This is a genomic window from Streptomyces sp. NPDC020490, assembly GCF_044335305.1.
GTDB lineage: Bacteria > Actinomycetota > Actinomycetes > Streptomycetales > Streptomycetaceae > Streptomyces.
Genome location: NZ_JBIRUY010000045.1, coordinates 1 through 55,233, shown reverse-complemented (window position 1 = coordinate 55,233; position 55,233 = coordinate 1). Strand labels below are relative to the sequence as shown.

Annotated in this window: 54 protein-coding genes, 2 tRNA genes and 1 riboswitch (1 of these 57 only partly in view); of the genes, 29 read left to right on the top strand and 27 right to left on the bottom strand. The window is 71.4% G+C overall.

All coding sequences use genetic code 11. The annotated features are described in order from the left end of the window. Nucleotides 1-277 carry the 5' portion of an NUDIX hydrolase gene (locus ACH4ZX_RS34770; RefSeq protein WP_398281824.1) on the bottom strand. The gene continues 245 nt to the left of window position 1, outside the view, so only the first 277 of its 522 coding nucleotides appear in the window; the start codon lies at nt 275-277; the stop codon falls past the left edge of the window. Continuing rightward, nucleotides 274-1,716 carry a zinc-dependent metalloprotease gene (locus ACH4ZX_RS34765; RefSeq protein WP_398281821.1) on the bottom strand — a complete coding sequence of 481 codons (1,443 nt, stop codon included), beginning with the start codon at nt 1,714-1,716 and terminating at the stop codon, nt 274-276. The genes ACH4ZX_RS34770 and ACH4ZX_RS34765 overlap by 4 nt, the downstream gene beginning before the upstream one ends. A 191-nt stretch (nt 1,717-1,907) precedes the next feature. Here ACH4ZX_RS34765 and ACH4ZX_RS34760 point away from each other — a divergent pair, with 191 nt between their 5' ends. The 4 genes from ACH4ZX_RS34760 to ACH4ZX_RS34745 all read left to right on the top strand — a co-directional run bounded on the left by ACH4ZX_RS34760 (nt 1,908) and on the right by ACH4ZX_RS34745 (nt 5,042). Next, nucleotides 1,908-3,020, top strand: a complete 1,113-nt coding sequence (locus ACH4ZX_RS34760) for an SDR family oxidoreductase (protein WP_360752733.1) — start codon at nt 1,908-1,910, stop codon at nt 3,018-3,020. 90 nt (nt 3,021-3,110) lie between these two features. Further along, nucleotides 3,111-3,569 (top strand): molybdenum cofactor biosynthesis protein MoaE, encoded by a 459-nt coding sequence (locus ACH4ZX_RS34755; RefSeq protein ID WP_398281818.1) that lies wholly within the window; start codon nt 3,111-3,113, stop codon nt 3,567-3,569. A 144-nt stretch (nt 3,570-3,713) separates the two neighbouring features. Then, a complete protein-coding gene (locus tag ACH4ZX_RS34750; RefSeq protein WP_360752726.1) occupies nt 3,714-3,878 on the top strand; it encodes a hypothetical protein in 165 nt (54 codons plus the stop codon). Nucleotides 3,879-3,944: 66 nt separating this feature from the next. Continuing rightward, nucleotides 3,945-5,042 (top strand): PDZ domain-containing protein, encoded by a 1,098-nt coding sequence (locus ACH4ZX_RS34745; protein ID WP_398281815.1) that lies wholly within the window; start codon nt 3,945-3,947, stop codon nt 5,040-5,042. Nucleotides 5,043-5,157: 115 nt separating this feature from the next. Here ACH4ZX_RS34745 and ACH4ZX_RS34740 read toward each other — a convergent pair whose 3' ends face one another. Further along, a complete protein-coding gene (locus ACH4ZX_RS34740) occupies nt 5,158-5,700 on the bottom strand; it encodes a PPA1309 family protein (protein ID WP_360752720.1) in 543 nt (180 codons plus the stop codon). A gap of 163 nt (nt 5,701-5,863) precedes the next feature. Here ACH4ZX_RS34740 and ACH4ZX_RS34735 point away from each other — a divergent pair, with 163 nt between their 5' ends. The 4 genes from ACH4ZX_RS34735 to ACH4ZX_RS34720 all read left to right on the top strand — a co-directional run bounded on the left by ACH4ZX_RS34735 (nt 5,864) and on the right by ACH4ZX_RS34720 (nt 11,154). Then, nucleotides 5,864-8,830, top strand: a complete 2,967-nt coding sequence (locus tag ACH4ZX_RS34735; RefSeq protein ID WP_398281855.1) for a UPF0182 family protein — start codon at nt 5,864-5,866, stop codon at nt 8,828-8,830. Between the two features lie 43 nt (nt 8,831-8,873). Continuing rightward, nucleotides 8,874-8,947: transfer RNA gene (locus ACH4ZX_RS34730), tRNA-Met, on the top strand. Nucleotides 8,948-9,154: 207 nt separating this feature from the next. Further along, nucleotides 9,155-10,966, top strand: coding sequence for a sel1 repeat family protein (locus tag ACH4ZX_RS34725; protein WP_398281811.1), 1,812 nt, complete (start codon nt 9,155-9,157; stop codon nt 10,964-10,966). Between the two features lie 114 nt (nt 10,967-11,080). After that, a tRNA-Met gene (locus ACH4ZX_RS34720) sits at nt 11,081-11,154 on the top strand. A 144-nt stretch (nt 11,155-11,298) separates the two neighbouring features. Here the strand turns inward: ACH4ZX_RS34720 and ACH4ZX_RS34715 are convergent. Continuing rightward, nucleotides 11,299-11,715 carry a Fur family transcriptional regulator gene (locus tag ACH4ZX_RS34715; RefSeq protein WP_324787600.1) on the bottom strand — a complete coding sequence of 139 codons (417 nt, stop codon included), beginning with the start codon at nt 11,713-11,715 and terminating at the stop codon, nt 11,299-11,301. 144 nt (nt 11,716-11,859) lie between these two features. Here ACH4ZX_RS34715 and ACH4ZX_RS34710 point away from each other — a divergent pair, with 144 nt between their 5' ends. After that, a complete protein-coding gene (locus tag ACH4ZX_RS34710; RefSeq protein WP_398281808.1) occupies nt 11,860-13,311 on the top strand; it encodes a catalase in 1,452 nt (483 codons plus the stop codon). Nucleotides 13,312-13,482: 171 nt separating this feature from the next. Here ACH4ZX_RS34710 and ACH4ZX_RS34705 read toward each other — a convergent pair whose 3' ends face one another. From ACH4ZX_RS34705 to hisN, 3 genes are all read right to left on the bottom strand, one after another. Then, nucleotides 13,483-13,875 carry a CBS domain-containing protein gene (locus ACH4ZX_RS34705; RefSeq protein WP_324787598.1) on the bottom strand — a complete coding sequence of 131 codons (393 nt, stop codon included), beginning with the start codon at nt 13,873-13,875 and terminating at the stop codon, nt 13,483-13,485. Between the two features lie 153 nt (nt 13,876-14,028). Further along, on the bottom strand, nt 14,029-14,808 hold the full coding sequence (locus ACH4ZX_RS34700) for an SDR family NAD(P)-dependent oxidoreductase (RefSeq protein ID WP_398281805.1): 780 nt from the start codon (nt 14,806-14,808) through the stop codon (nt 14,029-14,031). Between the two features lie 117 nt (nt 14,809-14,925). Beyond that, complete coding sequence (gene hisN / locus ACH4ZX_RS34695; RefSeq protein WP_398281802.1) at nt 14,926-15,726, bottom strand: histidinol-phosphatase; 801 nt, start codon at nt 15,724-15,726, stop codon at nt 14,926-14,928. 167 nt (nt 15,727-15,893) lie between these two features. Between hisN and ACH4ZX_RS34690 the strand changes: the two genes are divergently transcribed. Then, nucleotides 15,894-16,502, top strand: coding sequence for a TetR/AcrR family transcriptional regulator (locus tag ACH4ZX_RS34690; RefSeq protein ID WP_398281799.1), 609 nt, complete (start codon nt 15,894-15,896; stop codon nt 16,500-16,502). Between the two features lie 20 nt (nt 16,503-16,522). Here ACH4ZX_RS34690 and ACH4ZX_RS34685 read toward each other — a convergent pair whose 3' ends face one another. The 4 genes from ACH4ZX_RS34685 to ACH4ZX_RS34670 form a co-directional block, all read right to left on the bottom strand. Further along, complete coding sequence (locus ACH4ZX_RS34685; protein WP_398281796.1) at nt 16,523-16,846, bottom strand: DMT family transporter; 324 nt, start codon at nt 16,844-16,846, stop codon at nt 16,523-16,525. A gap of 74 nt (nt 16,847-16,920) precedes the next feature. Then, nucleotides 16,921-17,931, bottom strand: coding sequence for a ribosome small subunit-dependent GTPase A (rsgA, locus tag ACH4ZX_RS34680; RefSeq protein ID WP_398281793.1), 1,011 nt, complete (start codon nt 17,929-17,931; stop codon nt 16,921-16,923). Between the two features lie 4 nt (nt 17,932-17,935). Continuing rightward, nucleotides 17,936-19,267: a 3-phosphoshikimate 1-carboxyvinyltransferase gene (gene aroA / locus ACH4ZX_RS34675; RefSeq protein WP_398281790.1), complete on the bottom strand. Its 1,332-nt coding sequence runs from the start codon at nt 19,265-19,267 to the stop codon at nt 17,936-17,938. A gap of 285 nt (nt 19,268-19,552) precedes the next feature. Further along, nucleotides 19,553-20,284, bottom strand: coding sequence for a M50 family metallopeptidase (locus ACH4ZX_RS34670; protein WP_398281787.1), 732 nt, complete (start codon nt 20,282-20,284; stop codon nt 19,553-19,555). Between the two features lie 51 nt (nt 20,285-20,335). Here ACH4ZX_RS34670 and ACH4ZX_RS34665 point away from each other — a divergent pair, with 51 nt between their 5' ends. From ACH4ZX_RS34665 to def, 8 genes are all read left to right on the top strand, one after another. Continuing rightward, on the top strand, nt 20,336-21,190 hold the full coding sequence (locus ACH4ZX_RS34665; RefSeq protein ID WP_398281784.1) for an SOS response-associated peptidase: 855 nt from the start codon (nt 20,336-20,338) through the stop codon (nt 21,188-21,190). A 1-nt stretch (nt 21,191) separates the two neighbouring features. Then, nucleotides 21,192-21,821 (top strand): alpha/beta family hydrolase, encoded by a 630-nt coding sequence (locus tag ACH4ZX_RS34660; protein ID WP_398281781.1) that lies wholly within the window; start codon nt 21,192-21,194, stop codon nt 21,819-21,821. A gap of 266 nt (nt 21,822-22,087) precedes the next feature. Further along, complete coding sequence (gene sigR / locus ACH4ZX_RS34655; protein WP_351892202.1) at nt 22,088-22,771, top strand: RNA polymerase sigma factor SigR; 684 nt, start codon at nt 22,088-22,090, stop codon at nt 22,769-22,771. Further along, nucleotides 22,768-23,079: a mycothiol system anti-sigma-R factor gene (gene rsrA, locus ACH4ZX_RS34650; RefSeq protein WP_398281777.1), complete on the top strand. Its 312-nt coding sequence runs from the start codon at nt 22,768-22,770 to the stop codon at nt 23,077-23,079. Before sigR ends, rsrA begins: the two co-directional genes overlap by 4 nt. A 125-nt stretch (nt 23,080-23,204) precedes the next feature. Next, nucleotides 23,205-24,512 (top strand): HD-GYP domain-containing protein, encoded by a 1,308-nt coding sequence (locus ACH4ZX_RS34645; protein WP_398281774.1) that lies wholly within the window; start codon nt 23,205-23,207, stop codon nt 24,510-24,512. Next, the gene (locus ACH4ZX_RS34640) at nt 24,509-25,750 is read left to right on the top strand and encodes an HD-GYP domain-containing protein (protein ID WP_398281771.1); all 1,242 of its coding nucleotides are present in this window, start codon (nt 24,509-24,511) and stop codon (nt 25,748-25,750) included. Before ACH4ZX_RS34645 ends, ACH4ZX_RS34640 begins: the two co-directional genes overlap by 4 nt. 106 nt (nt 25,751-25,856) lie before the next feature. After that, a complete protein-coding gene (locus ACH4ZX_RS34635; RefSeq protein ID WP_351892211.1) occupies nt 25,857-26,837 on the top strand; it encodes a hypothetical protein in 981 nt (326 codons plus the stop codon). A gap of 140 nt (nt 26,838-26,977) precedes the next feature. Next, nucleotides 26,978-27,628 (top strand): peptide deformylase, encoded by a 651-nt coding sequence (def, locus tag ACH4ZX_RS34630; protein WP_398281766.1) that lies wholly within the window; start codon nt 26,978-26,980, stop codon nt 27,626-27,628. A 46-nt stretch (nt 27,629-27,674) separates the two neighbouring features. Here the strand turns inward: def and ACH4ZX_RS34625 are convergent, their stop codons facing one another. Continuing rightward, complete coding sequence (locus ACH4ZX_RS34625) at nt 27,675-28,637, bottom strand: GlxA family transcriptional regulator (RefSeq protein WP_398281763.1); 963 nt, start codon at nt 28,635-28,637, stop codon at nt 27,675-27,677. Between the two features lie 93 nt (nt 28,638-28,730). Here ACH4ZX_RS34625 and ACH4ZX_RS34620 point away from each other — a divergent pair, with 93 nt between their 5' ends. Beyond that, nucleotides 28,731-28,943 (top strand): hypothetical protein, encoded by a 213-nt coding sequence (locus tag ACH4ZX_RS34620; RefSeq protein ID WP_360752677.1) that lies wholly within the window; start codon nt 28,731-28,733, stop codon nt 28,941-28,943. On the opposite strand, the gene ACH4ZX_RS34615 is transcribed toward ACH4ZX_RS34620, so the two are convergent. From ACH4ZX_RS34615 to ACH4ZX_RS34585, 7 genes are all read right to left on the bottom strand, one after another. After that, nucleotides 28,910-29,398, bottom strand: a complete 489-nt coding sequence (locus tag ACH4ZX_RS34615) for a hypothetical protein (protein ID WP_398281760.1) — start codon at nt 29,396-29,398, stop codon at nt 28,910-28,912. The two genes, ACH4ZX_RS34620 and ACH4ZX_RS34615, sit on opposite strands and share 34 nt — an antisense overlap. Before the next feature lie 109 nt (nt 29,399-29,507). After that, the gene (locus tag ACH4ZX_RS34610) at nt 29,508-30,515 is read right to left on the bottom strand and encodes a ribonucleotide-diphosphate reductase subunit beta (RefSeq protein WP_398281757.1); all 1,008 of its coding nucleotides are present in this window, start codon (nt 30,513-30,515) and stop codon (nt 29,508-29,510) included. Further along, entirely contained in the window at nt 30,515-32,896 is a 2,382-nt protein-coding gene (locus ACH4ZX_RS34605) for a ribonucleoside-diphosphate reductase subunit alpha (protein WP_398281754.1), read from the bottom strand. The genes ACH4ZX_RS34610 and ACH4ZX_RS34605 overlap by 1 nt, the downstream gene beginning before the upstream one ends. A 143-nt stretch (nt 32,897-33,039) precedes the next feature. Next, nucleotides 33,040-33,118, bottom strand: a riboswitch (cobalamin riboswitch). 77 nt (nt 33,119-33,195) lie between these two features. Further along, nucleotides 33,196-33,702: a GNAT family N-acetyltransferase gene (locus tag ACH4ZX_RS34600; RefSeq protein ID WP_398281751.1), complete on the bottom strand. Its 507-nt coding sequence runs from the start codon at nt 33,700-33,702 to the stop codon at nt 33,196-33,198. A gap of 76 nt (nt 33,703-33,778) precedes the next feature. After that, complete coding sequence (mctP, locus tag ACH4ZX_RS34595; RefSeq protein WP_398281748.1) at nt 33,779-35,389, bottom strand: monocarboxylate uptake permease MctP; 1,611 nt, start codon at nt 35,387-35,389, stop codon at nt 33,779-33,781. After that, nucleotides 35,386-35,649 carry a DUF3311 domain-containing protein gene (locus ACH4ZX_RS34590; RefSeq protein ID WP_398281745.1) on the bottom strand — a complete coding sequence of 88 codons (264 nt, stop codon included), beginning with the start codon at nt 35,647-35,649 and terminating at the stop codon, nt 35,386-35,388. Before ACH4ZX_RS34590 ends, mctP begins: the two co-directional genes overlap by 4 nt. A 260-nt stretch (nt 35,650-35,909) precedes the next feature. After that, nucleotides 35,910-36,674, bottom strand: a complete 765-nt coding sequence (locus ACH4ZX_RS34585) for a GntR family transcriptional regulator (protein WP_324787576.1) — start codon at nt 36,672-36,674, stop codon at nt 35,910-35,912. A gap of 358 nt (nt 36,675-37,032) precedes the next feature. Here ACH4ZX_RS34585 and ACH4ZX_RS34580 point away from each other — a divergent pair, with 358 nt between their 5' ends. The 4 genes from ACH4ZX_RS34580 (at nt 37,033) to ACH4ZX_RS34565 (ending at nt 41,712) form a co-directional block, all read left to right on the top strand. Then, nucleotides 37,033-38,316 (top strand): extracellular solute-binding protein, encoded by a 1,284-nt coding sequence (locus tag ACH4ZX_RS34580; protein ID WP_398281740.1) that lies wholly within the window; start codon nt 37,033-37,035, stop codon nt 38,314-38,316. Between the two features lie 71 nt (nt 38,317-38,387). Continuing rightward, nucleotides 38,388-39,377 carry a carbohydrate ABC transporter permease gene (locus ACH4ZX_RS34575; RefSeq protein ID WP_398281737.1) on the top strand — a complete coding sequence of 330 codons (990 nt, stop codon included), beginning with the start codon at nt 38,388-38,390 and terminating at the stop codon, nt 39,375-39,377. Further along, nucleotides 39,374-40,216 (top strand): carbohydrate ABC transporter permease, encoded by an 843-nt coding sequence (locus ACH4ZX_RS34570; RefSeq protein ID WP_398281734.1) that lies wholly within the window; start codon nt 39,374-39,376, stop codon nt 40,214-40,216. Before ACH4ZX_RS34575 ends, ACH4ZX_RS34570 begins: the two co-directional genes overlap by 4 nt. Before the next feature lie 8 nt (nt 40,217-40,224). Next, nucleotides 40,225-41,712 (top strand): glycoside hydrolase family 3 protein, encoded by a 1,488-nt coding sequence (locus tag ACH4ZX_RS34565; protein WP_398281731.1) that lies wholly within the window; start codon nt 40,225-40,227, stop codon nt 41,710-41,712. Nucleotides 41,713-41,776: 64 nt separating this feature from the next. Here the strand turns inward: ACH4ZX_RS34565 and nagB are convergent, their stop codons facing one another. Next, nucleotides 41,777-42,562 (bottom strand): glucosamine-6-phosphate deaminase, encoded by a 786-nt coding sequence (gene nagB / locus ACH4ZX_RS34560; protein ID WP_398281728.1) that lies wholly within the window; start codon nt 42,560-42,562, stop codon nt 41,777-41,779. Between the two features lie 202 nt (nt 42,563-42,764). On the opposite strand from nagB, the gene ACH4ZX_RS34555 reads away from it, so the two are divergent. Further along, entirely contained in the window at nt 42,765-43,448 is a 684-nt protein-coding gene (locus ACH4ZX_RS34555; protein ID WP_398281725.1) for a TetR/AcrR family transcriptional regulator, read from the top strand. Between the two features lie 371 nt (nt 43,449-43,819). Then, nucleotides 43,820-45,295 carry a sensor histidine kinase gene (locus tag ACH4ZX_RS34550; RefSeq protein WP_398281722.1) on the top strand — a complete coding sequence of 492 codons (1,476 nt, stop codon included), beginning with the start codon at nt 43,820-43,822 and terminating at the stop codon, nt 45,293-45,295. 180 nt (nt 45,296-45,475) lie between these two features. Here the strand turns inward: ACH4ZX_RS34550 and ACH4ZX_RS34545 are convergent, their stop codons facing one another. Continuing rightward, nucleotides 45,476-45,733, bottom strand: a complete 258-nt coding sequence (locus ACH4ZX_RS34545; protein WP_003992873.1) for a WhiB family transcriptional regulator — start codon at nt 45,731-45,733, stop codon at nt 45,476-45,478. A 321-nt stretch (nt 45,734-46,054) separates the two neighbouring features. Continuing rightward, a complete protein-coding gene (locus ACH4ZX_RS34540) occupies nt 46,055-47,023 on the bottom strand; it encodes a diacylglycerol kinase family protein (protein ID WP_324786098.1) in 969 nt (322 codons plus the stop codon). 115 nt (nt 47,024-47,138) lie between these two features. On the opposite strand from ACH4ZX_RS34540, the gene ACH4ZX_RS34535 reads away from it, so the two are divergent. Then, nucleotides 47,139-47,588 carry a hypothetical protein gene (locus tag ACH4ZX_RS34535; RefSeq protein ID WP_398281718.1) on the top strand — a complete coding sequence of 150 codons (450 nt, stop codon included), beginning with the start codon at nt 47,139-47,141 and terminating at the stop codon, nt 47,586-47,588. 225 nt (nt 47,589-47,813) lie between these two features. Here the strand turns inward: ACH4ZX_RS34535 and ACH4ZX_RS34530 are convergent, their stop codons facing one another. From ACH4ZX_RS34530 to ACH4ZX_RS34520, 3 genes are all read right to left on the bottom strand, one after another. Further along, nucleotides 47,814-48,932 (bottom strand): RNA polymerase sigma factor SigF, encoded by a 1,119-nt coding sequence (locus ACH4ZX_RS34530; protein ID WP_398281715.1) that lies wholly within the window; start codon nt 48,930-48,932, stop codon nt 47,814-47,816. Nucleotides 48,933-48,949: 17 nt separating this feature from the next. Then, the gene (locus tag ACH4ZX_RS34525) at nt 48,950-49,363 is read right to left on the bottom strand and encodes an anti-sigma regulatory factor (RefSeq protein ID WP_161069408.1); all 414 of its coding nucleotides are present in this window, start codon (nt 49,361-49,363) and stop codon (nt 48,950-48,952) included. A gap of 260 nt (nt 49,364-49,623) precedes the next feature. Beyond that, complete coding sequence (locus tag ACH4ZX_RS34520; RefSeq protein WP_398281712.1) at nt 49,624-49,884, bottom strand: UBP-type zinc finger domain-containing protein; 261 nt, start codon at nt 49,882-49,884, stop codon at nt 49,624-49,626. Between the two features lie 64 nt (nt 49,885-49,948). Here ACH4ZX_RS34520 and ACH4ZX_RS34515 point away from each other — a divergent pair, with 64 nt between their 5' ends. Next, a complete protein-coding gene (locus ACH4ZX_RS34515) occupies nt 49,949-51,544 on the top strand; it encodes a Na+/H+ antiporter (RefSeq protein ID WP_398281709.1) in 1,596 nt (531 codons plus the stop codon). A 32-nt stretch (nt 51,545-51,576) separates the two neighbouring features. Here the strand turns inward: ACH4ZX_RS34515 and ACH4ZX_RS34510 are convergent, their stop codons facing one another. Together ACH4ZX_RS34510 and ACH4ZX_RS34505 are read right to left on the bottom strand one after the other, a co-directional pair. Next, nucleotides 51,577-52,470 (bottom strand): 1-aminocyclopropane-1-carboxylate deaminase/D-cysteine desulfhydrase, encoded by an 894-nt coding sequence (locus tag ACH4ZX_RS34510; RefSeq protein ID WP_398281706.1) that lies wholly within the window; start codon nt 52,468-52,470, stop codon nt 51,577-51,579. A gap of 22 nt (nt 52,471-52,492) precedes the next feature. Next, nucleotides 52,493-53,083 carry an N-acetylmuramoyl-L-alanine amidase gene (locus ACH4ZX_RS34505; RefSeq protein ID WP_398281703.1) on the bottom strand — a complete coding sequence of 197 codons (591 nt, stop codon included), beginning with the start codon at nt 53,081-53,083 and terminating at the stop codon, nt 52,493-52,495. 289 nt (nt 53,084-53,372) lie between these two features. Here ACH4ZX_RS34505 and ACH4ZX_RS34500 point away from each other — a divergent pair, with 289 nt between their 5' ends. Beyond that, on the top strand, nt 53,373-54,779 hold the full coding sequence (locus ACH4ZX_RS34500; protein WP_398281700.1) for a family 2B encapsulin nanocompartment shell protein: 1,407 nt from the start codon (nt 53,373-53,375) through the stop codon (nt 54,777-54,779). Between the two features lie 46 nt (nt 54,780-54,825). Then, complete coding sequence (locus ACH4ZX_RS34495) at nt 54,826-55,026, top strand: hypothetical protein (protein ID WP_398281697.1); 201 nt, start codon at nt 54,826-54,828, stop codon at nt 55,024-55,026. The last annotated feature ends 207 nt before the right edge of the window (nt 55,027-55,233 follow it).

The window sequence follows — 55,233 nt, the reverse complement described above, 5'->3', positions numbered from 1 at the left end:
CCGTCGCCTCGCGCAGCGCCGCCGCCTCCAGCGAGGCGTCCGCCGGCTCGCAGTGACCGCCCGTCTGCAGCCACATCCGCAGCTTCCTGTGCAGCGTCAGCAGCACCCGGCCGCGCGACGGGTCGACCACCAGGGCGCTCGCCGTGACGTGCCCGGCCGTGCAGGCCTTCCACACGCCGTCGGCATGCGCCGCGAGGTGGTCGAGGTAGGCCTGGCGCAGCTCTTCCTGGCCCTCGTACCCCTTCAGGACGAGGACCGCGTCGTCGTACAGGCTCACTCGGCGCCGTCGTCCTCCGTGTCGCCCGCGTCGCCCTTCTTGTGCAGGTCGGGCTTCTCCGCCGCCTCGCCGAGCATCTTGTCGAGCTCGGAGAAGTCGATCTGCTCCCGGTGCACGAAGCCGTCCGGGTCGTCCAGGTCGGAGGCCGTCGGCAGCATGTCGGGATGGGCCCACAGCCCGTCGCGGCCGTCGACGCCGCGCGCGTCCGTGAGCGAGGCCCACAGGCGGGAGGCGTCACGCAGACGGCGGGGGCGCAGTTCCAGACCGATCAGCGTGGCGAACGTCTGCTCGGCGGGACCACCCGAGGCACGGCGGCGGCGCAGGGTCTCGCGCAGCGCGTCCGCGGACGCCAGACGCGGCTTCGCGGCCGCGTGCACCACCGCGTCGACCCAGCCCTCGACGAGGGCCAGCGCCGTCTCCAGACGGGCCAGGGCGGCCTTCTGCTCGGGCGTGTCCTCCGGCTGGAACATGCCCTGCTGCAGCGCGTCCTGCAACTGCTCCGGGTTCTGCGGGTCGAACTGACCGACCACGTCCTCCAGCTTCGCGGTGTCGACCTTGATCCCGCGCGCGTACCCGTCGACGGCGCCGAAGAGGTGCGAGCGCAGCCACGGCACATGGGCGAAGAGACGCTGGTGGGCGGCCTCGCGCAGGGCGAGGTACAGCCGCACCTCCTCCTTCGGCACGCCCAGGTCCTTGCCGAACGCCTCGATGTTCACCGGCAGCAGCGCGGCCTTGCCGACCGGGCCGAGCGGGAGGCCGATGTCGGTGGAGCCGACGACCTCGCCCGCGAGCACGCCGACGGCCTGCCCGATCTGGGTGCCGAACATGGCGCCGCCCATGGAGCGCATCATGCCGATCAGCGGGCCGGCCATGGCCTGCATCTCCTCCGGCAGGACGTCACCCATCGCCGCGCCGACGCGCTCGGCGACCGGGTCGACGAGCTCCTGCCAGGCGGGCAGCGTCGCCTCCACCCACTCCGCGCGGGACCAGGCCACCGCGGAGCCGGCGCCCGAGGGCAGCGAGGTGACGTCGTCGAGCCACAGGTCGGCCAGCCGGACGGCCTCCTGCACCGCGGTGCGCTCGGCGGGACCGATGCTGGAGTCCTTCGAACCGTCCGCCGCGCCCTGCGAGACGGTCTGGCGGGCGATCTGCTTGGCCATGTCCCAGTTCACCGGGCCGCCCTCGTAGGAGAGCATCTGGCCCAGCTGCTGGAAGGCGGCGCCCAGGTCGGTGGGGTTCAGCGAACCGAACATGGCGGCGAGCGGATTGTCCGCACCGGGGCCGCCGGGGCCGCCGAAGCCCCCGGCACCGGGCAGCCCGAAACCGAACGGGTTGGCCGGGCCCTGACCACCGCCGCTCTCCTGGTCCTTCTTCTTGCCCTCGTCGCCGTCTTCCGGCTCCTCCGGCGGAAGGCCGAATCCGAATGGGGTGTCACTCACGGGATTCCTCGGCTGGTAAGGCCGCCGGTTGTCCCGACGGCGCGACTGCCCGATAACACCACCCAGCGTAGACACCCCGAGCCGTTCGGGCCTCGGTGCTTCGCCGACTGTCAGCCTGCGGCAGGATGGATGCCACCTGGTACGGACGCGTCACTCGCACCCGTACTGAAGACAACCGCTGGAGACGCCCGGTGAGTTCCCCAGATCCGCAGGTTCGCGCAGCGCGAAACCGGTCAACCAGTCCCGCGACACGCGGGCCCGTCGTCGCGGTCACCGGCGCCGCGTCGGGGGTGGGCGCGCTGCTCACCGAGCGGCTCGCCGCGTCCGGTGAGATCAGGCAGGTCGTCGCCATCGACGAACGGCGCGGCGAGTGCGCGGCGGCCCAGTGGCACATCCTCGACGTGCGGGATCCGGCCATCGCCGACAAGCTGCGCGGGGCCGACGTGGTGGTGCACCTGGCCCTGGACCTGAACCTGGAGACCGACTCGGCGGCCCGTTCGGCCTACAACGTCCGCGGGACGCAGACCGTCCTGACGGCCGCCGCCGCGGCCGGGGTCCACCGGGTCGTGCTGTGCACCTCGGCGATGGTCTACGGGGCGCTGCCGGACAACGAGCTGCCGCTGTCGGAGGACGCGGAGCTGCGGGCGACGGCGGAGGCCACCGGGGTGGGGGACCTGCTGGAGATCGAGCGGCTGGCGCGCCGCGCTCCCCGGGCTCACCCGGGGCTCAACGTCACCGTCGTACGCCCCGCCGTGCTGGTGGGCGGCACGGACACCGCGCTGACCCGGTACTTCGAGTCGCCCCGGCTGCTCGTCGTCGCCGGGTCGCGGCCCGCGTGGCAGTTCTGCCACGTCGAGGACCTGTGCGGGGCGCTGGAGTACGCCGTTCTGGAGAAGGTCGAGGGGGAGCTCGCCGTCGGCTGCGAGGGCTGGCTGGAGCAGGAGGAGGTCGAGGAGCTCAGCGGCATCCGGCGCATGGAACTGCCGTCCGCGGTCGCGCTGGGGGCGGCGGCCCGGCTGCACCGCATCGGGCTGACGCCGTCGCCGGCCGGAGACCTCGCGTACACGATGTACCCCTGGGTGGTGAGCGGCAGCAGGCTCCACGACGCGGGGTGGCGGCCGCAGTGGACCAACGAGGAGGTGCTCGCGCAGCTCCTGGAGGAGGTCTCCGGGAGGCACACGGTCGCCGGACGGCGGCTGGGGCGCAAGGACGCGACGGCGGCCGGGGCCGCGGGCGCGACGGTGGCGCTGCTCGGTGCGGCGGCGGTGGTGCGACGGGCGCGCAAGGCGCGACGGCGGATCTGAGCGGCGGCTTCCGCCGGGCGCCGCGGCGGGTGTCCGCCGGAGTCGCGGGGCCGTTCCGCGCCGTCCGAGCGGTGAGGCACGATGGGGCCCATGGAACCCACGCACCAGCACCCCGGTGAGCAGGCCGCGGACGACCCCGTCAAGCTCATCGGCGTCCGCGAGACGCCCCTGTCCGTGGACGAGATCTTCCGCGCCGTGGCGGACGACGCGGCCGGCGGGACCGCGCTGTTCGTCGGGACCGTGCGCAACCACGACGGGGGAGCCGACGTCGACCGGTTGGGCTATTCGTGTCACCCCAGCGCCGAGGCCGAGATGCGACGGGTCGCCGAGAAGGTGGCGGCGGAGTACCCGGTGCGCGCCCTCGCCGCGGTGCACCGGGTCGGGGACCTCGCGGTCGGGGACCTGGCGGTCGTCGTGGCCGTGTCGTGTCCGCACCGGGGCGAGGCCTTCGACGCCTGCCGGAAGCTGATCGACGACCTCAAGCACGAGGTGCCCATCTGGAAACACCAGACGTTCTCCGACGGGACCGAGGAGTGGGTGGGCGCGTAGTGCCGTCATGGGCGGCGTGTCGTGAATCCTTTTGTACGACTCGGGTTGCGTGACCCCACCCCCGCCGTGAGCGTTGTCAGTGCGCATGGTTAATCTGCTGATCAGTCAGTTCTTGCGGTCGCTCAGCGGGGTCGGGAGGTCGGCATGGGCGTGCTCGTCTGGTTGTTGATTCCTCTGGTGGCTGCGATCGCCGCCGGTCTGTGGGGCAGTTGGGCCAACCGGACCAGAAAGGTGCGCAGCGACGGTCCCGAGCTGGACGGGTACGCCCGGTTCCGCGAGGCCATGGAGAAGTCCCACTCGGGTACATGACACTCCGGTACATGACAGGGGTGGGGCTGACGGTGCGCTGACACAGGCGTCCCGTACTGTCGTGGCATGCCACGCCGCACCGCGACGATGCTCGCCTCCACCCTGATGCTGATCGCGCTCCTGTGCGCGGGAGTGTTCATCCCCGTGCCGTACTCGGAGATGTCGCCGGGACCGACGGTGAACACGCTCGGGGAGCACGGCGGCGAGCCGGTGCTGCAGATTTCCGGTCGCAAGACGTACGCGACCAGCGGCCACCTGAACATGACCACCGTGCGCGTCACCAGCGCCGACTACAAGATGAACCTCGTCGAGGCCGTGTACGGCTGGCTCGCGCACGACAACAAGGTCGTGCCGCACGACACGCTCTACCCGGACGGCAAGACCGAGGAGCAGTCCAACCAGGAGAACGCCGAGGAGTTCAGCCAGTCGCAGGAGAGCGCCAAGGTCGCCGCCCTGAAGGAACTCGGCGTCCCGGTGGCGTCCTGGGTGATCGTCTCGACCGTGGTCAAGGACTCCCCGGCCGAGGGCAGGCTGCACGCCGGTGACGTCATCAAGGCCGTCGACGGCACCGCCGTCAAGGCGCCCGCCGACGTGGCGAAGCTGGTGACCAAGCACAAGCCCGGCCAGAACGTCGCCTTCACGATCGTGCCCGCCAAGGAGCAGGCCGCCGCCGAGAAGCAGCACAGGACGGCGACCCGGACGAAGAACGTGACCATCACGACCGCGGCCTCCGACGACGGCGGGGAGAAGCGCGCCATCGTCGGGATCTCCGCGGGCACCGACCACACGTTCCCGTTCACCATCGACATCAAGCTCGCGGACGTCGGCGGGCCGAGCGCCGGCCTGATGTTCGCGCTCGGCATCTACGACAAGCTCACTCCGGGCAGCCTCACCGGCGGCGCGTTCGTGGCCGGCACCGGCACCATCGACGACACCGGCAAGGTGGGCCCCATCGGCGGGATCGAGATGAAGACGGTGGGCGCGCGCGACAAGGGCGCCCGGTACTTCCTCACCCCGGCCGACAACTGCTCGGCCGCCGCGAAGGACACCCCTGGCGGGCTCACGCTGGTCAAGGTGAACACCATCGGCGACGCCCTCGCCGCGCTGAAGGACATCCGCACCGGCAGGACCTCCGACCTGCCGAAGTGCACGGCCAAGGGCTGACGGCCGGCAGACGCCGACAGCTGACACGCCGGAGCCGGCGCACACGCGCGGTACGGGGCCGGGGCCGGGAGCGACCCGCCCCCGGCCCCGTACCCCGAGACCGTGCCGGACGCGGTCAGTCCTCGAACGTGGCGGCCAGTGCCTGCGCGAGCCCCGGCACCAGGTCGGAGCCCGTGAGGACCTCCGTGGGGGAGTCCTTCTCGCGCAGCCGCAGGGCCGACTCGCGGGCGCCGTCGCGCAGCACCGCGACCGTCATGCGGACCTCCTGGCGCTCCGGGTGCTCGGCCACCCACCGGGCGAGCCTCTTCTCGTCCAGGTCCTGGGGGACGGACGCCTCCGCCGACGGCGGCAGCATCAGGCGCTCCACGGTGAGCGCGCAGCCGGCCACCGCGTCCGGCCAGGCGATCGTGCCGAGGAACTCGTCCAGCGGCCGGCCCGCGGGGATCTCGTCCTGCTCGATCGGGGTGAGACCGGTGGTCTCGGGTTCGTCCTCCAGGCCGAGCTGGGCCGCGAGGGCAGGTTCCTCAGCCCGCAGCCGAGCGGTGTCTACGAGGGCGAAGAGGCGGGCGGGCTGGTCCCAGCCGAGGCCGGAGGCGTACTCGTCGATCTCGAGCACGGCCCGGGTCAGCGGGCTCGCCGCCATGGGTGTGTTGGACATGGTCACAATCCTGCCTCGTTCCCGGGCGGAATCGGGAACCGAGTAAACGGTGAGTAAGTTGCATAGGTGTGGGCCCCCGGAGCACGGGGGCCCCGCACGGTCCACGAACACGCGGGCCTGAATTGACGACAGCGACTTCGAGGTGCGCACCTTGGCTTTCCAGATGCCGGACCGCGGCGGAGGCCCGACGGGGCCGCGGATGAGAGTGGGCCGCCCGTCCCGGCGCGTCCGGACCCTGCTCATGACATTGGGCGTGCTTGCCGTTCTCGGCATGGCGTTCACCATGTTCGCGGGCTTCTGGACGGACTGGCTGTGGTACCGGTCGGTGAAATACTCGTCGGTCTTCACGACCACCCTGTCGACCAAGATCGGCCTGTTCTTCGTCTTCGGCCTGCTGATGGCGGTGGCGGTCGGCGTGAACATCTGGCTCGCCCACCGCCTGCGCCCGCCGCTGAGCGCCATGTCGATGGAGCAGCAGAACCTCGACCGCTACCGGATGGGCATCGCGCCGTACAAGAAGTGGCTGCTGCTCGGGATCACCGCCCTGGTCGGCCTGATCGCGGGCGCCTCCGCCTCCAGCCAGTGGCGGACCTGGCTGATGTGGGTCAACGGCGTGCCCTTCCACCAGAAGGACCCGCAGTTCCACCTCGACGTGTCCTTCTACGCCTTCGACCTGCCCTGGTACCGCTTCCTGCTCGGTTTCGGCTTCGCCGCCGCGATCCTGTCCGTGATCGCCGCCGCGCTCACCCACTACCTGTACGGCGGCCTGCGGATCACCTCCCCGGGCGCGCGTGCCACCTCCGCGGCGACCGGCCACCTGTCGGTGCTGCTCGGCATCTTCGTCGCGCTGAAGGCGGTCGCCTACTGGCTCGACCGCTACGGCCTGGCGGTGAAGTCCAGCGACTTCAAGGCCACCGACAACTGGACGGGCCTGCGGTACGTCGACGCCAACGCCTACCTGCCGGCCAAAACGATCCTGTTCTGCATCGCCGTCATCTGCGCCGTGCTGTTCTTCGCGACGCTGTGGCGGCGCACCTGGCAGCTGCCGGTGATCGGCTTCGGCCTGATGGTCCTGTCGGCGATCCTCATCGGCGGCCTGTACCCGGCGATCGTGCAGAAGTTCCAGGTCCAGCCAAACGAGCAGGCCAAGGAAGCGCCGTACGTCCAGAAGAACCTCAAGGCGACCCGCGACGCGTACGACATCGACGACGCGAAGGTCACCGAGTACTCGGGGACGAGCACCACCACGAACAAGACCAAGCTGCGCGACGACGTGGACTCCACGGCGAGCATCCGGATCATGGACCCGAACATCGTCTCGCCGACCTTCCAGCAGCTCCAGCAGATCAGGAACTACTACGCGTTCCCGACCAACCTGGACGTCGACCGCTACAGCAAGGACGGCAAGGACCAGGACACCGTCCTCGGTCTGCGCGAGCTGAACCTGAACGGCATCCCGAAGAACAACTGGATCAACGACCACTTCCGTTACACCCACGGCTACGGCGTGGTCGCCGCCAAGGGCACCGAGGCGGACGACGAGGGCCGGCCCGTCTTCACCGAGTCGGACCTGCCGTCCAAGGGCGACCTCGGCACGTACCAGCAGCGCGTCTACTACGGCGAGAAGACCACCACGTACTCGATCGTCGGCGGTCCCCAGAAGGAGATCGACTACTCCGACGACAGCGGTGAGAAGACGATCAGCTACACCGGCAAGAGCGGCGTCAACCTCGCCAACCCGGTCAACCGGGCCGCGTACGCGGTGGCGTTCAGCGAGCCGCAGATCCTGTACTCCGGGGCGATCGGCGAGGGCTCGCGGATCCTGTACAACCGCACGCCCAAGGAGCGCGTCGAGGCGGTCGCCCCGTGGCTGACCATCGACGGCGACGCCTACCCGGCGGTGGTGGACGGCCGCATCCAGTGGATCGTCGACGCCTACACGACGACGAACGGCTACCCCTACGCCTCGCGCACGACGCTGGGCGACACGACGGCCGACTCGCTGACCGCGACGAACAACTCCCGCGCGGTGGTGGCCCAGCAGAACCAGGTCAACTACATCCGCAACTCGGTGAAGGCGACCGTCGACGCCTACAGCGGCGAGGTCAAGCTCTACCAGTGGGACACCCAGGACCCCGTCCTGAAGACGTGGATGAAGGCCTTCCCGGGCACGGTGAAGTCCAAGCAGGACATCTCCGCCGACCTGCTGGCCCATCTGCGGTACCCGCAGGACCTGTTCAAGGTCCAGCGCGAGCTGCTGACCCGCTACCACGTCAAGGACGCGCAGACCTTCCTGAGCGGCTCCGAGGTGTGGCAGGTGCCGGACGACCCGACCAACAAGTCGGGCGACGCGGTGCCGCCGTACTACCTCAGCATGAAGATGCCCGACCAGTCCTCCCAGGCGTTCTCGCTGACGACGACGTTCACGCCCAACGGGCGGGACAATCTCAGCGGGTTCATGGCGGTCGACGCCGAGGCGGGCACGCCCGACTACGGCAAGATCAGAATCCTGAAACTGCCGACCAACACGACGGTCAACGGGCCCAAACAGGTACAGAGCCAGTTCAACTCCGAGCAGAACATCGCCGAGACCATCAGCCTGCTCAGCCGAGGCGACTCCGAGGTCGAGTACGGCAACCTGCTGACGGTGCCGCTCGACGGAGGACTGCTGTACGTGGAGCCGGTCTACGTGCGCGGCGGTGGGCTCAAGTACCCGCTGCTGCGGAAGGTGTTGGTCACCTACGGAGGTAACACCGCCTTCGAGGACACCCTCGACCAGGCCCTCGACAAGGTCTTCGGGGCGGACGGTTCGACCACCACGCCGCCGGACGAGTCCACGACCAAGCCGCCGAAGTCCGGCAACCCGACGGTCCAGGAGGCGCTGAGCGACGCCCAGAAGGCCTTCGACGCCGGCCAGGCGGCCCTGAAGAAGGGCGACTGGAAGGCGTACGGCCAGGCGCAGAAGGACCTCGAGGACGCTCTGCGGCGGGCCGAGGCGGCACAGGCCAAGGCCGACAAGACCAGCGGCGGCTCCAAGAGCAGCGCCACACCCAGCCCCAGCGGCAGCCCCGGTGGCAGTCCGAGCAGCAGTCCGAGCAGCAGTCCGAGCAGCAGTCCGAGCGGCGGCTGATCGAACGCCCCTCCCGCGCCGTGGTACGGTTGCAACACAACGGCGCGGGGTGGAGCAGCTCGGTAGCTCGCTGGGCTCATAACCCAGAGGTCGCAGGTTCAAATCCTGTCCCCGCTACTGAAGACGAAGGCCCGGATCCTGAAAAGGATCCGGGCCTTCGTCGTGTGCGAACAGGTGTGCCGGGGGCAGATGAAGGCCGTGCCGCCGTGGGGAGTTGGGCGATCTGTGTTTGACTTGTCTCTCTGTGGGCATGTCGACAAAACGCTGAAGTGACCTCACTGGCTGCGGTATACCAGGTGTACCCAGGTAGCAGGTGGTGCGACGATGGACGTTATGGGGGAGAAGGCAACTCTGTTCGAGTCAGGGCGATTTGTGCAGCCTTCCGACGGTGGGGAGGCCGGTGAGGCAGCCGAGGAGGCCGCCGAGGAAGTGCGGCAGAGGCTCGCGGCCGAGGCCGGCGACGTCGAGGCGATGAGCGTCCTCGGGGCCATGCTGCTGCGCCGCGGCGATCTCGACGGCGCCGAGCCCCACCTGCGTGCCGCCACCGCCGCCGGCGACCGCGCCGCCGCCAACAACCTGGGAGTCCTTCTCCACCAGCGCGGATACCCCGAGGAGGCGGCCGGCTGGTGGCGCATCGCCGCCGTCGCCGGGTCGGCCGCGGCCGCCCACGCGCTGGGGCGCCACCACCGCGAGCGCGGCGAGGAGCCGGCCGCCGAGTACTGGCTGCGGCAGTCCGCCGAGCAGGGGCACGTGCTCGGCGCCTACGCGCTCGCCGACCTGCTGGAACACCGTCAGGACTCCGCCGCCGAACGGTGGATGCGGGCCGCGGCCGAGCGCGGGCACCGCGAGGCGGCGTACCGGCTGGCCCGCGCGCTCGACCGGAAGGCCGCGCTCGCGGAGGAGACCGGGAGCGGCGACGGTGCCGCGCTGATGGCGCAGGCCGAGCAGTTCTACCGGCAGTCCGCCGCGCGCGGGCACCGGCGGGCCGCGCTGCACCTCGGGGCGATCCTGGAGAAGCGGGGCGAGCTGAAGGAGGCCGGGCGCTGGTACCTGACCTCGGCCAAGGACGGCGAGGTGCGGGCCGCCTGCGCCCTGGGGTTCCTGCTGCGCGACGCCGGGGACACCGAGAGCGCGGCCGTGTGGTGGCTGCGCGCCGCCCAGGAGGGGGACGGCAACGCGGCCAACGCGCTGGGTGCGCTGCACGCGGAGCGCGGCGAGACCCAGACCGCCGAGCGGTGGTACCGGGCGGCGATGGACGCCGGGGACGACAACGGCGCCTACAACCTCGGGCTGCTGTGCGCCGAGCAGGGTCGGACCGCGCAGGCCGAGCAGTGGTACCGGCGTGCGGCCTACGCGGGGCACCGGGAGGCGGCGAACGCGCTGGCGATCCTGCTGCTGCAGGGCGGTGACGCGACCGGCGCCGAGCCGTGGTTCTCCAAGGCCGCGGAGGCCGGGAGCGTCGACGCCGCGTTCAACCTGGGAATCCTGTACGCGGGCCGGGGTGAGGGCGAGGCCGCGCTGCGCTGGTACGAGCGCGCCGCGGCCGCCGGGCACACGGAGGCGGCGCTGCAGGTCGGGATCGCGCGGCTGCGGGAGAGGGACGACCTCGCCGCGGAGCGGTACCTCAGATGCGCGGCCGGGGGCGGCAGCGCGGAGGGCGCCTACCGGCTGGCGACCGTGCTGGACGCGCGCCGGCCGCCGGCGCACGCGCACGAGCTCGGGGAGCCGGTGCACGTCAAGACCGAGTGCGAGGAGTGGTACGAGCGCGCCGCCACCCAGGGGCACCGGCGGGCGCAGGTGCGGGTGGGGATGCTGGCCGCGGCCCGCGGGGACGTCGTGCAGGCGGCCCGGTGGTACCGGGAGGCGGCCGAGGCCGGGTCCCGCAACGGCGCCTTCAATCTGGGTCTGCTGCTGGCCCGGGAGGGCAGTGAGCCGGAGGCGGCGGTCTGGTGGACGCGGGCCGCCGACGCCGGGCACGGCCGGGCCGCGCTGCGGCTGGCCCTCGTCTACGCGCGTCGGGGTGAGCTGGCGGAGGGGCAGCGGTGGGCCGATCGCGCGGTGTCCCTGGGACCCGGTGAGGTCGCCGAGCGGGCGGCCCGGCTGCGGGACGCGCTGCGTGAGGAGCTGTCGGCGTAGCGGCCGCGCGGGCCGTCACGGAGCGCGCCCGGCCCGCCGGAAGGGCCGCCCCTGGCCTGCCCCGAAAGCGATTTGCCTCTGTGCACGTCCTTGACGTAGTGTTTCATTCATCGCCGCGGGGTGGAGCAGCTCGGTAGCTCGCTGGGCTCATAACCCAGAGGTCGCAGGTTCAAATCCTGTCCCCGCTACTGAAGGCCGAGGGCCGGAATCCAGATCTTGGATTCCGGCCCTCGGTGCGTTCGCAGGATGTAGAGGGATGCGGCCGCCGCTCCTGGGCAGCGAAAAGCCCCGGCGTCCGTGGGCGGATCCAGGGGCCGGGGCTTCGGAAGGGCTTATGCCGCCGCGCAGCTCGGGCACAGGCCGCGGTAGGTCACCTCGACGTCCGAGACCGTGAAGCCGAAGCGCTCCGAGTCGGGCAGGTCGGCGAGCGGGTTGCCGCTCGGGTGGACGTCCCGGATCGCGCCGCAGCCGGCGCAGACCAGGTGCTGGTGCGGCCGGTGCGCGTTGGGGTCGTAGCGCTTGGCGCGTTTGTCGGTGGCGACCTCGAGCACCTCGCCGAGGGAGACCAGCTCGCCCAGCGTGTTGTAGACGGTCGCCCGGGAGATCTCGGGCAGCTTGGCGACGGCCCGGGCGTGGACCTCGTCCGCTGTCAGGTGGACGTGCTCGCCGTCGAGAACCTCGGCCACGACCCGCCGCTGTGCGGTCATGCGCCATCCGCGTCCGCGCAGCCGTTCCAAAAGGTCACTCATGCGGGCCAGTTTAACAGCAAGATGCCCAGATCCTGAATAGATGTGACTTTGGAGCTGCGCTTGACTTGGATTTAGTCCAATGTAGGATCGAGCCTGGCTTTGGCCGAGGGACAGAAACAGCAGGAAGTCATGCAGGAGGCGCAAGTGACGCAGGGACCGCTCACTACGGAGGCCGGTGCACCGGTGGCCGACAACCAGAACAGCGAGACTGCGGGCGCCGGCGGCCCCGTGCTCGTCCAGGACCAGCTGCTGCTGGAGAAGCTGGCCCACTTCAACCGCGAGCGCATCCCGGAGCGCGTGGTGCACGCCCGCGGCGCGGGGGCCTACGGCACTTTCACGGTGACCGCCGACGTCACGCCGTACACCCGCGCCGCCTTCCTCTCCGAGGTCGGCAAGCGGACCGAGGTCTTCCTGCGCTTCTCGACCGTGGCCGGCAACCTCGGCGCGGCCGACGCCGTCCGCGACCCGCGCGGGTTCGCGGTGAAGTTCTACACCGAGGAGGGCAACTACGACCTCGTCGGCAACAACACCCCGGTGTTCTTCATCAAGGACGCCGTCAAGTTCCCGGACTTCATCCACACCCAGAAGCGTGACCCGTACACCGGCAGCCAGGAGGCCGACAACGTCTGGGACTTCTGGGGACTGTCCCCGGAGTCGACCCACCAGGTGACCTGGCTGTTCGGCGACCGGGGCATCCCGGCGTCCTACCGTCACATGGACGGCTTCGGCTCGCACACCTTCCAGTGGAACAACGAGGCCGGCGAGGTCTTCTGGGTCAAGTACCACTTCAAGACCGACCAGGGCATCAAGAACCTCACCGCCGAGGAGGCCGAGGTCCTCGCGGGCAAGGACCCCGACTCCCACCAGCGCGACCTGCGCGAGACCATCGAGCGGGGCGAGTACCCGACGTGGACCGTGGGCGTGCAGATCATGCCGGCGGCCGACGCGGCGGCCTACCGCTTCAACCCGTTCGACCTGACCAAGGTCTGGCCGCACGCCGACTATCCGGTCGTCCAGATCGGCAAGCTGGAGCTCGACCGCAACCCGGAGAACATCTTCGCCGAGGTCGAGCAGAGCATCTTCAGCCCCGCGCACTTCGTGCCGGGCATCGGCCCGTCGCCGGACAAGATGCTCCAGGGCCGCCTCTTCGCGTACGGCGACGCCCACCGCTACCGCGTCGGCGTCAACGCCGACCACCTGCCGGTGAACCGCCCGCACGCCACCGAGGCGCGCACCCACTCCCGTGACGGCTACCTGTACGACGGCCGCCACAAGGGCGCGAAGAACTACGAGCCGAACAGCTTCGGCGGCCCGTTCCAGACGGACCGGCCGCTGTGGCAGCCGATCCCGGTCGGCGGCGTGACCGGCGACCACGAGGCCCCGGTGCACGCCGAGGACGACGACTTCGTGCAGGCGGGCAACCTCTACCGCCTGATGTCCGAGGACGAGAAGGAACGGCTGATCGGCAACCTGGCGGGCTCCCTCGCCAAGGTCTCGCGCGACGACATCGCCGAGCGTGCGATCGGCAACTTCCGCCGGGCGGACGAGGACTTCGGCAAGCGGCTGGAGGCCGCGGTCCAGGCCCTGCGCGGCTGACGACGCCGGACCGCCTGCCGTGGCGGACGGGCCGGACCTCCCTGCGAAGGAGACCGGCCCGTCCGTCATGGAGCGTCATGAAGTACTGGAGTGTCATGAAGTGCTGGAGCGCCGCGGAACCTCACGGAGCGCCGTGCAGCCTCGATGAGCGCCGGGGCGCTGGTCGTCGTGTCAGGCCGGCACCTCCTGCCGCACCGGAGCCCAGCAGCGGATGATGTCGCGGACCGAGACGATGCCGACGGGCTCGCCCCGGTCGCAGACGATGAGGTGCCGGAAGCCGCCGTGGGACATGGCGCGGGCCGCCTCCTCCAGGGTCCAGGACGGGGCGGCGAACACCACGTCGGTGGTGGTGTGGTCGTGGGCGCGCTCCGTGTCGGGGTCCTCGCCGAGGCCGACGGAGTTGAGGATGTCGCGTTCGGTGAGGATGCCGATACCGCCGGCGTCGGGGTCGAGTACCACGGCCGCGCCGACGCGGCGGGCGGACATGAGGGCCGCGGCCTGGCGCAGGGTGTGCGCGGGGCCGATGGTGAGGACGACTGTGCTCATGGCGTCACGGACGAGCATGGAATGAGCCACCTCCTGAGGGTGCCCCGCAGTTTGTTCATGGATTCACAAATGCACAAGCGGGGGGACTTTCAGGGTGACAGGCAAAGGGCGGGTCAACAAGAGGGCGCGGGGCAGTCATCCCCGAACGGGTGATGGACGGCCGACGGGCGGTCAGTGGACGGAGAAGCCGCCGTCGACGAAGATCGACTGACCGGTGACGTACGCGGAGGCACGGCTCGCCAGGAAGACCGCCGCGCCCGCGAAGTCCTCGGCCAGGCCGTTGCGCCCCACCATGGTCCGCGCGGCCAGCGCCGCCACCTTCTCCGGGTCCGACGACAGCCGGGCGTTCAGCGGCGTCATGACGAACCCCGGCACCAGCGTGTTGCAGGTGACCCCGTACGGCGACCATGCCTCGGCCTGGGAGCGGGCCAGCGACTCCAGCGCCCCCTTGGACACCCCGTAGGCGCCGCTCTGCACGAACGCCCGGTGCGCCTGCTGGGAGGAGATGTGGATGATCCGGCCGAAGCCCCGCTCGGCCATGCCCGGCCCGAACCGCCGGCCCAGCAGGTGCGGCGCCTCCAGGTTCACGGCCATCGTGGTGTCCCACACGTCGTCGCCCAACTCGCCCAGCGGAGGCCGCAGGTTGACCCCGGCGGAGTTGACCAGGATGTCCGGCTCCCCGAACACCCCGGCCGCCTCCTCGGCCGCCGCGCGCACACCCTCACGGCTGCTCAGGTCGGCGCTCACCCAGGCCGCCCGGCAGCCATCGGCCGTCAACTCCTCGACCGTCGCCGCCAGTTCCGGCTCCCTGCGGGCCACGACCACCACGCTCGCCCCCGCCCGCGCCAGGGCCCCGGTGATGGCCCGGCCTATGCCGGAACTGCCGCCGGTCACCACGGCGACCCGGTCGTCCAGCGAGAACAGTTCGGAGAGGTACGTCCGCGAGCTCATGCCCGCACCCTAGGACGCGCGCCCGCCCCGACGGCGTGCGGGGTCCCGGCCGCGCCGCCGGGACCGGGGCCCCGGCCGTACCCGGCGGCATCCGGGTCCCGGCGGCCGTACCCGGCGTCAGTAGCGCTGGTTGAGGTAGCCCAGCAGTTCGTCGTGGAGCAGGCCGTTGGAGGCGGCCGCGTTGCCGCTGTGCGGGCCCGGGCGGCCGTCCAGGCCGGTGAAGGTGCCGCCGGCCTCGGTGACGACGATCGCGTTGGCGGCCATGTCCCACAGGGACAGCTCGGGCTCCGCGCAGATGTCCACCGACCCCTCGGCGACCATCATGTACGGCCAGAAGTCGCCGTACGCGCGCGTGCGCCACACCTCGCGGGTGAGGTCGAGGAAGCCGTCCAGGCGCCCCTGGTCCTCCCAGCCGGACAGCGAGGAGTACGCGAACGAGGCGTCCGCCAGCCGCGACACGCGCGAGACGTGCAGCCGGGTCGCCGAGGACAGGCTGCGCCCGCTGAACGCGCCGTGCCCCTTCGCCGCCCACCAGCGGCGGCCCAGGGCGGGGGCGGAGACGACGCCGACGACGGGTTCGAAGCCGGTCTCGCCGGCCTCCATCAGGGAGATCAGGGTGGCCCACACCGGCACCCCGCGCACGTAGTTCTTGGTGCCGTCGATCGGGTCGACCACCCAGCGGCGGGGCCCCGTGCCCTCGACGCCGTACTCCTCGCCGAGGATCGCGTCCCGGGGACGGGCGCGCTGCAGCTGGCCGCGGATCAGCTCCTCCGCGGCCTTGTCGGCCTCGCTCACCGGGGTCATGTCCGGCTTGGTCTCGACCTTGAGGTCGAGTGCCTTGAAGCGGTCCATGGTGGCCGCGTCGGCGGCGTCCGCGAGGACGTGGGCGAAGCGCAGGTCGTCAAGGTAGTCCGGCATGGAACGAACGCTATCCGGCGAGGTCGGGAAGGGGCCACCGGGCCCTGCCGTGGGCGGGGCGGCACCTGGTGTCCGAAGAGTGCCTCCAGGTGCCTCCGCGCACCCTTGACAGTGCCTCCCGGCGCGTCAAATCTGGGCGCAGAGCCGCTCGCCCCAGGGAGGCGATGATGCCTGCAGCGCGGGAATCCCTACTGGACGCCGCGTACTCGGCGCTGGCGCGCCGACCGTGGTCCACCGTGCGGATGGTGGACGTGGCCGCGGCGGCCGGAGTGTCCCGGCAGACGCTGTACAACGAGTTCGGCAGCAAGGAGGGGCTGGCCCGCGCGCTCGTGAGACGTGAGGCGGACGGCTTTCTCGCCGGGGTCGAGCGGGCGCTGACCGCGCACTCCGACGCCCGCGACAGGCTGGTCGCCGTCGCCGAGTGGACGGCGTCGGAGGCCCGCGGGAACGCGCTCGTGCGGGCCGTGCTCACCGGCTGCTGGAGCCCGTGGCTGCCCTCTCCGACGCTGTCGGCGGTGCCCTCGACCTCGGCCGTGCCGGCGCAGCGCCGGGCGGACGGCCCGCTGCCCTCGCCCGGCGACCTCGTGGCGACGGTCCGCGACCGGGCCGTCGCGGTCCTGTCCGGTCCCGGAGCGCCCCAGCCGGACACCGCCGGCCTCGCCCGCTCCTGCGAGCTGGTGATACGCGTCGCCCTGTCCTGCGTGACGGCCCCGCCGGGGGAGGGCGGCGTCGCGGACCTCGTACGGACCACGATGCGGAGCCAGTTGACGGCGTGACGGCGTGACGGCCCGGTGCCTCAGTGCGCCGAGCCGGACAGCTGCAGGCCGATGACGCCGATGATGACCAAGCTGATCGAGACAATCTTCAGGGTGGACACCAGGTCGCCGAGGAAGACCATTCCGTAGATCGCGGTGCCCGCCGCGCCGATACCGGTCCACACGGCGTAGGCGGGTCCGACGTCCAGCTTCCGCAGCGAGAGGGTGAGCAGGCCGAAGCTGCCGAGCGCGAAGACGCAGAAGGCGATCGTGGGCCACAGCCGGGTGAAGCCGTGGGACAGCTTGAGGCACACCGCGAAGCCGGTCTCGAGCATCCCGGCCACGATGACCAGCAGCCACGCCATGTGCTGTCCTCCCGTTGGTCCGGTTCGGCGATTATGCACTTGCCGGACTCGTGTCCACCCAAACAACGCGGTGGTCAGTCGCCTTCGGTGCGCTCCCGGGTGGCCAGCAACCGGCGCAGGGAGTACAGGCGGGCCGGATCCGCGTGGCCCTCGGCGACCCACTGGTCCAGCGCGCAGTCCGGCTCGTCGTGACTGCAGGCGCGCGGGCAGTTCTCCGTGCCGGGTTCGAGGTCGGGGAAGGCGTGGATGACCCGGGACGGGTCGATGTGGGCCAGGCCGAAGGACCGCACGCCCGGGGTGTCGACCACCCAGCCGTCCGCCCCGGCGAGCGGCAGGGCGAGCGCCGAGGTCGTGGTGTGCCGGCCGCGGCCCGTGACCGCGTTGACGCGCCCCGTCAGCCGCCGCCGGTCCTCCGGGACCAGCGCGTTGACCAGCGTCGTCTTGCCGACGCCGGAATGGCCGACGAACGCGGTGATCTTGCCGGCGAGCTGCTCGCGCACCCGGTCCGCCGCGGCGCCGCTCTCCAGCTCCTCGCGGCTGGTGACGACGTAGGGGATGTCGAGGTCGCCGTACAGCTCCAGGAGCTTGTCCGGCGGGGCGAGGTCCGACTTGGTCAGCACCAGCAGCGGGTCGAGTCCGCCGTCGTACGCCGCGACCAGGCACCGGTCGATCAGGCGCGGGCGGGGCTCGGGGTCGGCCAGGGCGGTGACGATCGCCAGTTGGTCGGCGTTGGCCACGACCACGCGCTCGTAGGGATCGTCGTCGTCGGCCGTGCGGCGCAGCAGCGACGTGCGCCCCTCGATGCGGACGATGCGCGCGAGGGTGTCCTTCTGGCCCGACAGGTCACCGACGATGGCCACCCGGTCACCGACCACCGCCGCCTTGCGGCCCAGCTCGCGCGCCTTCATCGCCAGTACGGTCCGGCCGTCCACCAGGCAGGTCAGCCGGCCGCGGTCGACGGTGAGGACCATGCCCTCGGCCGCGTCCTCGTGCTTGGGGCGGATGTTCGTGCGCGGCCGGTTGCCCTTGCGGTTCGGGCGGCTGCGGATGTCGTCCTCGTCGGTGTGCTTGCCGTAGCGGCGCATGCCGTTATCCCCGGCTCTCCACGCCGCCCAGCATCCCGGTCCACAGTTCGGGGAACTCCGGCAGGGTCTTCGCCGTCGTCGCCACGTCCTCGACCTGCACGCCCTCGACCGCCAGGCCGATGACCGCGCCGGCCGTCGCCATGCGGTGGTCCTCGTAGGTGTGGAAGATCCCGCCGTGCAGGCGGCGCGGGCGGATGTGCAGGCCGTCGGCGGTCTCGGTCACGTCGCCGCCGAGTTCGTTGATCTCCTTGGTCAGCGCGGCCAGCCGGTCCGTCTCGTGCAGGCGCAGGTGGGCCACCCCGCGCAGGGTCGACGGGGAGTCGGCGAGCGCGGCGACCGCCGCGATGCCCGGGGTCAGCTCGCCGACCTCGCTCAGGTCCACGTCGATGCCGTGAACAGCACCCGAACCGGTGAACACCAGCCCGTAATCGGTGAGTTCACAGGAACCACCCATTTCGGTGAAGATCTCGCGCAGCCTGTCGCCGGGCTGGGTGGTGCGCTCCGGCCAGTCGGGCACGACGACCTTGCCGCCGGTGACCAGGGCCGCCGCCAGGAACGGCTGCGCGTTCGACAGGTCCGGCTCGATCGTCAGGTCCCGCCCGAGCAGGGCGCCCGGCGTCACCCGCCAGACGTTCGGCTCGCCGCCCGACTCCGGGGTGTCCACCTGGGCGCCGACCGCGCGCAGCATGTCGACGGTCATCCGGATGTGCGGCAGGGAGGGGAGCGAGGCGCCGACGTGACGGACCTCGACGCCCTGGTTGAAGCGCGGACCGGACAGCAGCAGGGCGCTGACGAACTGGGACGAGGAGGAGGCGTCGACCTCCACCGTGCCGCCGTCCAGGGCGCCGCCGCCGTGCACCGTCAGCGGCAGCGCGCCGCGGCCGTCGTCGTCGATCCGGGCGCCGAGGACACGCAGCGCGTCGATGACGCCGTTCAGGGGACGCTCGTACGCCCTCGGGTCGCCGTCGAAGCGGACGGGGCCGTCGGCCAGCGCGGCGACCGGCGGCAGGAAGCGCATCACCGTGCCGGCGTTGCCGACGTCCACCGCGGCCGGGCCGCGCAGGCCCGTCGGGAGCACGCGCCAGGCCTCCCCGGAGCCGTCGGGGCCGACCCCCTCCTCGATCTCCACGCCCATGGCGCGCAGTCCGCCCGCCATCAGCAGCGTGTCACGGGAGCGCAGCGGGCGCCGCAGCCAGCCGGGCTCGGAGGCGAGCGCGGCGAGCACCAGGGCGCGGTTGGTGACCGACTTGGACCCGGGCACGTGGACCGTCGCGTCGACGGCCCCGCTCGCGTGCGGGGCGGGCCAGAGGGCGGTGTGTGCGGGGTTCTGGGCCATGGGCCCACTCTATAAGGCGCCCGTGGTTCTGGTGCGGCGCCGTTGTGGCTGGTCGGGCCCGCGCGGCGGAGCCGCACAGCGGCCCGGCCCCGCACCCGGACACCCGCCGTCACACGGGCCTGCGGGGCGCGGTCGTACGGGACCAGCGGGACGCGGTCGTGCGGGACTGCGAAGAGCCGTCACACAGGCACCCGGGGCGCCGTCGCGTAGCCCCGGGTAGCGCCGTCACGCAGGCTCGCGGGGCGCCGTAGCGCAGCCCCGGGAAGCGCCGTCGCGCGGGCGCGCTCAGACCTCCAGCAGCCAGCGCCCGCCCCCGATCAGCGAGCACAGGGACACCGCGTGGAACAGGAACAGCCACAGGCCCGCCGGCACGTTCGTCAGCCGGGACAGCTGGTCCGCGTCCGAGTCCCCGGCGCCCGACCGCCTGCGCTTGGCCTGCAGCTCGAACGCCGGGCGCACGCCGCCCGCCAGCAGGAACCACACCACCGCGTACGCGAACGCCGCCTGCACCTGCGCCCCCGCCAGCCACGACACCAGCAGGAACGTGCCCCCGGTCAGCACCACCGTCAGCACGCCGTAGGCGTTGCGGATCATCACCAGCATCGCCAGCAGCAGCGCCGTCGCCAGCCACAGCAGCAGCGTGATGCGGCCGGCGGCCAGCAGCGCGGCGCCGCCCAGGCCCAGCAGCGGGGGAGCGGTGTAGCCGGCCGCCGCCGTGAGGATCATGCCGAGGCCGTCCGGCTTGCCGCGGCTGACGGTCAGGCCGCTGGTGTCCGAGTGCAGACGTATGCCGGTCAGGGTGCGGCCGGTGAGCAGCGCGACCAGCCCGTGCCCGCCCTCGTGGGCGATGGTGATCGCGTTGCGCGACACCCGCCACAGGCCCGGCGGGACGGTCACCGCGAGCGCGGCGACGAGGGTCGCGATCACCACCCACAGGTCGGGGTCCGGCTGAACGCCGAAGACCTCGTCCCACAGGGACGCGAGCGAGGCGGGTGCGGTGCTGGCGGCGCTGTCCATGGTGGCTCGGTGGCTCCCTCTCCCGGTGCGGAATCTGGCAGTGTGGCACGCATGTGCGGACGGTATGCAGCGAGTCGTGGAGCCGAGGATCTCGCAGGAGTCTTTGAGATCGAGATGGGGGTCCCCCCTGCTCGAGCGGAGCCGAGAGCTTGGGGGAGGGAGCCGGCGGAGGCTCTCGCGCCGGACTACAACGTGGCCCCGACCAAGGAGGTCCACGTCGTCCTCGACCGCCCCCTGAAGGACACCGACGACCCGCGCCCCGTCCGCCAGCTGCGCAGGCTGAAGTGGGGTCTGGTGCCGTCCTGGTCGAAGACGCCCGAAGGCGCGGCGCGCATGATCAACGCCCGTGCCGAGACCGTCCACGAGAAGCCGTCGTACCGGCGGGCCTTCGCCACGCGCCGGTGCGTCGTCCCGGCCGACGGCTACTACGAGTGGGTCACCGGCCGGCAGGAGCGGGACCTGGAGGTCGAGGGGAAGCGGAAGCGGCCGCGCAAGCAGCCGTACTTCGTGCTGCCCGCCGACGGGTCGGTGTTCGCCATGGCCGGGCTGTACGAGTTCTGGCGGGACAGGACACTGCCGGACGACCACCCGCAGGCCTGGTGGGCGACCTGCACGGTGATCACGACCGAGGCGGAGACGACCCCCCTCGCCGTGGCCCCCGCCGAGGGACCGCGCACGCTCGCCGAGATCCACCCCCGGATGCCGCTCATGCTCACCCCGGACCGCTGGGACGCCTGGCTGGACCCGTCCCGCACCGACCCCGACGAACTGCGCGCGCTGCTCCAGCCGCCCCCGCCCGGACTGATGCGCGCCTACCCCGTCTCCACCGCCGTCAGCAACGTCCGCAACAACGGACCGGAGCTGCTGAAGGAGCTCGACGGACCCGAGGCGGGCACACTCTTCTGATGTGACGACCGAGATCATTGGCACGGAGGCGGGGGACGCCCGCATCACCTGGCACGAGGCCGGCACCGCGCGGCTGGTGCTGGCCCTGGGGCACGGCGCCGGCGGCGGTGTCGAGGCGCGGGACCTGCGGGCCCTGGCCGAGGCGCTGCCGGGGCACGGGGTGAGCGTCGCCCTCGTGGAACAGCCCTGGCGGGTGGCCGGCAAGAAGGTGGCGCCCGCGCCGAAGACGCTCGACGCCGGCTGGCGGGGCGTGTGGCCCGCGCTCGCCGGCCACGGGCTGCCGGTGGTCGCGGGCGGCCGCAGCGCCGGCGCCCGCGTGGCCTGCCGCACCGCCGCCGAACTGGGGGCGCGCGCCGTCCTCGCCCTGAGCTTCCCGCTGCACCCGCCGGGCAGGCCGGAGAAGTCGCGGGCCGGCGAACTGCTCGGCGCGGGGGTGCCCGCCCTCGTCGTGCAGGGCGGCAACGACCCGTTCGGCAGGCCGGAGGAGTTCCCCGAGGGCGACTACGAGCTGATCGAGGTGCCGTACGGGGACCACGGCTTCGCCGTGCCGAAGCGGGCGGCGACCGGACAGGAGCACGCCCTGGGGATCATCACCGACGGCGTGGTGCGGTGGACGGCCTCATTGGTGTGAGGGCTGTGCGGGGCGGGGAATGCCGCGCGCACGGCCACTGTTGACCGGACAGACGTGCTGGACCACCAGCACCGACGTCGTACGGAGAGGGAGTCCGCCGCATGGGTTCGACCTACTGCCCGAGCGGCAGCAGCCGTGCTGACCTGGACTGGACGGTGCTGCACGCGGCGAAGGCCGCTCCGATTCGAGGGGCGGCGGAGTCGGGTAGTCGTCTATCCTCCGATTCTGGTGGCATCGGTTTCGGTGCTACCCGGAATCTTGAGGAGGTGGGTCCGGTCACTGGGATCGACGCAGGGACCGACAACGGCCAGGCGGAGCTGCCCGAGGGCCAGGGCATCAGCGCGGAGTCGACCTCGGAGCGCAGCGCGCGCTTCGAGCGGGACGCGCTCGAATTCCTCGACCAGATGTACTCGGCCGCCCTGCGCATGACGCGCAACCCGGCCGACGCCGAGGACCTGGTGCAGGAGACGTACGCCAAGGCGTACGCGTCCTTCCACCAGTTCCGCGAAGGCACGAATCTGAAGGCGTGGCTGTACCGGATCCTCACGAACACGTTCATCAACTCCTACCGCAAGAAGCAGCGGGAACCGCAGCGCTCCGCGGCCGAGGAGATCGAGGACTGGCAGCTCGCGCGCGCCGAGTCGCACATGTCGACCGGTCTGCGCTCGGCGGAGTCGCAGGCGCTGGACCACCTGCCGGACTCGGACGTCAAGGAAGCCCTCCAGGCGATCCCGGAGGAGTTCCGCATCGCCGTCTATCTCGCGGACGTCGAGGGCTTTGCGTACAAGGAGATCGCCGACATCATGGGGACACCCATCGGTACGGTGATGTCCCGGCTCCACCGGGGCCGCCGTCAGCTGCGCGGCATGCTCGAGGACTACGCCCGCGAGCGAGGCCTGGTCCCGGCCGGCGCCGGAGAGTCGAACGAAGCGAAAGGCTCGGGCTCATGAGCTGCGGAGAGCCGCACGAGACGGACTGCGGTGAGGTCCTCGACCACCTCTACGAGTTCCTCGACCGCGAGATGCCCGACGTGGACTGCGACAAGTTCGAGCAGCACTTCAAGGAGTGCTCGCCGTGCCTGGAGAAGTACGGTCTGGAGCAGGCCGTGAAGAAGCTGGTCAAGCGGTGTTGCGGACATGACGACGTGCCGACGGACCTGCGCTCCAAGGTGATGGGGCGGATCGACCTGATCCGCTCCGGCCAGGCCGTGCCCGAACACGACGTGACCGCTTCCCCGGTCACGCCCCAGGAGTCCTGACCTCCGCCCGAAGGCGGGCCGTCGTCACTCGAACGTGCTAATCCGCGGGCCAACAGCCCGCGGACCCGCCCCTCTCCGACCTAGGCTCCTCAGCCTCAGCAGGCTCGGCCGGGGGGAGAGGCGTGATGGAGGCGGTGCCGGCACGCGCACGCGTGTACGTCGCCTGCGCGGTCCTCGGCGCCGCGTGCTGTCTGCTCCCGCTGCGCGGCCCGTGCACGCCCTGGTGGGCGGTCGCGCTGCCGGCCGCGCTGTACGCCGCCGGCGAGCAGGCCGCCGCCCGATGGCGGTTCGCCGGGACCTTCTACCCCGTGCTCCTCGCCGGGGCCTTCCTGCTCCCGCCGGCCGCCGCCGCCCTGGTGCCGCTGCCCGGCGCGCTGCTCTCGCCGGTCGGCCGGCGCTCGCCGTGGCTGCGCCGGACCTGGCGGGCCGCCCAGCTGGCCCTCGCCGTGTGCGCCGCCGCCCGCGTGCACCGGGCGCTGGGCGGACCGGACGCCGTCGCGGCGTCCGACTTCCCCTACGCCCTGCTCCCCGCCGGGACCGCGGTCCTCACGTTCTGCCTGGCGCTGACCGCGCTGGACGGGGGGATCCTCGCGCTGGCCGAGCGGGTGCCGGTCCGGCGGGCCTGGCGGGGGCTGTTCGTACGGTCCCTCGCGCCGGTCGCCGTGCACGGCCTCGCCGGGCTGATGATGGCCGTGCTGTGGCACAGCCCGTACGGGCCGGTGGCCGCGCTGCTGGTGCTGCTGCCGATGTGCGTGTCGGGATGGGCGTTCGCCCAGTACCACCGGGAGCGGGCCGCCCACCAGGCGACGATCCGGGCACTGGTGCAGGCCGTCGACATCAAGGACGGCTATACGCGCGGGCACAGCGAGCGGGTCGGACAGGCGTCCATGATGATCGCGCGCGAACTCGGCATGGACGAGGCGCGCGTCGAGGTGCTGCGGTTCGCCGGGATCCTGCACGACGTGGGCAAGCTCGGCGTCCCCACCCGGCTGCTGCGCAAGGACGGCCCGCTCACCCCGCAGGAGCGGCGGGTGATCGAACTGCATCCCGAGTACGGGCACGAGATGGTGCGCGGAATCGGTTTCCTGGGTGAGGCGCGGGCGGCGGTGCTGCACCACCACGAACGGCTGGACGGCAGCGGGTACCCGTACGGGCTGGCCGGCGGGCAGATCCCGGAGTCGGCGCGGGTGGTCGCGGTCGCCGACGCGTTCGACGCGATGACGTCCACGCGCTCCTACAGCAGGGCGCGGCCCGTCTCCGCGGCCCTGGAGGAACTCCAGCGGTGCGCGGGGGCCCAGTTCGACCCCCGCATGGTCGGCGCCCTGGTCCGGGCCCTCGCCCGGCACGGCTGGCGCCCGACGGTCACCGCCGAGGAGGACCGCGCGGCCCCGCCCGCGCCGCGCGCCGGCGGCAGGCCCCGGGCGCGCCGGTGAGCCCCCGCCCGCCGCTGACGCTCCTGATCCACACGGCGGCCGCCCTGGTGGCCGCCGGTTCCCTCCTCTCCACCTGCTGGACCGGGCTGGTCGAACGCCCCACCGCCCTCGCCTTCGGCCTGCTCGTCGCCGTCGGCGAGCTGGCCCGGTGGACCGGCGCCCGGGTCCGGGAGGCCGCGCCGCTCGGAGCCGCCGCGGCGCTGTCGTACGCGCTGCTCGGGGACAACGCGGGCCGGCCCACGACGCACGGCGCCGTGCAGGTCGTCACCGTCGTCCTGGCCGCCGCCCTGGCCGGCAACGTGCCGCACATCGCGCGCGGGCAGCGGGCGGTGACCGACCACCTCGCCCGGCGCGTGCTCGCCGTCGCCTTCGCCGCCGTGTGCTTCCAGCCCCTGTACGACCGCGGGCTGTTCGACACCTGGGTCGGCCCCGCGTACGCGCTGCTGCTGCCGACGCTGCTCGCCCTGACCGCGCTGTGCGACGCCGTCCTCGCCGCCGCGCTCGCGCACTCCCGCACCGGCTGGCCCTTCGGCCCGCTGCTGCGGGACGAACTGCGCGCCCTGCTCGGCATCGGCTCGGCGGTGTGCGCCACCGGCGCGGTGACGTCGCTCGCGGTCGCCGTCGCGGGGCTGTGGGCGCTGCCGGTGTTCTCGCTGCCGCTGCTGCTCACCCAGATGTCCTTCCGCCGGTACGCGGCCGTGCGGACCACCAACCGGCAGACCATCGCCTCCCTCGCCCGCGCCACCGAGATCGCCGGGTACACCCCGGCCGGGCACGCCCGGCGGGTGGCCGCGCTCAGCCGGGCCGTCGGCCGGGACCTGGGGCTGACCAGGCCGGAGCTCGCCGTGCTGGAGTGCGCCGCCCTCATGCACGACATCGGCCAGCTCAGCCTGGTCGACCCGGTCCCGGCGGGCGCCACCGCCGGCCTGCCGGTGGCCGAGCAGCGCCGGATCGCGCTGCTCGGCGGGGCCGTGGTCCGCCAGACCGGCGTCGACCGGGCGGTCGCCGTGGTCGTCGAGCGGCAGGCCGACCCCTACCGTGAGCAGCCGGTCGCCGCCCGGATCGTGCGGGCCGTCAACGCCTACGAGGAGAAGGCGCGGGACGCCGGACCCGGCGGGCCCCTGACGGCGCTGGAGGAACTGCGGCTGGCGACCGCGGCGGACTACGCGCCCGAGGTGGTGGAATCCCTGGCCCGCGTCCTGGCCCGGGACTGTCTGACGCCGTTCCCGGCTGGGTAACCCATGGGTAATGAGCGTGCTTCCAGCCACACGTGGTTGGATGCGAACAGAGAGAGTGTCCGGCGGCACTGGCCAGCCCACTGAACGGAACCGGCAGGCGGGAATCGTGAGGATCTTCGGCAAGGGACGGCACCGGCCCTCCGCCTCCTGGCGGCAGGCCACCGACCGTGCGTTCACGCTGATCGGCGACGGCCGGTACGAGGACGCGGGCGCGCTGCTGACGCGGGCCGCCGATCTGGAGCCCTGGCTGTCGGAGTCCTGGTTCAACCTCGCCCTGCTGCACAAGTTCCGGCACGACTGGGAGCAGGCCCGGGCGGCCGGTCTGCGCGCTGTGGCGCTGCTGGACCGGGAGACCGGGGCACCCGACTGGTGGAACGTCGGCATCGCGGCCACCGCCCTGCAGGACTGGCCGCTGGCCCGGCGGGCCTGGCAGGCGTACGGGCTGCGGGTGCCGGGCACGGCCACCGCGTCCGGGGAGCCGGTCGGCATGGACCTCGGCAGCGCGGCCGTACGGCTGTCCCCGGAGGGGGAGGCCGAGGTGGTGTGGGGCCGCCGGCTGGACCCGGCCCGCATCGAGGTGCTGTCGATCCCGCTGCCGTCCTCCGGGCGGCGCTGGGGCGAGGTCGTACTGCACGACGGGGTGCCGCACGGCGAGCGGACCACCGCGGCCGGGCACGCCTACCCGGTGTTCGACGAGATCGAGCTGTGGGCGCCGTCCCCCGTGCCGACATGGGTGGTCCTGCTGGAGGCCGCCACCGAGGACGACCGGGACGCCCTGGAGCAGCTCGCCGCCGACGCGGGCTTCGCGGCGGAGGACTGGTCGTCGTCCGTGCGGCTGCTGTGCCGGATGTGCTCGGAGTCCCGGATGCCGTCGGACGAGGGCGACGGCGAGCACCTCGACCCGCACGACCACAGCGAACCGGGTCACCCCGGCCCGCTCGGGCACCGCACCGACGGCCAGCTGTGGGTGCCGGAGCGGGAGTGCGGGGTCGCGGCGCCCGCGTCGCTGGTGCGGGGGCTGCTGGACGGGTGGGTCGCGGACAGCCCGGACTCGAGGGACTGGCGGGATCTCGAAGAGGTCTGCTGAACCCAGGTCCTTTGCACCCGGGTCCTTTGAACCCCGGTCCTTTGAACCCGGGGCCCTGGAACGGCCACCTGCCGGCGCACGGCTCCCTTTAGGCTGTACCCGCAGAATTTCCCATGCTTGCAGGAAGGCGTACGTCGGTCATGGCGCAGCAGGACACCGATCAGCAGCACGCGGGCGTGCTCCCCGTGGACGACGAGGGCTTCGTCATCGACACCGAGGACTGCGAGGAGCGCGAGACCGCCTGGCGCGAGCGCGGCACCTCGCGGCCGATCACGGTGGTGGGCAACCCGGTGCTGCACAAGGAGTGCAAGGACGTCACCGAGTTCGGCGAGGAGCTCCAGCAGCTGGTGGCGGACATGTTCGCCTCGCAGCGCACCGCCGAGGGCGTGGGCCTGGCCGCCAACCAGATCGGCGTCGACCTGAAGGTCTTCGTCTACGACTGCCAGGACGACCAGGGTGTCCGGCACGTCGGCGTGGTCTGCAACCCGAAGCTGGCCGAACTGCCCGCCGAACGGCGCCGCCTCGACGACAGCAACGAGGGCTGCCTGTCCGTGCCGACCGCCTACGCCCCGCTCGCGCGCCCGGACTACGCGGAGGTCACCGGGCAGGACGAGCAGGGCAACCCGGTCAAGGTGCGCGGCACCGGCTACTTCGCCCGGTGCCTGCAGCACGAGACCGACCACCTCTACGGGTACCTCTACATCGACCGCCTCTCCAAGCGTGAACGCAAGGACGCGCTGCGGCAGATGGCCGAGAACGAGCCCCGCTACCCGGTCGTCGCCAACGACTGAGTCCGCACACCCCCCGGCGCGTCCGGGTACCCGCCGGGGTGGCCGGTCAGGCCGCCTCGGACCCCCGGAACGTGCGCCGGTAGGCGTTCGGGGTGGTCCCCAGCACCTGCGTGAACTGGTGGCGCAGCGCGGCCGCGGTGCCGAACCCCGTCCGGCCCGCGATCGCGTCCACCGTCTCGTCCGTCGCCTCCAGCAGCCGCTGGGCCAGCAGCACCCGCTGGCGCAGGATCCAGCGGTAGGGCGTGGTGCCGGTCTCCTGCTGGAAGCGGCGCGCGAAGGTGCGCGGCGACATGTGGGCGCGGTCGGCGAGCTGCTCGACGGTGACGTCCTCGTCGAGGTGCCGCTCCATCCACACCAGCACCTCGGCCACCGTGTCGCCCTGGGAGCGGGGCAGCGGGCGCTCGATGTACTGGGCCTGCCCGCCGTCCCGGTGCGGGGGCACCACCATGCGCCGGGCGATCTTGTTGGCGACCTCCGGGCCCTGTTCCTTGCGCACGATGTGCAGGCAGGCGTCGATGCCGGCGGCCGTGCCGGCGGAGGTGATCACCGGGTCCTCGTCGACGTACAGCACGTCGGGTTCGACGGTCAGCTGCGGGTACGCCCGGGACAGTTCCTCCGCGTGGTGCCAGTGCACCGCGGCGCGCCGGCCGTCGAGCAGTCCGGCCGCGGCGAGCACGAACACGCCGGAGCACACGCTCAGCACCCGTGCCCCGCGGTCCACCCCGCGCCGCAGGGCGTCCAGCAGGCCGGGCGGGAACTCACGCGTCTCGTACCCGGCGCAGGCCGGCACGGCGATCAGGTCGGCCGACTCCAGGCGTTCGAGGCCGTGGTCGACGTGCAGGGCGAAGCCGCTCCGTGAGGAGAGCCTCGGGCCCTCGGCGGAGGCGACGGCGAAGTCGTACACCGGCAGCCCGTCGTCGCTGCGGTCGATGCCGAAGACCTCGCAGACCACGCCGAGCTCGAAGGGGTTCACGCCGTTCAGGACGACGGCGGCCACGTTCTGCAGCATGCCGCCAGTCTGCCTCACCGTTGGCAGCTTTTCGAGGGTGTGCGGCAGTCCTGCCACTGTTTGTCAGGAGTCACCGGCGCGACAGTGGTGTCCATGGATACGACACACATCGAAGCACTGACCGGAATGCTGACCGTTCTCGGGATCCTCGTCCTGCTGATCCTGCCGTCGGTGGCCGGCATCCTCCACGACCGGCGCGTCGACCGGCAGATCCGGGAGGCCGAGCGGGCCCGCGCGGAGGCGGGCGCCCGGCGTCCCGCACGGCGGCCGGGCTACCTCACCACCACGGTGACCCACCACTCCTGAATCCCCTTGCACGAGATCCGGCCGGTCTGCGCGGCGCACAGCGGCCGCTGCGAGGACAGCCGGGAGCGGCCGGCGGAGACGGCTTCGAAGGCGGCGCTCGCGTCGCCCGGCCGCAGCACGAAGCCGCTGTTGGTGGCCCGCAGCCCGGTACCGCTCACGGCGACCGGCTTCCAGGGCCGTTCGGCGGTCCCGTCCAGGCTGATGCGGACCGTGCCGCCCACGGCCAGGCAGACGGTACGGCCGCTGTCGGCGGCGTCCAGTTGCGCGGTGTCCGCGCAGTCGGCCGCGGCGGTGGTCGCGGGGGAGGACGGCGAGACGGTGCCGCCGCCACCCCCTTTCCCGCTCCCCGTACTGCTGCCGCTTCCGCTGCTGCTTCCGCCGCCGCAGCCGGCGGCGGCCAGGGTCAGCGCGGCGAGGGCGAGGGCGAGAGCGGTGCGATGGGTCGTCCGGCGCATGGGTGGCCTCCTTCCCGGTCTTCCGGTCTTCCCGGTCGATCCTTCCGGTCCTCCCGGTCTTCCCGGTCGGACCCCGGTTGGACGTACCACCCGCGTTCCCGGATCCCGGTCAGAAGTCCTCGTCGAGGTCGACCGTGCCCTCCACCGCGACCTGGTAGGCGGACGGGCGCCGCTCGAAGAAGTTGGTCAGCTCCTGGACGCCCTGCAGCTCCATGAAGGGGAAGGGGTTCTCCGAGCCGTACACGGGCGCGAAGCCGAGGCGGACGAGGCGCTGGTCGGCGACGCACTCCAGGTACTGGCGCATCGAGTCGGTGTTCATGCCCGGCAGCCCGTCGCCGCACAGGTCCCGCGCGAACTGCAGCTCCGCCTCGACGGCCTCCCGCAGCATGTCCGTCACCTGCTGCCCGAGCTCGTCGTCGAAGAGGTCCGGTTCCTCCTTGCGCACGGTGTCGACCACGTCGAAGGCGAACGACATGTGCATGGTCTCGTCCCGGAACACCCAGTTGGTGCCGGTCGCCAGACCGTGCAGCAGGCCCCGGCTGCGGAACCAGTAGACGTACGCGAAGGCGCCGTAGAAGAACAGGCCCTCGATGCACGCGGCGAAGCAGATCAGGTTCAGCAGGAAGCGGCGGCGGTCGGCCCGGGTCTCCAGCCGGTCGATCCTCTCCACCTCGTCCATCCACCGGAAGCAGAACCCCGCCTTCTCGCGGATCGACGGGATGTTCTCCACCGCCGCGAAGGCGGCCGCCCGGTCGTCCGGATCGGGCAGGTAGGTGTCCAGCAGGGTCAGGTAGAACTGGACGTGCACGGCCTCTTCGAACAGCTGGCGGCTGAGGTACAGCCGCGCCTCGGGAGAGTTGATGTGCTTGTACAGCGTCAGCACGAGGTTGTTGGCGACGATCGAGTCGCCCGTCGCGAAGAACGCCACCAGGCGGCCGATCAGGTGCTGTTCGGCGGGCGTCAGCTTCGCGAGGTCGGCCACGTCCGAGTGGAGGTCGACCTCCTCCACGGTCCAGGTGTTCTTGATCGCGTCCCGGTAGCGCTCGTAGAAGTCCGGGTAGCGCATGGGGCGCAGCGTCAGCTCGAAGCCGGGGTCGAGCAGGTGGTGGGAGCGCATCACTGGCAGGCCTCGCAGGACTCGGGGTTCTCAAGGGAGCAGGCGACGGCTTCGGGGTCGGCCGCCTGCTGAACGGGGACGGTGGCCGCCTGGGCCCGGGCGGCGCGGGCGATGCGGGTCGCCGGGCGCGAGCGCAGGTAGTACGTCGTCTTCAGGCCCTGCTTCCAGGCGTACGCGTACATCGAGGAGAGCTTGCCGATCGTCGGCGTCTCCAGGAACAGGTTCAGGGACTGCGACTGGTCCAGGAACGGGGTGCGGGCGGCGGCCATGTCGATCAGGCCGCGCTGCGGGATCTCCCACGCCGTGCGGTACAGCCGCCGGACGTCCTCGGGGATCCACGCGAAGTCCTGGACCGAGCCGTTCGCCTCCCGCAGCGCCTCGCGGGTGCGGGCGTCCCACACGCCCAGCTCCTTGAGGTCCCTGACCAGGTACGAGTTGACCTGCAGGAACTCACCGGACAGCGTCTCGCGCTTGAACAGGTTGGACACCTGCGGCTCGATGCACTCGTACACGCCGGCGATCGAGGCGATGGTGGCGGTCGGGGCGACGGCCAGCAGCAGGGAGTTGCGCAGGCCGACCGCGGCGATCCGCTCACGCAGCGCCGCCCAGCGCTCCGGCCAGGCGAACTCGACGCCGTAGTGGTCGGGGTGGAGCACGCCCCGGGCGGTACGGGTCTGCTCCCAGGCCGGCAGCGGGCCGCTGCGTTCGGCGAGGTCGGCGGAGGCTTCGTAGGCGGCGAGCATGACGCGCTCGGCGATCCGCGTCGAGAGGTCCCTGGCTTGCTGCGAGTCGAAGGGCAGGCGCAGCTTGAAGAAGACGTCCTGCAGGCCCATCACGCCCAGGCCGACCGGGCGCCACCGGGCGTTGGAGCGGCCCGCCTGCTCGGTCGGGTAGTAGTTGACGTCGACGACGCGGTCGAGGAAGGTGACGGCCGTGCGGACGGTGGCGTCCAGCCGCTCCCAGTCGATCTCCCGGCCGTCGACGAAGGCGCCGAGGTTGACCGAACCGAGGTTGCAGACGGCGGTCTCCCCGTCGTCGGTGACCTCCAGGATCTCGGTGCACAGGTTGGAGGAGTGCACGACGCGGCCCGGCTCGGCCGTCTGGTTGGCGGTGCGGTTGGCGGTGTCCTTGAAGGTCATCCAGCCGTTGCCGGTCTGCGCGAGGGTGCGCATCATACGGCCGTACAGCTCGCGCGCCGGAAGGGTCCTGCGCGCCAGCCCCTCGGCCTCGGCCTTCCGGTAGGCGGCGTCGAAGTCCTCGCCCCACAGGTCGACCAGCTCGGGCACGTCCGACGGGGAGAACAGCGACCACTGCTCGTCGGCGTTCACCCGGCGCATGAACTCGTCCGGGACCCAGTGCGCGAGGTTGAGGTTGTGCGTGCGGCGGGCGTCCTCGCCGGTGTTGTCGCGCAGCTCCAGGAACTCCTCGATGTCGGCGTGCCAGGTCTCCAGGTAGACGGCGGCCGCACCCTTGCGCCGGCCGCCCTGGTTCACGGCGGCGACCGAGGCGTCGAGGGTCTTCAGGAACGGGACGATGCCGCCCGAGTGCCCGTTGGTGCCGCGGATCAGCGAACCGCGGGAGCGGATGCGGGAGAAGGCGATGCCGATGCCGCCCGCGTGCTTGGAGAGCCGGGCGACCTGGTGGTAGCGGTCGTAGAGGGAGTCCAGCTCGTCCAGCGGGGAGTCGAGGAGGTAGCAGGACGACATCTGGGGGTGCCGGGTGCCGGAGTTGAACAGCGTGGGGGAGGAGGGGAGGTAGTCGAGGCGGCTCATGAGCCCGTAGAGCGCGGCGACCTCGTCGGCGGAGCGGACCGTGTCGTCCTGGGCCAGACCGCTCGCCACCCGCAGCAGGAAGTGCTGGGGCGTCTCGATCACACAGCGGGTGATCGGATGCCGCAGCAGGTAGCGGCTGTGCAGGGTGCGCAGGCCGAAGTAGCCGAAGCGGTCGTCCGCCCGCGCGTCCACCAGCGCGTCGAGGCGGGCCGCGTGGACGCGCACGAACGCGGCGGTCCGGTCCGCGACGATGCCCTCGCGGTGCCCGACGGCGACCGACTCGGTGAACGACGTGACCCCCTGCGAAGCGGCCTCGGCGGTGATGCTGATCGTCAGCAGCCGGGCGGCCAGCCGTGAGTAGGCGGGGTCCTCGGAGATGAGGCCGGCGGCCGCCTCCGTGGCCAGCTCGCGCAGTTCCGTCCCGTCCGCCCGCGCGGACCGGCCGCGCAGCGCGGCGGCGGCGACCCGGCCGGGGTCGGCGTCGGGCAGGTCGGCGGTCAACTCGGTCAGGGTCCGCAGCAGTTCGGCACCGGGGCCGTCGCCGTCCGGCTGGATGGCTGAGGCCGGATCCCGGGTCGCTGATGCCGGATCGGCTGGCGCGATGGTCACGTGGGGGCTCTCCCTCGCTCGGCACGGGGCCTTGCGGAGGGCAGGGGGCAGCCACGAGCGCACACGGCGCCGCGTCCACCGGCCCATTCCACGAGGCCCGGACGTCAGGCGCCCGGACCGGACGGCCGGGCGCGCTGTCGGCAGGTCCTCGGACTGACTCCTGTGCATGGACATGCACAAGTACACCGTTGCGGGACAGTTCCGGATTCACACCGGATTCCCCTGCGGCGACAGCGAGCATGAGCATACATCTTGTGCCGTGCTGCCGTATCACCCCCAGATGTTGTGTCGTGGTGGCTTCATAGCGTCAACTGATAGGCGAGCAGGGTGATGTCGTCCAGGTGCGGGATCGGGTTCCAGTCCCGCTCGGGAGCCCGGGCGAAGCCCACGCGTTCGTAGATGCGGTGGGCGGTGTGCATGGACCGCTGGGTCGACAGGACGACGCGGACGCAGCCCCGCACGGCTCGGGCGCGGTCCAGGCAGGCGCGGACCAGCGCCTCGCCGACGCCCCGGCCGCGGGCGTCCTGGGCGACCGCGAGCATGCGGATCTCGGCCTCGCCGGGCCCGGCGATGTCGGCCATCGGGCCGCCGGACGGCACGAAGGTCACGCCGCCGAGCAGGCGGTCCTGGCGCACGGCGACCAGCACCTCGGCGGCGGCGGCGCGCTTGCCGACGTCCTTCAGCTCCGCGAGGTAGGCGTCGCTCTCCCCGAAGTCGAGGAGGCCGTCTCGCAGATATGCCTGGGCGGTGATCTCGCCGAGTGCCTCGTACTCCCCGGGGGCCGCCTGCCGTATCACGATGTCCATGCGGCGAGTGTGCCCGACGGGTACGACAACGGGCCGCCGGTGTCCGCACCGGCGGCCCGCCCGTCCGTACCGCCTCCTACTGGGGCGCCCCCGCGGTCGCGGGCGGCAACTCCACCCGCACTCCCGCGTCCCCGGCGTCGGCCGTGTAGTCCTCGGGCCGGGTCTGGTCGACGCCCTCCGGGGCCTTGACCGCCTTCAGCACGACGGTGAGGACCACGGTCACGATCACGTTCAGCACGAACGCCGTCAGGCCGATGTAGCCGATCTGGCCGATGCCGGGGATCTCCTTGGCGCTGCCGCCGAAGTGCGCCTGCGTCGGGGAGGCGATCCCGTACGCGGCGACCGTGCCGTACACCATGCCGACCGCCCAGCCGGTGAGCAGCGCCCAGCGGTGGAACCACCGCGTGAACAGGCCGCCGACCAGGGCCGGGAAGGTCTGCAGGATCCAGATGCCGCCCAGCAGCTGGAAGTTGATGGCGACGGTCTTGTCCATCGTCAGCACGAAGACCAGCGCGCCCACCTTCACCAGCAGGGACACGATCTTGGAGACCCGGGTCTCCTCCTTCGGCGTCGCGTCGGGCCTGATGAAGTCCTTGTAGATGTTGCGGGTGAACAGGTTCGCTGCCGCGATGGACATGATGGCCGCCGGGACGAGGGCGCCGATGCCGATCGCGGCGAAGGCCACCCCGGCGAACCAGGCGGGGAACATGTTCTCGAACAGCTGCGGGATCGCCAGCTGCCCGTTGGTGACCTCCACCCCGGCCGCGATCGCCATGAAGCCCAGCAGGGCCAGCAGGCCGAGCATCAGCGAGTACAGCGGCAGGATCGTGGTGTTGCGGCGGATCACCTCGCGGCTCCCGGAGGACAGCGTCGCGGTGATCGAGTGCGGGTACATGAACAGCGCGAGCGCGGAGCCGAGCGCCAGCGTGGCATACGTCCACTGGCCCGCCGGGGCCGGCACCAGACCGCCCGCCCCCGCGGCGGCGAACTTCTCGCCCGCCTTGGCGAAGACGTCGTCGAAACCGCCCAGCTTGATCGGGATGTAGATGATCGCCACCGCGATGACGATGTAGATCAGCGTGTCCTTCACGAACGCGATCAGCGCGGGCGCCCGCAGGCCCGACGAGTAGGTGTAGGCCGCCAGCACGCCGAAGGCGATCAGCAGCGGCAGGTCCTTCACGAACCAGTTGGTGTTCTCGCCGCCGCCGATGCCCATCACGTCCAGCACCGCCTGGATGCCGACGAGCTGGAGCGCGATGTACGGCATCGTCGCCAGGATGCCGGTCACCGCGACCGCCAGCGACAGGCCCTTCGAGCCGAAGCGGCCGCGCACGAAGTCCGACGTCGTCACATAGCCGTGCCGGTGCGACACCGACCACAGCCGCGGCAGGAACGTGAAGATCAGCGGATAGACGAGGATGGTGTACGGCACCGCGAAGAACCCGGCCGCCCCCGCCGCGTAGACCGCCGCCGGCACGGCGACGAAGGTGTACGCCGTGTACAGGTCGCCGCCCAGCAGGAACCACGTGATCCAGGTGCCGAACGACCGTCCGCCCAGCCCCCACTCGTCGAGGCTGTGCTCGTTCTCGGCCCGGCGCCAGCGCGCGGCCAGGAAACCCATCGCCGTGACGGCGAGGAAGAAGAAGACGAAGACACCGAGCGCGATGCCGTTGACGCCGTCCTTCACTCCGACGCACCGCCCCTCTGCGCGGCGCGGACGCGCCGGTCGCGCTGCCACAGCTTGTACGCGGCCATCGTCAGCGCGGTGGACAGCAGGACCCAGAGCATCTGGTACCAGTAGAAGAACGGGATCCCGGCGAGCGTGGGATCCGTCTCGGCGTAGGAGCCGACCCACAGCATCGCCACGAAGGGCGCCGTCAGACAGACGGCGATGATGATGCGGGCCGGTGTCACCACCGGGGGTCTGGCTTCGGGCGCATTCGGCATACCGCGACTCCGTCCCGTCACTGATCACATGTGCAATGCGCAGGCAATCTAGGTCACGGTGTCACGTCAGCGGAAGACCGCGTCACGAGGTTCGTGTGACGATTGTGTGCAGCCGCCGTCGGCTCGGCAACAGCACAAGTCCGGTTGGGAGTAAAACTTCTGACGGTCCGTCCGCATCCACTCGGAATCCGCTCGAACGCACGCCCGGACGACACCCGGGCGTGCGGATCCGGCTTGCGCCCCGCGTTCGCTCCCGCGTTCTAGTCCTGCGGACGCTTCAGCCTGGCCACGAACTTGTAGCGGTCTCCCCGGTACACCGACCGGACCCACTCCACCGGCTGGCCTTCCCGGTCCAGCGAGTGCCGGGAGAGCATCAGCATCGGCAGGCCCACGTCCGTACCGAGCAGGCCGGCCTCGCGCGGGGTGGCCAGGGAGGTCTCGATGGTCTCCTCGGCCTCGGCGAGGCGGACGTCGTAGACCTCGGCGAGGGCGGTGTAGAGGGACGTGTACTTGGCCAGGGAGCGGCGCAGGGCCGGGAAGCGCTTGGCGCTGAGGTGGGTGGTCTCGATGGCCATCGGCTCGCCGTTGGCCATGCGCAGCCGCTCGATGCGCAGCACCCGGCCGCCGGCGGTGATGTCGAGGAGCCCGGCGAGGCGGTCGTCGGCGGTGATGTAGCCGATGTCCAGCAGCTGCGAGGTGGGTTCCAGGCCCTGGGCCCGCATGTCCTCGGTGTACGAGGTGAGCTGCAGCGCCTGCGAGACCTTCGGCTTGGCGACGAAGGTGCCCTTGCCCTGGATGCGCTCCAGGCGGCCCTCGACGACGAGTTCCTGCAGGGCCTGGCGGACGGTCGTGCGCGAGGTGTCGAACTCCGCGGCCAGGGTGCGCTCGGGCGGGACCGGCGTGCCCGGCGCCTGCGTCTCCGTCATGTCGAGCAGGTGCTTCTTCAGGCGGTAGTACTTCGGCACGCGCGCGGTGCGGACAGTCGCCCCACCCTCGTGCTCCGCACTGCTGACGTCGGTGCTCATGGTCTGCCTTCCCGGCTTCGGACGCGGCTCACATCGTGGCGGCAGCGTACCGGGATCTCCTCCGCACGCTGCGTGATCCCCTCTGTATACCGTCGCCCTCTCTTCTGGTCTAGTCCACCACTGTAAGTGGTCTACCGGGATGGCGGCGTCAGATGCACGTCTTTTCGCGGGCTTCTTACTTAAAGGTTCCTGCATATGTAGGTCGCATAACGGCTGGTCGGAGCGGTTCTGGCAGCCTTGACAGGCTTCTTGGTCTGGTCCAAGCTCCCGGTACTGGTCTACACCATTGGTCCAGGTCCCGGCCCAACGCTCGCGCGGGGAGGCAGGGGGGTTGTGTGGCATCCCTGAGGAGGGTGGCGTGAAGCGCAAGCTGGCAGCCGCGATCGGTATCGCGGGCATGGTGGTCTCCGTCGCGGCGTGCGGGAGCGGTGACGGCAAGGGTTCGGACAAGCAGGGCGCGGACGTCAAGGAGCTGACCGTCTGGCTCACCGTCGACGCCCAGAACAACTGGCCGGAGCTGGTGAAGGCCGCCGACGCGGCGGTCAAGAAGAAGCACCCCGGCATCAAGATCGACCACGAGTACTACGGCTGGCCGGACAAGAACACCAAGCTGGACGCGGTCCTCGCCACGGACAAGGTTCCGGACGTGGTCGAGATGGGCAACACCGAGATGCTCGGCTACATGGTCAAGGGCGCCTTCGCCCCCCTCGACACGGCGAAGTTCGACAACTCCGCCGCCTGGCTGGACGGTCTGAAGGCCTCGGTCACCTACGACGGCAAGACCTACGGCGTCCCGTACTACGCGGGCGGCCGCGTCGGCAACTGGCGCAAGGACCTCTTCGCCTCGGTGGGCGTGAAGTCCACGCCGAAGACGTACAAGGAGCTCACCGCCGCCCTCGACAAGGTCCAGAAGAAGGAGGGCGACAAGTTCTCCGCCTGGTACCAGCCCACCCGCGACTGGTACGCGGCCATGTCCTTCGTCTACGACGCCGGCGGCTCCATCGCCGAGGAGCAGGGCGGCCAGTGGAAGGCGAACCTCTCCTCGCCCGAGTCCATCAAGGGCCTGACCGAGTTCAAGAACGTCGTCGACTCGTACATGCACGGCGACAAGACCAAGGACGAGTCCGACCGCTACATCGTCTACGGCCAGGGCAAGTCCGGCATGATCTTCGGCGCGGCGTGGGAGGGCGCGACCGCCGCGGACCCGAAGAACGACAAGACCGGCAAGCTCAAGGACAACCTCGAGAACTTCGTGATGCCGGGTCCGTCCGGCAAGAACATGCCCGTCTTCCTGGGCGGCAGCGACCTCGCCGTCCCGGTGAAGTCGGACGCGCAGGCCGTCGCCGCCGAGTGGATCAACGCGTTCACCGGCTCCTCCGGCCAGAAGGGCCTGATGGCCAAGGGCAACCTGCCCAACAACAAGACCGATCTCGCGACCCTGAAGGACGACCCGGCGACGGCGGTCCCGGCCACCGCGGCCGAGTCCAACTGGTTCGTCCCGATGGCCCCCGGCTGGGGCCAGGTCGAGAAGGCACAGGTCCTGCAGACCATGCTGCAGAACATCGGCACCGGCAAGAAGTCGGTCGAGGCCGCCGCGAAGGAGGCGGACGCCGCGATCGACAAGGTCATCAACACCAAGTGACCCACAGCGGGACCCCGCCGTCGGCGGGGTCCCGCCGTCCGCCGACCTGAGGGACCGCTGAGGAGCGCGCGATGAGTGCCGCAGACACGACCACCCCCGCCAAGGTGCCGCCGCCGCGGCCGGCGCCGCCACCGCCCGCGCCGTCCCGGAGGCCGCGCAGACGGCGGAAGTCGGGCCCCGCGGCCACCCCCTGGCTGCTGCTCGCGCCCTGCCTGCTGATCCTCGCCCTGGTCATGGGCTATCCGCTCGTCCGCCTGGTCACCCTGTCCTTCCAGAAGTTCGGGCAGTCGCAGTTGTGGGGCTTCCAGCCGGCCGAGTCGGTCGGCTTCGACAACTTCGGCAAGGTGCTGGGGGACGGCGAGTTCTGGGCCGTCGTGCTGCGCACGATCGTCTTCGCGGGCGGCGCCGTCGTCCTCACCATGGTCGCGGGCATGGCGATCGCCCTGCTGCTGCAGCGGGTCTCCAGGTGGCTGAAGACGCTGATCAACATCGTGCTGGTGGCAAGCTGGGGCATGCCGGTCATCGTGGCCACGACCGTCTTCAAGTGGCTGTTCGACTCCGACTACGGCGTGTTCAACGCGCTGCTCGACAAACTGCCCGGCGTCGAGATGATCGGCCACAACTGGTTCGCGAGCGGGCCCGAGGGGCTGGCCGTGATCATGCTGCTGGTGGTGTGGGGCGCCGTGCCCTTCGTCGTCATCACCCTGAGCGCCGGCCTGACCCAGGTGCCCCGTGAACTGGAGGAGGCGGCCCGGCTGGACGGCGCGAACTCCTGGGGCGTCTTCCGCTGGGTCACCCTGCCCGTCCTCAAGCCGATCATCGTAATGCTCACGACGCTGTCGGTGATCTGGGACATGGGCGTCTTCCCGCAGGTCTTCGTCATGCGCGGCGGCCACCCGGAGTCCGAGTTCCAGGTCCTCAACACCTACTCCTACGACCGCGCGTTCGTCGTCAACGACTACGCCCAGGGCTCGGCGATCGCCCTGCTCACCGTGGCCCTGCTGCTCGGTGTCGTCGCCGTCTACATGCGCCAGATGCTGAAGATCGGAGAGGTCGAATGAGCGCCCTCGTCACCGCCGGGCGCCGCAGGTCGCGGCTCGGGTACAACCTGCTCGGCCTCCTCGTCTTCGTCACCGCCGGCTTCCCTCTCTACTGGATGGTCGACACGGCGTTCAAACCGGCGAAGGACGCCATCGACCCGGACCCGAGCCTGCTGCCGACCGGGATCACGCTCGACAACTTCCGCCGGGCGCTGGACATCGCCGACTTCTGGGGGCCGGTCGGCCGCAGCCTGACCGTCTCCCTCGCCGTGGTCGTGATCGGCATGGTGATCGGCCTGCTGGCCGCCCTCGCCATCTCGCGGTTCGCCTTCCGCGGCCGCAAGATCGTGATCGTCGGCATCCTCGCGGTCCAGATGGTGCCGCTGGTCGCCATGATCATCCCGGTGTTCCTGCTGCTGAACGACCTGGGGCAGTACGACAAACTCACCGGCCTGATCATCACGTACCTGACCTTCATCCTGCCCTTCACGGTGTGGACGCTGCGCGGATTCATCGTCAACATCCCGAGGGAACTGGAGGAGGCGGCGATGGTCGACGGGTGCTCACCCACCGGCGCGTTCCTCCGGGTCGTCTTCCCCCTGCTGGCCCCCGGCATGGTCGCCACCTCGGTCTACGGCTTCATCCAGGCCTGGAACGAGTACCTGTACGCCCTGATGCTGCTGAGCCAGAAGAACCAGACCGCGACCGTCTGGCTCGGCAACTTCACCACCAAGCACGGCACCGAGTACGCCCCGATGATGGCCGGCGCCACCATGATGGCCGTGCCGCTCGTCGTCCTGTTCCTGCTCGTCCAGCGCAAGATGGCCGCGGGTCTGACCGCCGGCGCCGTGAAGGGATGACGCCCCCGATGACGACGATCACCGACGGTACCGACACCCTGACCCGGGACGCCCTGACCGTCCTGCAACCCGGCTTCACCGGGACCACCGCCCCCGACTGGCTGCTGCGGCGCCTGGGCGAGGGCCTCGCCTCGGTCGGCCTGTTCGGCCGCAACATCGTCTCCGCCGCGCAACTGTCCGCCCTGACCGCGCGGTTGCGCGCGGAACGGGACGACGTGCTGGTCGCCGTCGACGAGGAGGGCGGGGACGTCACGCGCCTGGAAGTGCGTACCGGCTCCAGCTTCCCCGGCAACCACGCCCTCGGCGCGGTCGACGACGTGGAGCTGACGAGAGCGGTGGCCCGCGAACTCGGCCGCCGCCTCGCGGCCTGCGGGGTCAACCTCAACTGGGCCCCGTCCGCGGACGTGAACTCCAACCCGGCCAACCCGGTCATCGGCGTCCGCTCCTTCGGCGCCGACACCGGCCTGGTCGCCCGGCACACGGCGGCCTACGTGGACGGCCTGCAGTCCTCCGGGGTCGCCGCCTGCACCAAGCACTTCCCCGGCCACGGCGACACGGCCGTCGACTCCCACCACGCGCTGCCCCGCATCGACGTGGAGCGGGCGGTCCTGCGGTCGCGTGAACTGGCCCCGTTCCGCGCGGCGATCGCCGCCGGCACACGCGCCGTGATGAGCGCCCACATCCTGGTGCCGGCCCTGGACCCGGAGCGCCCGGCGACACTCTCGCACCGGGTGCTGACCGACCTGCTGCGCGGCGAGCTCCGCTACGACGGCCTCATCGTCACCGACGGCATGGAGATGCAGGCCATCGCGGGCACCTACGGCATCGAACGAGGCAGCGTCCTCGCCATCGCGGCCGGCGCGGACGCGATCTGCGTGGGCGGTGGTCTCGCCGACGACGAGACGGTACGCCGCCTGCGCGACGCCCTGGTCACCGCCGTACGCGCCGGTGAACTGCCCGAGGAGCGCCTGGCCGACGCCGCGGAACGGGTGCGCCGCCTGGCTCGCTGGACGGCGGCGGCCCGCGCCGCGGGTGCGCTGGGCGCGGCCGACGACGAGGTGGGCCTGCGGGCGGCCCGGCGGGCCCTGCGGCTGACCGGCGCCGACGGCTTCACGCCGCTCACCGAGCCGCCCTACGTCGCCGCCTTCGCCCCCGTCGCCAACATCGCGGTCGGCGCCGAGACGCCCTGGGGCGTCGCCGCGGAACTCGTCCGGCTCCTCCCCGGCACGGAGACGGGCAGCTTCACCGGAGCGGACGCGGGCCGGGAGGCCCTCGCCGCAGCCGGCCCCCGCCGCATGGTCGCCGTGGTCCGCGACGAGCACCGGCACCCCTGGATGGGGGCCGCCCTGGACCTCCTGCTGAGGGCCCGCCCCGACACGGTGGTCGTCGAGATGGGCATCCCGCAGGCCCCGCCCCGCGGCGCCCTCCACATCGCCACCCACGGCGCGGCCCGGGTCTGCGGCCGCGCGGCGGCGGAGGTCGTCGCTGGCGTGTAGTCCGCACGACACCGAAGGCGCCGGCGCCCCGCAGCGGCCGGCGCCTTCGCGTGTCCGCGGGCGGCTAGAGCCCCTGCCACTCCGGCTTGTTGACGTAGGCGTAGCGGAAGTAGCCGGCCAGCTTCAGCTTGGACGCGGCGGCCTCGTCGGCCACGACCGTCGCATGCGGGTGCAGCTGGATTGCGGAGGCGGGGCACACCGCCGCGACCGGTCCCTCGACGGTCGCGGCGAGCGCGTCGGCCTTGCCCTCGCCGGTCGCCAGCAGCACCAGGTGCCGTGCCTGCAGGATCGTCCCGATGCCCTGCGTGATGACGTGGTGCGGGACCTGCTCGATGTCGCCGCCGAAGAAGCGCGCGTTGTCGACGCGGGTCTGCTCGGTGAGCGTCTTGATCCGGGTGCGCGAGGCGAGCGAGGAGCACGGCTCGTTGAACCCGATGTGCCCGTCGGTCCCGATCCCCAGCAACTGCAGGTCCACCCCGCCGGCCTCGGCGAGCGCCCTGTCGTACACCGCGCACGCCTCCGGTACGTCCTCGGCCGTGCCGTCCGGCCCCATGAAGGCGTCCGCCGGGATCCCGAGCGGCTCCAGCACCTCACGCCGCAGCACCGAGCGGTAGGACTCCGGATGCTCGGCCGGCAGCCCCACGTACTCGTCGAGCTGCGCGATCCGGGCGCGCGAGGCATCCACGGCACCGGAGCGGACCTTGGCCGCCAGTGCCTCGTACACCGGCAGCGGGGTCGACCCGGTGGCCACCCCGAGCAACGCGTCGGGCTTGCGCCGCAGGAGCCGCGCCATGGCCTCGGCGACGATCTCGCCACCCGCCTTGGCGTCCGGAACGATGACAACTTCCACGCTGGGCCTGCCGATCTCTGAAGGGACTCAACTGGGCTCGAGGAACAGCTCATGTGGTATAGACCAGTCGAGGTCAATTTAGCAGAGTCTCCTTCGTTCCGGCTCATACCGATACCCTCCATGATTTTCTAGCGGTCGATACAGAAATGACCGTACAACGGACCGCCGAAAATTCTCTAGCATCCGCTATACAATTCACTCCATGGTGGTCGGTGAGGAGACGAAGGCGCAGGTCAGCGCCACGGAGGGCGGCCCGGAGAATGCCGCGGAGAGCGCCGTGGACGCCCGGCCCGTGCCCAAGCGGCGCGGCCGCCCTCGTTCCTTCGACCGCGAGACCGCCCTGGAGAAGGCCGTCATGGCCTTCTGGGAGCACGGCTACGAGGCGACCTCCGTCTCCGACCTCACCCGGGTGATGGGCATCGGCGCCCCCAGCCTGTATGCGGCCTTCGGTGACAAGCGGGCGCTGTTCGAAGAGGTGGTGCGCGTCTACGGCACGCGCTACGGCTCCTTCGGGGAGCGGGCGCTGGCCGAGGAGCCCACCGCCCGGGCGGCCGTCGAGCGGATCCTGCGGGAAGCCGCCGTGGAGTACACCGCCCCCGGCCGCCCGCACGGCTGCCTCGTCGTCCACGCGGCCACCAACTGCACGAGTCCCGAGGTCGAGGAGTCCCTGCGTGAGCGGCGCAACGCCGACATCACCGCCTTCGAGAGCCGGATCCGGGACGGGATCGCCGCGGGGGAACTGCCGGCCGGCACCGACGCCCGCGCGCTGGCCCGGCACACGGGCGCGGTCCTCCAGGGCATGTCCCAGCAGGCGCGCGACGGCGCGAGCCGGGAGGAACTGGAGGCGCTCGCGGAAATTGCCCTGACCATCTGGCCCCGCACATGAACCCATACGGGTTAGGCTGCGTGGTGGATGCCAGGACGTCCGAACAGTTGGGGCCGGAACACCGAAGAACAGCTCCCGACTCATGGACACGCGCAGTGGTCTAGTCCACAATTGAAGCAGTGCGAAGAAGTACCGCAGGCTTCCGCCTTCCCCGCACAGGAGGGCGGGACCGAGGAACCGGAGCTCTCTGCCCTGACTGCCCCGGATCCTCGACATTCGGCCGACCGGGACCGCACACCCCACGGCCGATATTGCTCCGGGCTGCGGTGCCAGGAGGGTTGAGGGTCCCTCCGGGCGCCGCGGCCCGCGGGTGTTCCTCCGCAGGGCCGCGCATTTCGGAGTGGGACAAACCCCCAGGTACGCTCGCACACGTGCCCTCCATGAACGAACTGGTCCACCAGCACACCGCCCTCGACGACTCCGACCTCGAGTGGCTGCACCTGCTGGTCTCGGAGTGGCAGCTGCTCTCCGACCTCTCCTTCGCCGACCTCGTCCTGTGGGTTCCCACCCGCGACGGCACGCGATACGTCTCCGTCGCCCAGATGCGGCCCAACACCGGTCCCACCTCGTACCAGGACGACATGGTCGGCCACCTCGTCCCGCGCGGGCGCCGGCCCATGCTGGACGCGGCGCTCGACGAGGGCCGCATCGTGCGCGAGGGCGATCCGGAGTGGCGCGAGGAAGTCCCGGTCCGGGTCGAGTCGATACCCGTCCGACGGGAGGGGCGCGTCCTCGGCGTCATCGCGCGCAACACCAACCTGCTCACCGTGCGCACCCCCAGCCGCCTGGAGCTGACCTACCTGCAGAGCGCCTCCGACCTGGCGCAGATGATCGCGGCCGGCGCCTTCCCGTTCGCGAACCAGCAGATGGACATGGACGCCGCGCCGCGCGTCGGCGACGGCCTGATCCGCGTCGACGCGGACGGCATCGTCCAGTACGCCTCCCCGAACGCGCTGTCCGCATACCACCGCATGGGCCTCGCCTCCGACCTCGTCGGCCATCACCTGGGCAGGACCACCGCCGAACTGGCCCCCACCCGTGGCCCGGTGGACGAGGCACTGGCGAAGGTGGCCAGCGGATGGGCACCCCGCGAGTTCGAGATCGAGGCCCACGACGGGGTCATCCAGTTCCGCGCGATCCCGCTCAAGCCGAAGGGCACCCGCATCGGTTCACTCGTGCTGCTCCGCGACGTCACGGAACTGCGACGCCGCGAGCGCGAGTTGATCACCAAGGACGCGACCATCCGGGAGATCCACCACCGGGTGAAGAACAACCTGCAGACGGTGGCCGCCCTGCTGCGTCTGCAGGCCCGGCGCATCGAGTCCGACCGCGGCCGCGAAGCGCTCGAGGAGGCGGTGCGCCGGGTCGGCTCCATCGCGATCGTGCACGAGACGCTGTCCCAGAACCTGGACGAGCGCGTGGAGTTCGACGAGATCGCCGACCGGGTGCTGGCGATGGTCGCGGAGATCTCGCCGGGCAAGGTCACCGGCCGGCGCAGCGGCCGCTTCGGCATCCTGGACGCCGAGGTCGCGACACCCCTGTCGATGGTGCTCACCGAGATCCTGCAGAACGCCCTGGAGCACGGTTTCCGGGAGGGCGACACCGGCACCGTCGAGGTCTCGGCGGTCCGCGGCGGCACCACCAAGGAGGCCCGCCTGCTGGTCACCGTCCAGGACGACGGCGTCGGTCTGCCCGAGGGCTTCGACCCGCACACCGCCGGGAACCTGGGTCTGCAGATCGTACGGACCCTGGTGGAGGGCGAGTTGGGCGGCACGTTCGACATGGTCCCGGCGCCGGAGCGGGGGACGCAGGTGCTCCTCGACATCCCGGTGCGCCCCCACAAGTGACAGCAAGAAGCCCCGGACCGCGCACGGTCCGGGGCGAATGCTCGTTGCCAGCAAGTGCTGCGCATCGTAGGTACTGCGCGCTGCGGCTCGGGGGCGGGAGATGCGTACTCGCTCGCTACGGATCATCGCCCGTAGGGCACACGCGCCGCCAAGCTCAGGCTGTCAGCAGGGGTGCGAATGTCAGGCGGAGGCCTGACGGGCCCGGTTGCGAGCGGCGCGGCGCTTCATCGCGCGGCGCTCGTCCTCGCTGAGACCACCCCAGACGCCGGAGTCCTGGCCGGACTCGAGCGCCCACTGCAGGCACTGCTCGATAACCGGGCAGCGACGGCAGACGGCCTTGGCTTCCTCGATCTGCAGCAGCGCAGGACCGGTGTTGCCGATGGGGAAGAAGAGCTCGGGGTCTTCCTCGCGGCAAACGGCGTTGTGACGCCAGTCCATGGCTGCTACCTCTCCTTGGTATTACGTGCAAGTTGCTTGTGAATGTGAACGCTTTCACGAAACCCTCAACAAGTGAAGGGCCTACCGCCGAGTCTTCCCCGGTGTGGTCCTGTGTTTTGGAGAGGGGTTCCGGTGATCTGTCGAGGCCGGTGTTGCGGGCCGTCCCGATCGCCACGTAGAGACTCGCAAACCTCAGCGGCGGATACAACCCCTTCCGGAAAGTTTTTTTTGATTCCTCGGTGTCGACTAGGTCACAGCCGTACTTCCATGGGGTGGATCCTGGCCTAAACGTTCGAGTGAAAGGACTTTGGGCCCTTCCACTCACACAATCACACGCAGTGCACGGCGTACGCCTGTGAACGTCACGCTCGTACGCAGTCCGAGGTGGTCGCCGTCCATCTGAAGCGGCAGAGGCACCTTCGAATGCAAGGTGAAGCGGTCCAGGTCGTGCAGGGACACCGCGTGCTTGCCGTGGGGTCCGCGCTCGGGGGACGAAGTGAGCAACTGGGTCGCATACCGGGCAACCGCGGCGGTGGACATGCGGCTGAGACCGAGTACGTCGAGCCCGGTATCGAACGAGGCCTTAGGTGACGCGTACACCGGACGATTGCCCAGATAGGTCCACGGAGCCGTATTGCAGACTATGGACAGCACCAGATCGGTCACCGGGTCCTCGCCCGGCCGCTCCAGAGTGATGGTGCCGTGACGGCGATTCGGCTCCTGCAGGAATTGGCGGACGACCTGGCGCAGATAAAGGGAGTGGGTGGACTTCTTTCCCCGCTCGCGCTGCTGCTCGACCCGCCCGACGACGCCCGCGTCGAAACCGAGCCCGGCGCAGAAGGTGAACCACCGGGCCGGCGCCGCCTCGTCCTCGGTGCCCGGCGTGCCCGCCGCTATGCCCATGCCGACCGAGCGCTCGCTGCCGTCGCGCAGGGCGTCCAGCAGGGCGCCGGTCGCCTCGACCGCGTCGTTGGGCAGGCCCAGGGCGCGGGCGAAGACGTTGGTTGAGCCGCCGGGGACCACGGCGAGGCGGGGCAGGCGCTCGGGGTCGGGGCCGGAGTGCAGCAGGCCGTTGACGACCTCGTTGACCGTGCCGTCGCCGCCGAGGGCCACCACCAGGTCGATGTCGTCGCTCTCCGCCGCCTGCCGGGCGAGATCACGCGCGTGCCCCCGGTACTGGGTGGTCACCGCCTCGAGTTTCATCTCGCTCGCGAGCGCATGGATCAGAACGTCGCGCGTACGTGCGCTTGTGGTGGTTGCCGCCGGGTTGACCACGAGGAGTGCACGCATGGGTTGCAGCGTACCTACTGGGTGGTACCGGGCACAGGCCGAGGTGTGGATCGGGTAAGGATCAGCGCGTGAACCTCGACACGGAGGCCCGCCCGCCGGCGGCTACCCTTCAGGGGTGAGCAGTCAGCAGACCCCCGCAGCCCCGGAGACCACCGGCCCCCGCCCGCGCCGTCTGACGTACGCCGCGGCGCTCACCGCGCTGGAAGGGCTCGCGCTCGTCGTCGGAGGCGTCTGGATGCTCGTCGAGGGCTTCACGGGCGCCCCGGACGACCGGCGGTCCGCCGTCACCGGCGGCATCACGCTGGTCGTCCTCGCGCTGCTGCCGCTGCTGGCCGCGCGCGGACTGCTCGCCCGGCGCGGCTGGAGCCGCGGGCCGGCCGTGATCACGCAGATCATGGCGCTGCCGGTGGCCTACAACCTGCTGCGGGCGGACAGCGTGGCGATCCCGGCGGGGATCGCCCTGGCGGTCGTCGCCGTCGCGTCCCTGGTGCTGCTGGTCAACGCCGAGACCACCCGGGCCCTCGGGATCCGGGGGCCCGGCGGCACGGGGGGCGACCGCACTTAGGGCCTGCCCGGCGGATCATGCCGGAGACGCGGGGTCTGGCACGCCCGTCTGCGGCGTTGTCGTCGGTTGCCGACTCCCCCACGCTCGGCTGCGCTCGCGCGGGGGGACCCCCATCGCGTCGACGCCCTCCTCCGCCTTGCATCTGGACGCACCAGACCCCGCTCACCTGGGCTGCAAGGCACCGCTGGTCTCCTCCGACTTGATCCGCCGGACAGGCCCTGGCGGTCACTCCTCCACCAGCAGCTTCTCCCGCAGCTGCGCCAGCGTCCGGGCCAGCAGCCGGGAGACGTGCATCTGGGAGATGCCGACCTCCTGCGCGATCTGCGACTGGGTCATGTTGCCGAAGAAGCGCAGCAGCAGGATCCGCTTCTCGCGCGGCGGCAGATCCTCCAGCAGCGGTTTGAGGGACTCGCGGTACTCGACGCCCTCCAGGGCCTCGTCCTCCGCGCCGAGGGTGTCGGCGACCGCCGGGGACTCGTCGTCGGTGTCCGGGACGTCCAGGGACAGCGTGGAGTAGGCGTTGGCCGACTCCAGGCCCTCCAGGACCTCCTCCTCCGAGATCGCCAGCTTCTCGGCGAGCTCGTGGACCGTGGGCGAGCGGCCGTGCTGCTGCGAGAGCTCCGCGGTCGCCGTCGTCAGGGCCAGCCGCAGCTCCTGCAGACGGCGCGGGACGCGGACCGCCCAGCCCTTGTCGCGGAAGTGCCGCTTGATCTCGCCGACGACCGTCGGGGTCGCGTACGTCGAGAACTCGACGCCGCGGTCCGGGTCGAAGCGGTCGACCGACTTGATCAGACCGATGGTGGCGACCTGGGTGAGGTCGTCCAGCGGCTCACCGCGGTTGCGGAAGCGGCGCGCGAGGTGCTCGACGAGCGGCAGGTGCATGCGGACCAGCTGGTTGCGCAGCTCCGCGTACTGCGGGCTGCCCTCCGGCAGCGCGCGCAGCTCGACGAACATCGCCCGCGCTCCGCTGCGGTCCTGCGGGTCGTGCTCCGCGGCCTGCACGCTCGGCGCGCTCGGCGCGTCGTCCCCGGCGTTTCGCTCGTGCTCGCTCATCGTCCCGCCCGTTGCCCTTCCCCGAGCCCTGGCCGCTTCCCCCGCCTTCGGCCTGGCTCGGGCGGGGGAAGCGCCAGGGGCAGGGGTGACCCCGACCCGGCCGCCCAGAGGCGTGCTCTGTGCGGCACCTTCCCGATCCCGCTGCCCGTCGCCCAGGCCGGCCCTCGGGGAATCGTCCTCCGGGTGCGGCCGGGCCTGCTCGGGAATGCCGTCGACACCGTCCGCCATGTGCCGGGACCCGCCTGTGCCCTCGGCCGGCAGCTCCCGTGTGCCGCGCTCTTCGTCACGCACCGGCCCGTCCCCTGTCCTCACGCCGGCCCGGGTCCGGCGCCGCGCTGTTTGTAGAGGCTGATCGAAACGGTCTTGTCCTCGTCCACGGCCGAGGAGACCTTGCCCGCGAGCGCGGACAGCACCGTCCAGGCGAAGGTGTCCCTGGAAGGGGCGTGGCCGTCCGTGGTGGGGGCCGAGACAGTGACCTCGAGCGAGTCGTCGACGAGCCGGAAGACACAGCTGAGCACCGAGCCGGACACGGCCTGCTGAAGCAGGATCGCGCAGGCCTCGTCCACGGCGATGCGCAGGTCCTCGATCTCGTCGAGGGTGAAGTCCAAACGGGCGGCGAGGCCGGCAGTCGCCGTACGCAGCACCGACAGGTAGGCACCCGCAGCCGGCAGCCGGACTTCCACGAAGTCCTGGGTCGCGGGCTCGCCTGCGATCTGGGACACCCTCACCTCCATGGTGGTACAAGCTATTCAGGGCCGAGGGTCGCCCCCCGGGGTAACGCGACGTGTGGTTCAGCGGTGACGCTACCGCGCTCCCGACTTTTCTGTCCCCGGGACCCCGACCCCTCGTCGTCACTCACAGTAAAGCTGTGAACACGCTCCGTGTCTAGGGGTCTGGCGGCTCCAAATGGGAAGAAGGCGCGCCGGGTTGACGTACCCAGACGTCAGACCGTCGAACCGTCCGGAAACGGAGTCGTCCGGAGTCACACAAGTACGTGATCCACGAAGCACCAGCGCCAGCTCTCGCCGGGTTCGAAGGTGCGCATGACCGGGTGTCCGGAATCCTTGTGGTGCTCCGTCGCGTGCCGTCCCGGCGAGGAGTCGCAGCAGCCGACGTGACCGCAGGTGAGGCACAGCCGCAGCTGGACCGGGTGTGTGCCGTTGCGCAGGCACTCCGGACACGTCTCGGTCAGCGGCTCGGGTTCCGGGTGCGGCAGCACGTCGGCGTGCGTGCACTGTTTCATGATTGCCAGGTTACGACGCCCGCGCGGACAGCCGCGCGGAAAAAACTCGAGGGTGGGCGAGGACATGGACGTGATGCCACTGCTGCTGCTCGTGGCGGGCAGCGCCGCCGTCGCGGCGGCCGCGCGACGCACCCCGGTGCCGGCGCCGCTGCTGCTCGTCGCGGCCGGGCTGGTGGTGTCGTACCTCCCCGGGGTGCCGGACTACACCCTCGACCCGGACATCGTGCTGCCGCTGGTGCTGCCCCCGCTGCTGCACAAGGAGGGCGTCGAGAGCTCCTACCTCGACCTGCGGGCGCAGATACGTCCGGTGGCCCTGCTGTCGGTCGGATACGTGCTGTTCGCGACCTTCGTCGTCGGCTGGGCCGCCTATCTCATCGTGCCGGGGCTGCCGCTGCCCGCGGCGCTGGTGCTGGGCGCGGTGGTGGCGCCGACGGACGCGGTCGCGGCGGCGGCGGTCGCCCGCCGGGTGGGGCTGCCGTCCCGGATCACCACGATCCTGCAGGGCGAGTCCCTGCTGAACGACGCCACCGCGATCACCGCCTACCGGGTCGCCCTGGCGGCGGCCGTCGGCGAGGGCGCCTCCTGGGCGGGTGGGATCGGCGAGTTCCTGCTCGCCGCGGTCGGCGGCGTCGTGGTCGGGCTGGTGCTGATGGCGCCGATCCACTGGCTGCGCACGCACGTGCGTGAGGCGCTGCTGCAGAACACCATGTCCCTGCTGATCCCGTTCGTCGCCTACTCCGTGGCCGAGCAGGTGCACGCCTCCGGTGTCCTCGCGGTCGTGGTCGTCGCCCTCTACCTCGGGCACCGCGCGTGGGAGGTCGACTTCGCCACCCGCCTGCAGGAGGAAGCGGTGTGGCGGATGGTCGCCTTCGTCCTGGAGTCGGCGGTGTTCGCGCTCATCGGACTGCAGCTGCCCGTCGTCCTGAAGGGCCTGGGCGAGTACGAGGGCGTCGCCGCCGCGGGCTACGCGGGCGCCCTCTTCCTGGTGGTCGTCGCGACCCGCTTCCTGTGGGTGTATCCGGGCACGTTCGTGCCCCGCATGCTGTCCGCGCGGATCAGGGAACGCGAGGAGAACCCCACCTGGAGGGGGCCGGTCGTCACGTCCTGGGCCGCGATGCGCGGCGTCGTCTCGCTGGCGATCGCCTTCTCCATCCCGCTCACCGTGCACGGCGGCGATCCCTTCCCGCAGCGCAACCTCATCCTCTTCCTCACCTTCACGACGGTCATCGGGACGCTGGTGGTGCAGGGCCTCACCCTGGCCCCGCTGATCCGCCTGCTGAAGTTCCCCGCCCGGGATGCCCAGGCCGAGACCCTCGCGGAGGCCAACGCCCAGGCACAGGCCTCCCGGGCCGCCGAACGACGCCTGGACGACCTCCTCGCCGACGAGCGCAACGCCCTCCCACCGCCGCTCGCCGACCGGCTGCGCCAGGTCCTCGAACGCCGCCGCAACGCCGTGTGGGAACGCCTCGGCTCGGTCAACCCGGTCAGCGGTGAGAGCGTCGACGACACCTACCGGCGGCTGTCCCGGGAGATGATCGGCGCCGAGCGCGCGGTGTTCGTGAAGCTGCGCGACGGCCGTCACATCGACGACGAGATGCTCCGGAGCCTGCTGCGGCGGCTGGACCTGGAGGAGGCGGCGCTCTACCGCGAGACGGCGTAGGCCCGCCGGGCGGGCTCGGGGGAGCAGGGGGGTCAGGGGAAGGGGCGTCCGGTGACGACCGCGGCCAGCGTGGTGCCGCGCGGGAACGCGCCCTCCCGCGCCAGAGCGACAAGTCCGTAGAGCAGTTTGGCGACATAGAGACGTTCGACGGGTATGCCATGGCGGTGCTCGAAGTCCTCGGCGAAGGCGGTCAGTTTGCCGGTGACGCGGGCGTAGCCGCCGAAGTGGAACCGTTCGTCGAGGCGCCAGTTGCCGCGCGGGCCGCCGAAGGCCCGCCGTTGCAGGCTTCGTATCTCGGCGGTGAGGAAACCGCCCCTGAGGACCGGGATACCGATCGCGCGCTGGCCGGGGGCGAGGCCCGCGGCGAGGCCCGCGAGCGTGCCGCCGGTCCCGCAGGCGACGGCGGCGACGTCCACGCGGCCGCGCAGTTCCTCGCCCAGGGCCCGGCAGCCGCGCACCGCCTCGGAGTTGCTGCCGCCCTCCGGGACGACGTAGGCCCCCTCGGCGCCGGCCGCGCGCAGGACGGCCGCCAGCGTGTCCGGTTCGGACTTGCGGCGGTAGGCCGACCGGTCGACGAAGTGCAGCCGCATGCCGTCGGCCGCGCACCGGGCCAGTGAGGGGTTGAGGGGGCGGCCGGCCAGTTCCTGGCCGCGGACCACGCCCACGGTGGGCAGGCCGAGCAGGCGCCCCGCGGCGGCCGTGGCCCGCAGGTGGTTGGAGTACGCGCCGCCGAAGGTGACGACCGTGCGCCCGCCCGCCGCCGTGAGGTTCGGGGCGAGCTTGCGCCACTTGTTGCCGACCAGTTCGGGGTGGATCAGGTCGTCGCGCTTGAGCAGGAGGCGGAGGCCGCGGGCGGCGAACCGGTCGTCGGACACTTCCTGCAAGGGGGAGGGGAGGCGGGGGCGCAGGGGGTCGACGGAGGTCACGGCACCATTGTGGCCCGCGGCGTCACTTCAGCCGGTCCCGGATCCGCTCGCGCAGCCACGCCATCGTGAACCCCCGCGGATCCACCTTCCCCGGCTGCCACTCCAGGTGCCCGATGACCGACCGCTGCGTCCAGCCGTGGTGGCGGCAGATCGCCGCCGCGACCTTCTCGATGGCCTCGAGCTGGGCCTCGGGCCAGGGGTCCTGCCCGTCGCCGAGGTTCTCGCACTCGAAGCCGTAGAAGTGGCGGTTGCCGTCGGTGTCGGCCTCGTTGTCCGGCGGGAGTCCCTTCTCCGCGATCACCGCGCGCAGCACGTCGTCGTCGCCGAGGCCGGCGTGGTTGGCGCGGCCGTAGCCGACGAGGTGGACCACGCCGTCCTTGGTGATCACGCCGTGGCACAGCGGGCCGGGCAGGTCGGCGTAGCCCTTGCGGCAGATCTCGACGGTGCGCTCGCTGCCGCTGGTCACCGTGTGGTGGATCATCACCCCGTGGACGGGACCCCACGGTCCCTTGTGGTTGCGGTTGTGGTGCTTCCAGTCGCCGACCTCGACGACGGTGACGCCCTCCGCTCTGAGGCCGTCCAGGAACGCCTTCGCAGACATGGGTGTGGCCATGACCGCCTCCTTCGTGCCGTGCCGGGGGCCGCCGGGCGCGGCCGCTCGTTGCCGGAGATGTACCGAAAGTGAGAGCTTGGTCACACATTGTCATGTCGGCGGCTGGCGGGATCCGGCCATCTCGCAGTCGTCGAGGCGGTGGGCGGGGCCCCATATTGCCCGGTGACCGGTGATCCATTCCCGCTCTTTTGTGTAATGGATTCGGTACGCACGGTGATGGAGAGTTGATCCCGCAGATCGATGTCGCGGTGCACACCGTGCCGGGGCATGACCGGGAGGGCGATTTTCTATGTCGGTAGGCGAAGAGGTCCGGGCGGAGCAGGGCAGGCCGCAGCAGAGCCTCGGCACGGCAGCCGCACGGAACCTGGCCACCACGACCAAGTCCGTGCCCCAGATGCAGGAGATCAGCTCGCGCTGGCTGCTGCGCATGCTGCCCTGGGTGGACGTCCAGGGCGGCACGTACCGGGTGAACCGGCGCCTGACCTACGCCGTCGGAGACGGCCGCATCACGTTCGTGAAGACCGGCGACCGTGTCGAGGTCATCCCCGCCGAGCTGGGGGAACTGCCGGCGCTCCGGTCGTACGAGGACGAGGAGGTGCTCACGGAGCTGGCCCGCCGCTGCCGGCAACGCGAGATCGCGCCGGGGAACGTCATCGCCTCCTTCGGCAGTCCGGTCGAGGAGGTGTACCTCCTGGCGCACGGCAGGGCCGAGAAGGTCGGCACCGGTCCGTACGGCGACGACGCGGTACTGGGCGTCCTCGCCGACGGCGCCCACTTCGGTGAGGCGGTCCTGCTCGACCCGGACGCCATGTGGGAGTACACGGTCCGCGCGGACACCGCCTGCACGGTGCTGGTCCTGCCCCGCCGTGACTTCGATCAGGTCGCCGAGCGCTCCGAGTCGCTGCGCGAGCACCTCAGGCAACGGCGTTCGATCCCCCGGCAGCGCACCAACAGGTACGGGGAGAAGTCGATCGACCTCGCGGCCGGCCACTCCGGCGAGCCGGACATCCCGCACACGTTCGTCGACTACGAGGCCAGTCCCCGCGAGTACGAACTGAGCGTCGCCCAGACCGTCCTGCGCATCCACACGCGCGTGGCCGACCTCTACAACCAGCCGATGAACCAGACGGAGCAGCAGATCCGGCTGACCGTGCAGGCGCTGAGGGAGCGTCAGGAGCACGAACTGGTCAACAACCGCGAGTTCGGGCTGCTGCACAACTGTGAGTACGACCAGCGGCTCCAGCCGCACGACGGTGTGCCCGGCCCCGACGACATGGACGAACTGCTCAGCAGGCGGCGCGGCACCAAGCTGTTCCTCGCGCATCCGCGCGCGATCGCCGCGTTCGGCCGCGAGCTGAACAGGCGCGGGCTGGTCCCGGAGACCATCGAGATGGCGGGCAACCGCATCCCCACCTGGCGCGGGGTACCGATCTTCCCCTGCAACAAGATCCCGGTCACCGAGGCCCGTACGACGTCGATCATCGCCATGCGTACGGGCGAGGCGGAGCAGGGCGTCATCGGGCTGCAGCAGACCGGGATCCCGGACGAGATCGAGCCGAGCCTTTCCGTGCGCTTCATGGGCATCAACGAGCAGGCGATCATCAAGTACCTGGTGACGGCCTACTACTCGGCCGCGGTCCTGGTGCCGGACGCGCTCGGAGTCCTGGAGAACGTCGAGACCGGGCGCTGGACGTGACGTCCTCACCCGCGCGGGCGGTCGGCGACCGGCCTACCCTGAGGGCATGGACAGAGACAGGCCGGTCTGTCCCGTCTGCGGACAGCCCCTGCGGACCGTCGTCGTCGCACGCCACAAGACGCTGGGCGCGTGGGTCCCGGTCTGGAAGCCCGGCCCGTGCGAGAACCCGGACTGCGCGGCGTACGGCGGGGAACGCGCCGAACCGGACGCGAGCCCCGAAGAGCACGGTGCCGCGAAGGAGTCCTGACGAAGCACTCGGGCTCGGTAGCGTTCCTGCAGCACGCCGGCGCCCGACTCCTCGACCCGGGCGAACAGCGCGTCGCAGTCGGCGGTGCGGGTTCATGGCCCCGACCTAGGCCCAATGCCGGTGACTTAGGTGGTGTGTGGTCTGGAGATCGTGAGGACTGCCGTGGCTGGTGGCGGCAGGTTGCGGTGTTCGGCTCGTTTGAGGGGC

Bases quoted from the DNA above. Each gene is read 5' to 3' on its own strand.
- ACH4ZX_RS34755 (WP_398281818.1), top strand. From the start codon at position 3,111: ATGGAACCCACGCACCAGCACCCCGGTGAGCAGGCCGCGGACGACCCC.
- ACH4ZX_RS34750 (WP_360752726.1), top strand. From the start codon at position 3,714: ATGGGCGTGCTCGTCTGGTTGTTGATTCCTCTGGTGGCTGCGATCGCC.
- ACH4ZX_RS34745 (WP_398281815.1), top strand. From the start codon at position 3,945: ATGCCACGCCGCACCGCGACGATGCTCGCCTCCACCCTGATGCTGATC.
- ACH4ZX_RS34740 (WP_360752720.1), bottom strand. From the start codon at position 5,700: ATGTCCAACACACCCATGGCGGCGAGCCCGCTGACCCGGGCCGTGCTC.
- ACH4ZX_RS34735 (WP_398281855.1), top strand. From the start codon at position 5,864: ATGCCGGACCGCGGCGGAGGCCCGACGGGGCCGCGGATGAGAGTGGGC.
- ACH4ZX_RS34725 (WP_398281811.1), top strand. From the start codon at position 9,155: ATGGACGTTATGGGGGAGAAGGCAACTCTGTTCGAGTCAGGGCGATTT.
- ACH4ZX_RS34715 (WP_324787600.1), bottom strand. From the start codon at position 11,715: ATGAGTGACCTTTTGGAACGGCTGCGCGGACGCGGATGGCGCATGACC.
- ACH4ZX_RS34705 (WP_324787598.1), bottom strand. From the start codon at position 13,875: ATGCTCGTCCGTGACGCCATGAGCACAGTCGTCCTCACCATCGGCCCC.
- ACH4ZX_RS34700 (WP_398281805.1), bottom strand. From the start codon at position 14,808: ATGAGCTCGCGGACGTACCTCTCCGAACTGTTCTCGCTGGACGACCGG.
- hisN (WP_398281802.1), bottom strand. From the start codon at position 15,726: ATGCCGGACTACCTTGACGACCTGCGCTTCGCCCACGTCCTCGCGGAC.
- ACH4ZX_RS34690 (WP_398281799.1), top strand. From the start codon at position 15,894: ATGCCTGCAGCGCGGGAATCCCTACTGGACGCCGCGTACTCGGCGCTG.
- ACH4ZX_RS34685 (WP_398281796.1), bottom strand. From the start codon at position 16,846: ATGGCGTGGCTGCTGGTCATCGTGGCCGGGATGCTCGAGACCGGCTTC.
- rsgA (WP_398281793.1), bottom strand. From the start codon at position 17,931: ATGCGCCGCTACGGCAAGCACACCGACGAGGACGACATCCGCAGCCGC.
- aroA (WP_398281790.1), bottom strand. From the start codon at position 19,267: ATGGCCCAGAACCCCGCACACACCGCCCTCTGGCCCGCCCCGCACGCG.
- ACH4ZX_RS34670 (WP_398281787.1), bottom strand. From the start codon at position 20,284: ATGGACAGCGCCGCCAGCACCGCACCCGCCTCGCTCGCGTCCCTGTGG.
- ACH4ZX_RS34665 (WP_398281784.1), top strand. From the start codon at position 20,336: ATGTGCGGACGGTATGCAGCGAGTCGTGGAGCCGAGGATCTCGCAGGA.
- rsrA (WP_398281777.1), top strand. From the start codon at position 22,768: ATGAGCTGCGGAGAGCCGCACGAGACGGACTGCGGTGAGGTCCTCGAC.
- ACH4ZX_RS34645 (WP_398281774.1), top strand. From the start codon at position 23,205: ATGGAGGCGGTGCCGGCACGCGCACGCGTGTACGTCGCCTGCGCGGTC.
- def (WP_398281766.1), top strand. From the start codon at position 26,978: ATGGCGCAGCAGGACACCGATCAGCAGCACGCGGGCGTGCTCCCCGTG.
- ACH4ZX_RS34625 (WP_398281763.1), bottom strand. From the start codon at position 28,637: ATGCTGCAGAACGTGGCCGCCGTCGTCCTGAACGGCGTGAACCCCTTC.
- ACH4ZX_RS34620 (WP_360752677.1), top strand. From the start codon at position 28,731: ATGGATACGACACACATCGAAGCACTGACCGGAATGCTGACCGTTCTC.
- ACH4ZX_RS34615 (WP_398281760.1), bottom strand. From the start codon at position 29,398: ATGCGCCGGACGACCCATCGCACCGCTCTCGCCCTCGCCCTCGCCGCG.
- ACH4ZX_RS34610 (WP_398281757.1), bottom strand. From the start codon at position 30,515: ATGCGCTCCCACCACCTGCTCGACCCCGGCTTCGAGCTGACGCTGCGC.
- ACH4ZX_RS34600 (WP_398281751.1), bottom strand. From the start codon at position 33,702: ATGGACATCGTGATACGGCAGGCGGCCCCCGGGGAGTACGAGGCACTC.
- ACH4ZX_RS34590 (WP_398281745.1), bottom strand. From the start codon at position 35,649: ATGCCGAATGCGCCCGAAGCCAGACCCCCGGTGGTGACACCGGCCCGC.
- ACH4ZX_RS34585 (WP_324787576.1), bottom strand. From the start codon at position 36,674: ATGAGCACCGACGTCAGCAGTGCGGAGCACGAGGGTGGGGCGACTGTC.
- ACH4ZX_RS34575 (WP_398281737.1), top strand. From the start codon at position 38,388: ATGAGTGCCGCAGACACGACCACCCCCGCCAAGGTGCCGCCGCCGCGG.
- ACH4ZX_RS34570 (WP_398281734.1), top strand. From the start codon at position 39,374: ATGAGCGCCCTCGTCACCGCCGGGCGCCGCAGGTCGCGGCTCGGGTAC.
- ACH4ZX_RS34565 (WP_398281731.1), top strand. From the start codon at position 40,225: ATGACGACGATCACCGACGGTACCGACACCCTGACCCGGGACGCCCTG.
- ACH4ZX_RS34555 (WP_398281725.1), top strand. From the start codon at position 42,765: ATGGTGGTCGGTGAGGAGACGAAGGCGCAGGTCAGCGCCACGGAGGGC.
- ACH4ZX_RS34545 (WP_003992873.1), bottom strand. From the start codon at position 45,733: ATGGACTGGCGTCACAACGCCGTTTGCCGCGAGGAAGACCCCGAGCTC.
- ACH4ZX_RS34540 (WP_324786098.1), bottom strand. From the start codon at position 47,023: ATGCGTGCACTCCTCGTGGTCAACCCGGCGGCAACCACCACAAGCGCA.
- ACH4ZX_RS34520 (WP_398281712.1), bottom strand. From the start codon at position 49,884: ATGAAACAGTGCACGCACGCCGACGTGCTGCCGCACCCGGAACCCGAG.
- ACH4ZX_RS34515 (WP_398281709.1), top strand. From the start codon at position 49,949: ATGGACGTGATGCCACTGCTGCTGCTCGTGGCGGGCAGCGCCGCCGTC.
- ACH4ZX_RS34505 (WP_398281703.1), bottom strand. From the start codon at position 53,083: ATGGCCACACCCATGTCTGCGAAGGCGTTCCTGGACGGCCTCAGAGCG.
- ACH4ZX_RS34500 (WP_398281700.1), top strand. From the start codon at position 53,373: ATGTCGGTAGGCGAAGAGGTCCGGGCGGAGCAGGGCAGGCCGCAGCAG.
- ACH4ZX_RS34495 (WP_398281697.1), top strand. From the start codon at position 54,826: ATGGACAGAGACAGGCCGGTCTGTCCCGTCTGCGGACAGCCCCTGCGG.